The organism is Amycolatopsis sp. NPDC004378 (genome assembly GCF_053602455.1).
Map to the genome: position 1 here is coordinate 111417 of NZ_JBSGDR010000013.1, position 57208 is coordinate 168624.

Annotated in this window: 52 protein-coding genes and 1 pseudogene (2 of these 53 only partly in view); 33 read left to right on the forward strand and 20 right to left on the reverse strand. The window is 71.7% G+C overall.

Annotation, left to right across the window (positions count from 1 at the left end; all coding sequences use genetic code 11):
* On the reverse strand, positions 1-631 hold the 5' portion of the coding sequence (locus ACWEN0_RS31755; protein ID WP_451981854.1) for a hypothetical protein. It extends 194 nt beyond the left edge of the window; the window shows 631 of its 825 coding nt (coding positions 1-631); it begins with the start codon at positions 629-631; its stop codon lies beyond the left edge, outside the window.
* A gap of 176 nt (positions 632-807) precedes the next feature.
* Positions 808-1437, reverse strand: a complete 630-nt coding sequence (locus ACWEN0_RS31760) for a TetR/AcrR family transcriptional regulator (protein WP_451981857.1) — start codon at positions 1435-1437, stop codon at positions 808-810.
* A gap of 85 nt (positions 1438-1522) precedes the next feature.
* On the opposite strand from ACWEN0_RS31760, the gene ACWEN0_RS31765 reads away from it, so the two are divergent.
* From ACWEN0_RS31765 to ACWEN0_RS31790, 6 genes are all read left to right on the forward strand, one after another.
* Positions 1523-3217, forward strand: coding sequence for a TIGR03086 family metal-binding protein (locus ACWEN0_RS31765; protein WP_451981860.1), 1695 nt, complete (start codon positions 1523-1525; stop codon positions 3215-3217).
* Between the two features lie 146 nt (positions 3218-3363).
* A complete protein-coding gene (locus ACWEN0_RS31770) occupies positions 3364-4203 on the forward strand; it encodes a hypothetical protein (RefSeq protein WP_451981863.1) in 840 nt (279 codons plus the stop codon).
* A 50-nt stretch (positions 4204-4253) separates the two neighbouring features.
* On the forward strand, positions 4254-4868 hold the full coding sequence (locus ACWEN0_RS31775) for a TetR/AcrR family transcriptional regulator (RefSeq protein WP_451981866.1): 615 nt from the start codon (positions 4254-4256) through the stop codon (positions 4866-4868).
* On the forward strand, positions 4865-6034 hold the full coding sequence (locus tag ACWEN0_RS31780) for a Glu/Leu/Phe/Val dehydrogenase dimerization domain-containing protein (RefSeq protein WP_451981869.1): 1170 nt from the start codon (positions 4865-4867) through the stop codon (positions 6032-6034). Before ACWEN0_RS31775 ends, ACWEN0_RS31780 begins: the two co-directional genes overlap by 4 nt.
* Positions 6035-6074: 40 nt before the next feature.
* Positions 6075-6857, forward strand: a complete 783-nt coding sequence (locus tag ACWEN0_RS31785) for an alpha/beta fold hydrolase (protein ID WP_451981872.1) — start codon at positions 6075-6077, stop codon at positions 6855-6857.
* Between the two features lie 41 nt (positions 6858-6898).
* Positions 6899-7921, forward strand: a complete 1023-nt coding sequence (locus ACWEN0_RS31790; RefSeq protein ID WP_451981875.1) for an LLM class flavin-dependent oxidoreductase — start codon at positions 6899-6901, stop codon at positions 7919-7921.
* Here the strand turns inward: ACWEN0_RS31790 and kstD are convergent.
* Positions 7918-9633 carry a 3-oxosteroid 1-dehydrogenase gene (gene kstD / locus ACWEN0_RS31795; RefSeq protein WP_451981878.1) on the reverse strand — a complete coding sequence of 572 codons (1716 nt, stop codon included), beginning with the start codon at positions 9631-9633 and terminating at the stop codon, positions 7918-7920. The two genes, ACWEN0_RS31790 and kstD, sit on opposite strands and share 4 nt — an antisense overlap.
* Before the next feature lie 179 nt (positions 9634-9812).
* Here kstD and ACWEN0_RS31800 point away from each other — a divergent pair, with 179 nt between their 5' ends.
* The gene (locus tag ACWEN0_RS31800) at positions 9813-10508 is read left to right on the forward strand and encodes an SDR family NAD(P)-dependent oxidoreductase (protein WP_451982244.1); all 696 of its coding nucleotides are present in this window, start codon (positions 9813-9815) and stop codon (positions 10506-10508) included.
* 10 nt (positions 10509-10518) lie between these two features.
* Positions 10519-11247: a nucleotidyltransferase domain-containing protein gene (locus ACWEN0_RS31805; protein ID WP_451981881.1), complete on the forward strand. Its 729-nt coding sequence runs from the start codon at positions 10519-10521 to the stop codon at positions 11245-11247.
* On the opposite strand, the gene ACWEN0_RS31810 is transcribed toward ACWEN0_RS31805, so the two are convergent.
* Positions 11208-12515 (reverse strand): 6-phospho-beta-glucosidase, encoded by a 1308-nt coding sequence (locus ACWEN0_RS31810; RefSeq protein WP_451981884.1) that lies wholly within the window; start codon positions 12513-12515, stop codon positions 11208-11210. The two genes, ACWEN0_RS31805 and ACWEN0_RS31810, sit on opposite strands and share 40 nt — an antisense overlap.
* Entirely contained in the window at positions 12512-13255 is a 744-nt protein-coding gene (locus ACWEN0_RS31815) for a DeoR/GlpR family DNA-binding transcription regulator (protein ID WP_451981887.1), read from the reverse strand. The genes ACWEN0_RS31810 and ACWEN0_RS31815 overlap by 4 nt, the downstream gene beginning before the upstream one ends.
* Positions 13256-13368: 113 nt before the next feature.
* Between ACWEN0_RS31815 and ACWEN0_RS31820 the strand changes: the two genes are divergently transcribed.
* The 5 genes from ACWEN0_RS31820 to ACWEN0_RS31840 all read left to right on the forward strand — a co-directional run bounded on the left by ACWEN0_RS31820 (position 13369) and on the right by ACWEN0_RS31840 (position 17215).
* Positions 13369-14391, forward strand: a complete 1023-nt coding sequence (locus ACWEN0_RS31820; protein ID WP_451981890.1) for a carbohydrate kinase family protein — start codon at positions 13369-13371, stop codon at positions 14389-14391.
* Positions 14391-15116, forward strand: a complete 726-nt coding sequence (locus ACWEN0_RS31825) for a heavy metal-binding domain-containing protein (RefSeq protein ID WP_451981893.1) — start codon at positions 14391-14393, stop codon at positions 15114-15116. Before ACWEN0_RS31820 ends, ACWEN0_RS31825 begins: the two co-directional genes overlap by 1 nt.
* 75 nt (positions 15117-15191) lie before the next feature.
* Positions 15192-15989: a heavy metal-binding domain-containing protein gene (locus ACWEN0_RS31830; RefSeq protein WP_451981896.1), complete on the forward strand. Its 798-nt coding sequence runs from the start codon at positions 15192-15194 to the stop codon at positions 15987-15989.
* A gap of 9 nt (positions 15990-15998) precedes the next feature.
* Positions 15999-16817, forward strand: a complete 819-nt coding sequence (locus ACWEN0_RS31835) for a heavy metal-binding domain-containing protein (protein WP_451981898.1) — start codon at positions 15999-16001, stop codon at positions 16815-16817.
* Positions 16817-17215, forward strand: coding sequence for a hypothetical protein (locus ACWEN0_RS31840; RefSeq protein WP_451981901.1), 399 nt, complete (start codon positions 16817-16819; stop codon positions 17213-17215). The genes ACWEN0_RS31835 and ACWEN0_RS31840 overlap by 1 nt, the downstream gene beginning before the upstream one ends.
* 36 nt (positions 17216-17251) lie before the next feature.
* On the opposite strand, the gene ACWEN0_RS31845 is transcribed toward ACWEN0_RS31840, so the two are convergent.
* Both ACWEN0_RS31845 and ACWEN0_RS31850 read right to left on the reverse strand, forming a co-directional pair.
* Positions 17252-19300, reverse strand: coding sequence for a PQQ-dependent sugar dehydrogenase (locus tag ACWEN0_RS31845; protein ID WP_451982247.1), 2049 nt, complete (start codon positions 19298-19300; stop codon positions 17252-17254).
* A 301-nt stretch (positions 19301-19601) separates the two neighbouring features.
* On the reverse strand, positions 19602-20456 hold the full coding sequence (locus ACWEN0_RS31850; protein WP_451981904.1) for an alpha/beta fold hydrolase: 855 nt from the start codon (positions 20454-20456) through the stop codon (positions 19602-19604).
* Positions 20457-20556: 100 nt separating this feature from the next.
* On the opposite strand from ACWEN0_RS31850, the gene ACWEN0_RS31855 reads away from it, so the two are divergent.
* Entirely contained in the window at positions 20557-21132 is a 576-nt protein-coding gene (locus ACWEN0_RS31855) for a CGNR zinc finger domain-containing protein (RefSeq protein ID WP_451981907.1), read from the forward strand.
* A 463-nt stretch (positions 21133-21595) separates the two neighbouring features.
* Here the strand turns inward: ACWEN0_RS31855 and ACWEN0_RS31860 are convergent, their stop codons facing one another.
* Positions 21596-22432 (reverse strand): oxidoreductase, encoded by an 837-nt coding sequence (locus ACWEN0_RS31860; RefSeq protein WP_451981909.1) that lies wholly within the window; start codon positions 22430-22432, stop codon positions 21596-21598.
* A gap of 111 nt (positions 22433-22543) precedes the next feature.
* Between ACWEN0_RS31860 and ACWEN0_RS31865 the strand changes: the two genes are divergently transcribed.
* Both ACWEN0_RS31865 and ACWEN0_RS31870 read left to right on the forward strand, forming a co-directional pair.
* A complete protein-coding gene (locus ACWEN0_RS31865) occupies positions 22544-23104 on the forward strand; it encodes a TetR family transcriptional regulator (RefSeq protein WP_451981912.1) in 561 nt (186 codons plus the stop codon).
* Positions 23105-23176: 72 nt separating this feature from the next.
* On the forward strand, positions 23177-23584 hold the full coding sequence (locus tag ACWEN0_RS31870; protein ID WP_451981915.1) for a VOC family protein: 408 nt from the start codon (positions 23177-23179) through the stop codon (positions 23582-23584).
* Between the two features lie 277 nt (positions 23585-23861).
* On the opposite strand, the gene ACWEN0_RS31875 is transcribed toward ACWEN0_RS31870, so the two are convergent.
* The 4 genes from ACWEN0_RS31875 to ACWEN0_RS31890 form a co-directional block, all read right to left on the reverse strand.
* Positions 23862-24617, reverse strand: a complete 756-nt coding sequence (locus tag ACWEN0_RS31875) for an SDR family NAD(P)-dependent oxidoreductase (RefSeq protein WP_451981918.1) — start codon at positions 24615-24617, stop codon at positions 23862-23864.
* A 72-nt stretch (positions 24618-24689) separates the two neighbouring features.
* Entirely contained in the window at positions 24690-25526 is an 837-nt protein-coding gene (locus ACWEN0_RS31880) for an SCO6745 family protein (protein WP_451981921.1), read from the reverse strand.
* A 10-nt stretch (positions 25527-25536) separates the two neighbouring features.
* On the reverse strand, positions 25537-26742 hold the full coding sequence (locus ACWEN0_RS31885) for a cytochrome P450 (RefSeq protein ID WP_451981924.1): 1206 nt from the start codon (positions 26740-26742) through the stop codon (positions 25537-25539).
* Between the two features lie 98 nt (positions 26743-26840).
* A complete protein-coding gene (locus ACWEN0_RS31890; RefSeq protein ID WP_451981927.1) occupies positions 26841-27563 on the reverse strand; it encodes an SDR family oxidoreductase in 723 nt (240 codons plus the stop codon).
* A gap of 164 nt (positions 27564-27727) precedes the next feature.
* On the opposite strand from ACWEN0_RS31890, the gene ACWEN0_RS31895 reads away from it, so the two are divergent.
* On the forward strand, positions 27728-29305 hold the full coding sequence (locus tag ACWEN0_RS31895) for a discoidin domain-containing protein (RefSeq protein ID WP_451981930.1): 1578 nt from the start codon (positions 27728-27730) through the stop codon (positions 29303-29305).
* A 75-nt stretch (positions 29306-29380) separates the two neighbouring features.
* Positions 29381-29998: an SAM-dependent methyltransferase gene (locus ACWEN0_RS31900; protein ID WP_451981933.1), complete on the forward strand. Its 618-nt coding sequence runs from the start codon at positions 29381-29383 to the stop codon at positions 29996-29998.
* A gap of 63 nt (positions 29999-30061) precedes the next feature.
* Here ACWEN0_RS31900 and ACWEN0_RS31905 read toward each other — a convergent pair whose 3' ends face one another.
* Positions 30062-31078 (reverse strand): S1 family peptidase, encoded by a 1017-nt coding sequence (locus ACWEN0_RS31905; RefSeq protein ID WP_451981936.1) that lies wholly within the window; start codon positions 31076-31078, stop codon positions 30062-30064.
* A gap of 162 nt (positions 31079-31240) precedes the next feature.
* Positions 31241-31537, reverse strand: a complete 297-nt coding sequence (locus ACWEN0_RS31910; protein ID WP_451981939.1) for a GNAT family N-acetyltransferase — start codon at positions 31535-31537, stop codon at positions 31241-31243.
* A gap of 167 nt (positions 31538-31704) precedes the next feature.
* Here ACWEN0_RS31910 and ACWEN0_RS31915 point away from each other — a divergent pair, with 167 nt between their 5' ends.
* The 8 genes and pseudogenes from ACWEN0_RS31915 to ACWEN0_RS31950 all read left to right on the forward strand — a co-directional run bounded on the left by ACWEN0_RS31915 (position 31705) and on the right by ACWEN0_RS31950 (position 39517).
* Positions 31705-33861, forward strand: coding sequence for a terpene synthase family protein (locus ACWEN0_RS31915; RefSeq protein ID WP_451981942.1), 2157 nt, complete (start codon positions 31705-31707; stop codon positions 33859-33861).
* A 61-nt stretch (positions 33862-33922) separates the two neighbouring features.
* Positions 33923-34714, forward strand: a complete 792-nt coding sequence (locus ACWEN0_RS31920; protein WP_451981945.1) for an MBL fold metallo-hydrolase — start codon at positions 33923-33925, stop codon at positions 34712-34714.
* Positions 34711-35304, forward strand: a complete 594-nt coding sequence (locus ACWEN0_RS31925) for a DedA family protein (protein ID WP_451981948.1) — start codon at positions 34711-34713, stop codon at positions 35302-35304. Before ACWEN0_RS31920 ends, ACWEN0_RS31925 begins: the two co-directional genes overlap by 4 nt.
* Positions 35301-37409: a phage holin family protein gene (locus ACWEN0_RS31930; RefSeq protein ID WP_451981951.1), complete on the forward strand. Its 2109-nt coding sequence runs from the start codon at positions 35301-35303 to the stop codon at positions 37407-37409. The genes ACWEN0_RS31925 and ACWEN0_RS31930 overlap by 4 nt, the downstream gene beginning before the upstream one ends.
* Complete coding sequence (locus ACWEN0_RS31935; RefSeq protein WP_451981954.1) at positions 37406-37636, forward strand: glutaredoxin domain-containing protein; 231 nt, start codon at positions 37406-37408, stop codon at positions 37634-37636. The genes ACWEN0_RS31930 and ACWEN0_RS31935 overlap by 4 nt, the downstream gene beginning before the upstream one ends.
* Positions 37633-37785 (forward strand): annotated as a pseudogene (locus ACWEN0_RS31940) (putative acetyltransferase); the annotation flags it as partial. The gene ACWEN0_RS31935 and the pseudogene ACWEN0_RS31940, both read left to right, overlap by 4 nt.
* A gap of 39 nt (positions 37786-37824) precedes the next feature.
* Positions 37825-38577 (forward strand): methyltransferase domain-containing protein, encoded by a 753-nt coding sequence (locus tag ACWEN0_RS31945; RefSeq protein ID WP_451982250.1) that lies wholly within the window; start codon positions 37825-37827, stop codon positions 38575-38577.
* Positions 38578-38662: 85 nt separating this feature from the next.
* Positions 38663-39517, forward strand: coding sequence for a hypothetical protein (locus tag ACWEN0_RS31950; protein WP_451981957.1), 855 nt, complete (start codon positions 38663-38665; stop codon positions 39515-39517).
* A 13-nt stretch (positions 39518-39530) separates the two neighbouring features.
* On the opposite strand, the gene ACWEN0_RS31955 is transcribed toward ACWEN0_RS31950, so the two are convergent.
* The gene (locus ACWEN0_RS31955; protein ID WP_451981960.1) at positions 39531-40310 is read right to left on the reverse strand and encodes a TetR/AcrR family transcriptional regulator C-terminal domain-containing protein; all 780 of its coding nucleotides are present in this window, start codon (positions 40308-40310) and stop codon (positions 39531-39533) included.
* 77 nt (positions 40311-40387) lie between these two features.
* Here ACWEN0_RS31955 and ACWEN0_RS31960 point away from each other — a divergent pair, with 77 nt between their 5' ends.
* The 5 genes from ACWEN0_RS31960 (at position 40388) to ACWEN0_RS31980 (ending at position 51850) form a co-directional block, all read left to right on the forward strand.
* Entirely contained in the window at positions 40388-42661 is a 2274-nt protein-coding gene (locus tag ACWEN0_RS31960) for an ATP-binding cassette domain-containing protein (RefSeq protein ID WP_451981963.1), read from the forward strand.
* Positions 42658-43470: a siderophore-interacting protein gene (locus ACWEN0_RS31965; protein WP_451981966.1), complete on the forward strand. Its 813-nt coding sequence runs from the start codon at positions 42658-42660 to the stop codon at positions 43468-43470. The genes ACWEN0_RS31960 and ACWEN0_RS31965 overlap by 4 nt, the downstream gene beginning before the upstream one ends.
* Positions 43471-43588: 118 nt before the next feature.
* A complete protein-coding gene (locus tag ACWEN0_RS31970) occupies positions 43589-46756 on the forward strand; it encodes a hypothetical protein (protein ID WP_451981969.1) in 3168 nt (1055 codons plus the stop codon).
* 11 nt (positions 46757-46767) lie between these two features.
* Positions 46768-50631, forward strand: a complete 3864-nt coding sequence (locus tag ACWEN0_RS31975; RefSeq protein ID WP_451981972.1) for a hypothetical protein — start codon at positions 46768-46770, stop codon at positions 50629-50631.
* Between the two features lie 19 nt (positions 50632-50650).
* The gene (locus tag ACWEN0_RS31980; RefSeq protein ID WP_451981975.1) at positions 50651-51850 is read left to right on the forward strand and encodes a hypothetical protein; all 1200 of its coding nucleotides are present in this window, start codon (positions 50651-50653) and stop codon (positions 51848-51850) included.
* Positions 51851-51953: 103 nt separating this feature from the next.
* Here ACWEN0_RS31980 and ACWEN0_RS31985 read toward each other — a convergent pair whose 3' ends face one another.
* The 3 genes from ACWEN0_RS31985 to ACWEN0_RS31995 all read right to left on the reverse strand — a co-directional run bounded on the left by ACWEN0_RS31985 (position 51954) and on the right by ACWEN0_RS31995 (position 54697).
* A complete protein-coding gene (locus tag ACWEN0_RS31985) occupies positions 51954-53117 on the reverse strand; it encodes a cytochrome P450 (protein ID WP_451982253.1) in 1164 nt (387 codons plus the stop codon).
* A 98-nt stretch (positions 53118-53215) separates the two neighbouring features.
* Positions 53216-53779: a TetR/AcrR family transcriptional regulator gene (locus ACWEN0_RS31990; protein WP_451982256.1), complete on the reverse strand. Its 564-nt coding sequence runs from the start codon at positions 53777-53779 to the stop codon at positions 53216-53218.
* Positions 53780-53992: 213 nt separating this feature from the next.
* The gene (locus ACWEN0_RS31995) at positions 53993-54697 is read right to left on the reverse strand and encodes an SDR family oxidoreductase (protein ID WP_451981978.1); all 705 of its coding nucleotides are present in this window, start codon (positions 54695-54697) and stop codon (positions 53993-53995) included.
* Positions 54698-54798: 101 nt separating this feature from the next.
* Here ACWEN0_RS31995 and ACWEN0_RS32000 point away from each other — a divergent pair, with 101 nt between their 5' ends.
* Both ACWEN0_RS32000 and ACWEN0_RS32005 read left to right on the forward strand, forming a co-directional pair.
* On the forward strand, positions 54799-55290 hold the full coding sequence (locus tag ACWEN0_RS32000) for a winged helix-turn-helix transcriptional regulator (RefSeq protein WP_451981981.1): 492 nt from the start codon (positions 54799-54801) through the stop codon (positions 55288-55290).
* A 175-nt stretch (positions 55291-55465) separates the two neighbouring features.
* A complete protein-coding gene (locus ACWEN0_RS32005) occupies positions 55466-56020 on the forward strand; it encodes a snapalysin family zinc-dependent metalloprotease (protein ID WP_451981984.1) in 555 nt (184 codons plus the stop codon).
* 198 nt (positions 56021-56218) lie between these two features.
* On the opposite strand, the gene ACWEN0_RS32010 is transcribed toward ACWEN0_RS32005, so the two are convergent.
* A complete protein-coding gene (locus ACWEN0_RS32010; protein ID WP_451981987.1) occupies positions 56219-56890 on the reverse strand; it encodes a GntR family transcriptional regulator in 672 nt (223 codons plus the stop codon).
* Positions 56891-56919: 29 nt separating this feature from the next.
* Positions 56920-57208 carry the 3' end of an ABC transporter substrate-binding protein gene (locus tag ACWEN0_RS32015; protein WP_451981990.1) on the reverse strand. 1067 nt of this gene lie beyond the right edge of the window, so only the last 289 of its 1356 coding nucleotides appear in the window; its start codon lies off the right edge, out of view; its stop codon occupies positions 56920-56922.

Sequence of the window (57208 nt, forward strand, 5' to 3'; positions counted from 1 at the left end):
TCAGCGTCCGGGTGGTGCCGACGCGGGTGCACCCGGTCCCGCTCGCGAACGACAGGCCGGACGGATACGTTGCCACGACCCGGATCCCGGTCGCCGTCGACGGCCCGGAGTTCGTCACGGTGACCGTGTAGTCGAAGCGCGCGTTCAGCCCGCCGCGGCCGGTCGCCGCCAGCGCGACCTTGACGTCGGCGAGCGTCGTCGGCTGGCCGATCGTGATCGTCGGGCCGTCGGTGCTCGTGAAGGCGTAGTTGTCGCCGACGAACTGGTGGCGCAGGATGAAGTCACCCGGGGTGGCGGTTTCCTTGGCGCGCAAGGTGAACGTGACCGTCCGGGTGCCGCCCGGCTCGAGGTCGCCGACCGGCGCGCGGTAGCTGCCGTCGTAGACGTAGCAGTCGGCGGTCGTGTTGGCGCACGACACGAGGTCGGCGACGTCGGTGAGCGCGACCGGCCGCGCGGAGATCGCCGCCTTGGCGCCGGTCACCGCGAAATCGAGCCCGTTGTACAGGGTTTCCGTGACGGTGAACGTCTGTCCCGGAAGCACGGTGGTGGGACTGACTTCGACGGAACTGGGCGGCGTCTCGGCCTGCGCGGCGGGTGCCATCGCGAGGAACGCCGTGGCCATCGCGGCCACCGAGGTCAGAATCGTGGTGCGTCGCCATCTTCGTTGCATGGTCGTGATCTCGCCGTTTCGGTCCGGGGAATGCCGCTCTGACGGATACTGCGTGGTCTTCGTGGACAGCCGACGTTGATCAGTCGTCGCACTCCCGGAATTCGTTACCGCCAACCGGACGCGTCGCGAGACGACCGTCAGGAGGGACGCCAGCGTCCGTTCATCTCACCCGGACGCGGCGGCGGCCCCGGCAGTTCGGCCCCTTTTCCGGCCGCCAGCCCCTCGACGAGCATGGCCAGGTAGCGCCGCCGCAACTCGGCCGTGCGGTCCGCGTCGCCGACGCGGATCGCCGCGCAGCACTCGAGGAGCATCCCGATGTCCTCGGTCACGACGTCCTCGCGCAGGCGCCCGGACTCGTGCGCCCGCTCGACCAGGCGCGCCGTCAGCTCACCCGCGCGCCGCGCGTCATCGCCCATCTCGGCCGTCGGCGTGAACGTGCCGGCGAGGTGCACGGTCAGCGAGTGCACGTCGGCGTCGACCACCCGGGCGAGGAAGCCGGTGAGCGCGGCCCAGCCGTCCGGTTCGCCGGCGGCGGCCTCGGCTTCGGCGATGTAGGTGCGCAGGCCGTCGTGGCAGAGCCGGCAGAGCAGGAACTCCTTGCTCGGGTACCTCCGGTAGAGCGCGCTGATGCCGACGCCGGCGCGTTCGGCGACGTGGGACACGGGCGCCTTCGGGTCCACCAGGAAGACCTGGCGGGCGGCATCGAGAATGACGACGTCGTTGCGGGCGGCCTGGCCGCGGCGGCCGGGCAGGGCGGTCTCGGGCATGCGCCGAGATTAGCACTGGAACGGACCGTTCCGCTCTGCTATCGTCGGAACGAAGCATTCCGTTCCGGAGTTCGAGGAGCCCGCCATGACCGTCCCCGTCGTCCGCCCCTTCCGCGCCGAGATCCCCCAGTCCGCCCTGGACGACCTGCAGGCCCGGCTGCGCCGCGCGCTGTGGCCGGACGACCTGCCCGCCGAGTACGGCGTCACGAACGAGCGGGTCCGCGCGCTGGCGGAGTACTGGCTGGAGAAGTTCGACTGGCGGGCGGTCGAGGCGCGGCTCAACGCGCACCCGCAGTTCGTCACGGAGATCGACGGCGAGACGATCCACTTCCTGCACGTCCGGTCGTCCCGCGCGGACGCGACACCGCTGGTCCTGACGCACGGCTGGCCGGGCTCGGTCGTCGAATACCTGGACGTCATCGGCCCGCTGACCGAGCCGCAATCGGCCGACGCGCCGGCGTTCCACCTGGTGATCCCGTCGCTGCCGGGCTTCGGGTTCTCGGGCCCGGCGCGGGCGGCGGGCTGGGGCACGCACCGCACCGCGGCCGCGTGGGCGGAGCTGATGAGCCGGCTCGGCTACGAGTCGTACGGCGCGGTGGGCAACGACGCGGGCTCGATGATCTCGCCGGAGATCGGCAGGCTGGCGCCGGAGAAGGTGGTCGGCGTGCACGTCACGCAGCTGTTCTCGTTCCCGTCCGGCGACCCGGCGGAGATGGCGGACCTGAGCGAGGCCGACCAGGCCGCGCTCGCCCACCTGCAGTGGTTCTACGAGAACATGTTCTCCTTCAACCAGTTGCACAGCCAGCAGCCGCACACGCTGGCGTTCGCCCTCGCGGACTCGCCGCTGGGGCTGCTGGCGTGGAACGCCCAGCTGTTCGGCGAGCACCTCGACCCGGAGTTCGTCCTCGCGAACGTGGCGCTGTACTGGCTGACCGGCACGGGCGGCTCGTCGATCCGCTTCTACTACGAGGACGCGCACCGCGAGCCGCGCCGGGAGAGCCCGACAACGGTCCCGACGGCCCTGGCGATGTTCGCGGGCGACTTCCGGTCGATCCGCCGCTTCGCCGAGCGCGACCACGCGAACATCGTCAGCTGGAACGCGTACGACACCGGCGCGGAAGCCGGCGGCCCCCGGGACGCGGCAGGCCACTATGCGGCGCACGAAGCCCCGGAGGTCCTGGTCGCGGACATCCGCGGGTTCTTCGCGAGCCTGAACCGCTGGCCCCTGCTGTCGGCGGCGCACGACACCCTGCGCGCGGCGGCCGCGGGCGTCACGGACTGGTCCGCCCGGACCCCGTGCGCACAGTGGAACGTGACGCAGGTCCTCCAGCACGCAGCCGGCGACCAGCAGGGCTACGCGGCGTTCATCACGGGCGGGCCGGGCCCGGACTTCGACCCGTTCTCCCCGTCGGGCTCGCTGAAGGACGCACCCTCGTTCCTGGAGCCGAAGCTGACGGCATCGGCGGCAGCGTTCGCCACGGTTCTCCCGGACGCGACGGCGGTCCCGACGCCCCTGCCCCAGGGAGCCCTCCCGGCAGCGGTGGCGGTAGGCGCGGCGGCGTTGGACGCGGCGGTCCACGCGTGGGACATCGCGGTGGCGACGGGCCAGGAGTCCCCGCTGACCCCGAGCATGGCGGCGGCGTTGCTGCCGGTGGCAAAGCAGCTGGCCGAGCCTCTCCGAGGCTTCGCGTACGCCCCGGCTTTGGAGCCCGCGTCGGACGACGGCCCGGCCGCGCAGCTCCTCCGGTACCTGGGCCGCGACCCGAAGTGGACGGCTTGAGTCTCGTTCCCTTGCCACGCCGGGAAACCCCGCGGTTCCCCGGCGTGGCCCTCGACTGTTCCTCCTCGGCGACCCGCTCCCGGCCACAAAGGACCCGGCCCGAAAACCCTTTGCCCCCAACAACTCCCGTCCTTACCCTGGCTCCCATGACGAACCGACCCTTCCGGTGGGACCTGGTGCGTCCCGACCAGGTCGGGACGCTCCTCGACGACACCGAAAAACCGCACCTCTGGTTCCTGGACGACCTGACCACCTGCACCGCCAAGGTGCTGGCCCGCTGCGGCGACGGGGAGCTCCACTTCGTCGGCCGGTCGCTCGACAGCATGCACGATCTCCTCGGCGGCGCCCTGGAACGCACGTCGTGGCGTGACCGGGTGCGTCAGCTGCCCGTTTCCCTCAAGCCGCGGCACGCGTTCGGGCGGCGGGATGTCCTGCTGCTGCGGGAAAACCTGGCCGCCGCCGGGATCACGCCCTACTCGCTCGCGCGGGGTACGCGGCCGACCGTGTTCGTCGACCTCGTCTACGAAGGCGACACCTTCACCGAGCTGTACTACCGGCTTCGGGACTGGATCGACGAAGACCGCGAGCCCTGGCAGGTGATCCGGCGCAAGCTGCGGTTCCTCGGCGTCACCCTCCGGCAGCCGACCCGGCCGGACGCCTGGCGGTGGCAGGAGGACGTCGCCTGGACGCGGGAGCTGCCCGCGGCGGCCGTCCGCAACGTGTCGCTCGCGCGGGACGTCTGGTGCTACTTCGGCAACCACCAGCCGAAGCTGACGCCGTCGTTCCCGCGGCAGCGGTGGTCCGACGAAACCGTGCGGACGCCCGACCACGGCGAGGCGACGCGGCGGGCGTTGTCCGAGGCGTTCGCGCTCGTCGACGCCGGGCGGTCGGCCGGCGTGCGCGAGCGGCTCGTGCGGACGATCGGGGCCGAGCCCGCGATCGCCGGTCCGTGGCTGCGGGCGCTCGTCACCGAGCTCCGCTGCTGACCGACGTTCGTCTCCTCCCGTCCGGACCGCCCGCTCGGTACGGTGACCGCATGAGGCGCAAGGCGGTGGCGGTCCGGCGGGAGGAGATCGTGCTCGCCGCGCTGGAACAGGTGCGGCTCCGGGGCATCGCCGGCGTGCGGGCCGCGGACGTCGCCAAGGACCTCGGCGTCAGCACCGCCCTGGTCTTCTACCACTTCGGCACCCTCGAAACGCTCATCGTCGAGGCCTTCCGGCAGGCCGCCGAGCGCAACCTCGCCGTCCTGCGCGAGGAGCTGAACCGCGCCGGCCCGGCCGGTGAACGGCTGCGTGCCGTGCTGGCCCTCTACGGTCCGACCGAGCCCACCGCGGGCTGGCACCTGTGGATCGAGGCCGGGGCCGCCGCGATGCGGGACCCCGAGCTGCGGAACGTCGTCCAACGGCTGGACCTGCGGTGGCGCGACGCCGTCGTCTCGCTCATCACCGAAGGCGTCGCGGCCGGCGAGTTCCGGTGCCCGGACCCGCGGGGCGCGGCGTGGCGGCTGACCGCCCTGCTCGACGGGCTCGCCGTGCAGTTCGTCGCGCGGGAGGGCACCGTCACCGCCGCCGACTGCGCCCGGTGGGTCGACCAGGCGCTGGCGCACGAGCTCGGCGAGACCGAGCTGGCGCTGACCACGGAGGGGCGATGACGGACGCGGCCCTGCTCGAGGTGGCGTGGACCGACCCCGTCACCGGGTGCCGCGGCTACCTGGTGATCGACCGGCTGGTGCGCGGCGTGGCCAGCGGCGGCCTGCGGATGCGGCGCGGCTGCACGCTGTTCGAGGTCCGGGGCCTGGCCAGGGGCATGACGCTCAAGGAGGGCCTCAACTACGACCCCGACGGCCGGTACGTCCCGCTCGGCGGCGCCAAGGGCGGCATCGACTTCGACCCGTACGACGAGCGCGCCCGCGACGTCGTCGCCCGCTACCTGCACGCCATGCGGCCGCTGATCGAGCGCTACTGGACCATGGGCGAGGACCTGGGCCTGCGCCAGGATGTCATCGACGGCGTGATCGCGGAGATCGGCCTGCTCAGCTCGGTCCAGGCGGTCTACCCGCTGCTCGAAGACCGCGAGGCGGCGACCGACCGGCTGGCGGCGGCCTTCGGCATCGAGGTCGGCGGGCTGGGGCTCGACGAGCTGGTCGGCGGGCTCGGCGTCGCCCAGGCCACGCTGACCGGGCTCGAGATGCTGGGGCTGCGCGGCCCGAACCGCGTCGTCGTCCAGGGGTTCGGCTCGATGGGCGGTGCCACCGCGCGGTTCCTCGCCGAGGCCGGCCTCCGGGTCGTCGGGGTCTCGGACGTGCGCGGGGTCGTCGTCAACCCGGCCGGCCTCGACGTCGAGCACCTGCTGCGGTACCGCGACCGCTTCGGCGGCATCGACCGCGACCACCTCGGGCCCGGTGACGAGCTGCTGCCGCCCGAGGCCTGGCTCGAAGTCCCGGCCGAGGTCCTCGTGCCGGCGGCCATCTCGTACTGCGTCGACGGCGACAACCAGGCCAAGATCGGCGCGAAGCTCATCGTCGAGGCGGCGAACATGCCCGTCACCGCGGACGCCGAAGCGCTGCTCGACGCGCGCGGCATCCGCGTGGTGCCGGACTTCGTGGCCAATTCGGCGACCAACTCCTGGTGGTGGTGGACGCTTTTCGGCGACGTCGGAGCGGACGCCGACGAAGCCTTCGGCAAGGTGCGCACCCGGATGCGCGACCTCGTCACCGGGATGTTCGAGCGGGCCACCCTGGACGGCCTCAGCCTGCGCGACGCCGCCCTGCGGCTTTCCGAGAAGAACCTCGAGGCCGTCCAGGCGCGCTTCGGCTGACGCACGTGTCCCGCCGCGCCGTCTCGGGTAGTAGCGGATCATGACGGAATTCGCGCGCACCCCGGACCTGGACATCGGCTACGAGGTCGACGGGCCGCCGAACGGGCGGCCCCTGGTCGCGGTCCACGGCTGGCCGGACGACCCGCACTGCTGGGACGACGTCGTCCCCGCCCTGGCCGAGGCCGGTTTCCGGGTGTTCCGCCCGTACCTGCGCGGCTTCGGCCCGACGACGTTCCGCGACCCGGGCAAGCCGCGCGACGGTGGCTGGGACGTGCTCGGCGCGGACCTGCGGGACTTCCTCGACGCGCTCGACCTCGCCGACGTCGTCGTGGTGGGCCACGACTGGGGCGCGCGGGCTGGGTACGCGCTCGGTGCGCGGTTCCCCGAGCGCGTTTCGCGCCTGGTCGCGATGTCGGCGGGCCACGGCTCGGCCGGTCCCGTCACGCCGCTGGACCACGGCGCCCTGGACGGCGACCGGCGGGCGTACGCGCTGCACCTGTGGACGACCTGGTCCCCGGGCTGGGAGTTCACCGGCGACGCGTTCGACCGGGCCGCGGCGGCGTGGGACAACGACGACTGGCCGGCGGTCTCCGCCGCGCTCCACGGCGCGGGCGGCGAAGGGGACGCACCCGAGGTCCGCGTCCCGACGCTGGTGCTGCACGGCGCGCGGGACGCCGGCCACCCGCCGTCGAGCAGCGAAGCGAAGAACCACCTCTTCACCGGGAAGTACGAGCGGGTGGTCTTCGAGGACGTCGGGCACTTCCCGCCGCGGGAGGCCCCGGTCCGGACGGCCCGGCGGATCACCTGGTGGGCGCGGCCCTGAGCGGCGGGAACGAAACGGCCCACCTGATAGTTGAACGCTCTATGAAACTCGGCATCTACAGCTTCGGCGACCGCACGCCGGACCCGCGCACCGGTGAGCAGCTGTCCGTGGCGCAGACGCTGGCCAACACCCTCGAGCGGATCAAGCTCGCCGACGAGCTGGGCCTGTCCTTCTACGGCCTCGGCGAGCACCACCTCGACCAGTACGCCATCTCCAACCCGGGCACCGTGCTCGCCGCCGCGGCGGCCGTCACGGACCAGATCACGCTCAGCTCCGCGGTCACCGTGCTGAGCACCGAGGACCCGGTCCGCCTCTACCAGCAGTTCACGACGCTCGACCAGCTCAGCCACGGCCGCGCCGAGCTGCTCGCCGGCCGCGGGTCGTTCACCGAGTCGTTCCCGCTGTTCGGCAACGACCTCGGCGACTACGACGAGCTGTTCGAAGAGAAGCTCGCCCTGCTCCTGCACATCGACCGCCAGGACCCGCTGACGTGGTCGGGCAGGTTCCGGCCGCCGCTGGAGAACGCGCGGATCCTGCCCCGGCCCTACGGCGAGCACCTGCGCATCTCGGTCGGCACCGGCGGCAACCCGGAGTCGTCGATCCGCGCCGGGCTGCTCGGCCTGCCCGTCGTGTACGCCGTGATCGGCGGCCGGCCGGAACGCTTCGCCCCGCTCGTCGACCTCTACCGCCAAGCCGGTGAAGCCGGCGACCAGCACGACCTGCACGTCACCATGGGCGCGATCGGCTTCGTCGCCGAAAAGTCCCAGGACGCCAAGGAGAAGTTCTACCCGTACTGGCTCGAAACGATGAAGTACGGCGCGAAAGCCCGCGGCTGGGCGGTCCCGACCCGGGCCGAGTACGACCAGTACACCCACGGCGCGCAGGCGCTGTTCGTCGGCAGCCCGCAGGAGATCGCCGACCGGATCATCGAGGTCGGCAAGCTCACCGGCGCCGACCGCTACGCGATGCAGATGGACTGGTCCGGCGTGCCGCAGGCCGACGTCATGCGCGCCATCGAGCTGCTCGGCACCGAAGTCCTTCCGTTGGTGCGCAAGGAGTTCTAGACGTCGTTCCCGGCGATGAAGCCGAACGTCATCGCCGGGCCGATGGTCGAGCCGGCGCCGGCGTAGCTGTGGCCCATCACGGCCGCGCTCGCGTTGCCGGCCGCGTAGAGACCGGGGATCACGGACCCGTCCGGGCGCAGCACGCGCGCCCGGGCGTCCGTGCGCATGCCGCCCTTGGTGCCGAGGTCGCCCGGCACGATCTTGAACGCGTAGAACGGCGGCGCCCACAGCGGCGCGAGACAGGAGTTCGGCAGCACCAGCGGGTCGGTGTAGTAGTGGTCGTACGCGCTGACGCCGCGCCGGAAGTCGCCGTCCACCCCGGACCACGCGAAGCCGTTGAACCGGTCCACAGTGGACTTCAGGGCGGCGGGCGGCACGCCGATCGCCGAGCCCAGCGCCGTGATGCTCGACGCCTTGAAGACCGCCCCGGCCGAGTACCAGGCGTCCGGCAGCGGCAGCAGCGGCAGGGTGTCGCGGAAGAGGTACTTGTTCCGGTAGTTCTGGTCGACGACGAGCCACGCGGGGATGTCCGGCTCGGCCGGGTTCCTGTCGTACATCACGTGCACGACGTCGCTGTAGGGCGCGGCTTCGTTGACGAACCGCTTGCCCGCCTGGTTGACGATCAGACCGCCGGGCAGGGTCCGCTCGGCCAGGCAGAAGTACGGGTCGCCGGGGATCGGGATGGCCGGCCCCCACCACGCGTCGTCCATCAGGTCGAGCGCGGCGCCGGCCCGCTGCCCGGCGCGGTGGCCGTCGCCGGTGTTCTCCTTCGCGCCGACCGTCCACGCCGTGCCGATCGGCTGCCGCTGGTACTGCGCCCGCATCGCGGCGTTGTGCTCGAACCCGCCGGAGCCGACGATCACGCCCCGCCGGGCCCGGACGAGCCCCTGCGGCGTCAAAACCCCGGTCACCGCGCCGTTTTCGACGTTCAGGTCGAGCAGCGGCGTGTTCAGCAGCACCGGCACGTTCGCCTGCAGCAGGCCCGCCCGCAGGCCGGCGGCGAGCGACTGGCCCATGGTCAACGGCTTCTGCCCGGCGAGCGCGGCGGCCGTCCCCCGCGCGAGACAGGCGGCCGCGACCGCCGCACCCTTCGCGTTGACCGCGGCCAGGTTCAGCCACTTGTAGTCGGCGCTGAACACGACCATCCCGGCCGGGACGGCGAGGTACGGCGGGTTCAGGTTCGCGAGTTCGGCGCCGAGGAGATTGCCGTCGAACTGGTCCGGCTCGATCGAGCGGCCGTTCGGCAGGCCGCCCGGGAGCTCCGGGTAGTAGTCGCTGTAGCCCTCCATCCAGCGGAACCGCAGCGGGCTGTTCGCCAGCACGAACGCGATCATCTCCGGACCACTGCGCAGGAACGCGTTCTGCCGCTCGATCGGGACGTCGGAGCCGACGACGGCGGCGAGGTACTGCGCGGCTTTCGCCGGTGTGTCCGGGACACCGGCAGCGAGCAGCACGGGGTTGTTCGGGATCCAGATCCCGGCGCCGGAGCGGGCCGCGGAGCCGCCGAACGTCGGCGCCTTCTCGAGCACGACGACGCTCAACCCCCGCTTGGCGGCGGTAAGCGCCGCGGTCATCCCGGCCGCGCCCGCGCCGACCACGACGACGTCGTACTCCGCCGGGGTCGCCGCGTGGGCGAGCCCGGTCGTCATGGCGAGGCCCACGCCCGCCGCGGTGCCGCGCAGGATCTGGCGGCGGGTCAGCTCGGCATCCATGGCGCACATCGTGTCGGCCCACCCCCGGAACTGGAACATGTTCTACCCGCTTGGAGCAGCCCCGTAGGCCACTGGTCCGAACCCATGACGACATTCGCGCACCAAGTTGACGCCACCCTCATGTTCTGGCTAACTTGAGAGCAGCCTCAATTTATTCCGAGGAGGAACCCTTGTCGAAAGTGATCGCCGTCCTGGGTGTCGGGCCCGGGCTCGGCCTGTCGATCGCCCGGCGCTTCGGCCGCGAAGGCTTCACCGTCGCGCTGGTTTCGCGCACCGACACCCGGCACGCGCAGTACCGCGAAGCGCTGCCGGACGTCACCACGCACACCTACACCGCCGATCTGACCGACGAAGCCCAGCTCCGCACGGTCCTCGACCGCATCTCCGCCGAAGCGGGCGAAATCGACACCGTCTACTTCGGGCCGGCCGTCGCGGTGGATCTCAAGCCGCTCACCGAGGCCGGCGCCGCCGACGTGCTCAGGGGGTTCGAAGCCGCCGTGCTCCCGGCGGCCCGGCTCGTCGAAGCCCTGCTGCCGCGGATGCGCGAGCGCGGTTCGGGCTCGCTGCTGTTCGCGGGCGGCCTGAGCGGAAAGCACCCGATGCCGATGCTCGGGAGCCTCGCCCCGGCCTCCGCGGCCCTGCGCATGTACGTCCTGACGCTCCACGCGGCCCTGCGCGAAACGGGCGTCTACGCGGGCATCCTCACCATCGGCGGCCTCATCGAGCGCGGCGACATCCACCGGGACTTCAGCCGCCAGGACCTCGGCTTCGAGGTCGGCACCCTCGACCCGGACGACATCGCCGACCGGGCGTGGTCGCTGCACCGCGAACGCACCGACGCGGAAGCGGAGTTCTCCGCGATGGCGGCCGTCTAGCCTGGGGATCATGTACACCCCGGGGGATCGAAACCAGCTCCGCGAAGCCCTGGTCGAGGCGGCCCGGTCGGACGAGCGCGTCACCGGCGCCGCGCTCACCGGCTCGGCCGCGCTCGACGCCGAAGACGCGTGGTCGGACATCGACCTGGCCTTCGCCGTCACCGGCGATCCCGGGCCGGTGCTCGCGGACTTCACCGCGCTGATGTACCGCGAGCACGGCGCGGTGCACCACATGGACGTCGTGTTCGAGCGGACCGTGTTCCGCGTGTTCCTGCTGGCGAACACGCTCCAGGTCGACCTGGCGTTCTGGCCGGAGGCGGACTTCGGCGCGACGACGCCGAAGTTCCGGCTGCTGTTCGGCACGGCCCAGGACCGCCCGCCGGCCCCGCCGCCGGACGCGCGGCGCCTGATCGACCTGGCCTGGCTGCACGCCCTGCACGCCCGGTCGAGCATCGAACGCGGCCGCGGCTGGCAGGCCGAGTACATGATCGGCCGGGTCCGCGAGTACGCCCTCGCGTTGGCGTGCCTGCGGCACGCCGTCCCGGCGGGCGAGGGGCGCGGCCTGGACCTGCTGCCCGCCGCCGTGCTGGAACCGTTCGAAGCCACGCTCGTCGGCGGTCTGGGCGATCTCGGCCGGGCGTTCCACGCCGTCACGGACCTGCTGATCGGCGAGGCCGAGCGGGTCGAGGCCGACCTGGCTCAGCGCTTGGCGCCGTTGCTGCGCGAGCTGGCCAGGTAGCCGAGTTCCGGGTGCGCCGCGACGTAGGCGTCGAGCAGCCGCCGCGCGACGGACACCGAGTCGACCAGCGGATGCAGCGCGAACGCCCGCAACGCGGCGTCGCGCGACCCCGTCGTCGCGGCTTCGATCACCGCCCGCTCGACGGCCTTGACCGCCGTAACCAGCCCCAGTGCGTGCTCGGGCAGCGGCCCGGTGGCCAGCGCGCGGGCGCCGTTCGCGTCGACGTCGCACGGCACCTCGACGACGGCGTCCGCGGGGACGCCCGGGAGCGCGGAGCCGTTGCGGACGTTGAGGATCAGCGTCGTGCGTTCGCCGTGTGCGATCGCGCGCATCAGCCTTAGCGCGACCTTCTCGTAGCCGCCGCCTTCGAGGTCGTCACGCTCCCCTTCGCGCGTCTCGGCCATGTACGTCGCTTCGCGCTCTAGCCGCGTGCGCTCCCACGAAGCGAGCGAAGGCGCCGCGTAGAAGTCACGTTGCTGCTCCAGAAGCTGAGCGCCGCGAGAGTGCGGGCTCATCGCTTCGCGCGCGAAGTAGTAATAGTGCAGGTACTCGTTCGGCAAGGCGCCGAGAGCGCGCAGCCAGTCCGCGCCGAAGAGCTTGCCCTCCTCGAAGGACTCCAGCGCGTCAGTGTCGGCGAGCAGCTTCGGCAGCACGTTGTCGCCACCGACGCGAACTGCGCGAAGCCAGCCGAGGTGGTTCAGGCCCGCGTAGTCGAACCACGCCGTCGCCGGATCTACGCCGAGGGCGCGCGCGACGCGGCGGCACAGCCCCACCGGCGAGTCACAGATGCCGAGCACCCGGCCGCCGAGGTGCGCGGCCATCGCTTCGGTGACCATCCCGGCGGGGTTGGTGAAGTTGATGACCCACGCTTCCGGCGCCCGCTCGGCGATCGTGCGCGCGAGCTCGACGGCGACCGGGACCGTCCGCAGCCCGTAGGCGATCCCGCCCGCGCCGACGGTTTCCTGGCCCAGCACGCCTTCCGCGTGCGCGATCTGCTCGTCGAGCCGCCGCCCGCGCAGGCCGCCGACGCGGATGGCGGAGAACACGAAGTCCACATCGGACAGTGCGTCGCCGAGGTCGGTGGTGGTGCGCACCCGCGGCGCGGCGCGCACCCCGGCGGCCTGCTCGGCGAGAACGCGTTCCGTCGCGCCGAGCCGCCCGGCGTCGACGTCGTGCAGCACCAGCTCGGTGACGCCGCCGTCCGCCAGCAGCGCGCCGTGCACCAGCGGCACGCGGAAGCCGCCGCCGCCCAGGATCGCGAGCCTCATCGCAGCACCTCGACCCCGGCTTCGCCCAGGGCGGCGCAGGTCGGCTCGTCCGCCCCGGTCGTGGTGACGACGACGTCGAGCGCGTCCGGCCCGCAGACCCGCGCCAGGCCGGTGCCGGGGAACTTCCCGGCGTCGGCGAGCAGCACCACGCGGTCCCCCGCGGCGACCATCGCGCGCTTGACCGGCACCTCGACGACCGTCGAGTCCATCACGTGCCCGTCGCCTCGGACGCCGCTGGCACCGAGGAAGACCGTGTCGGCGTGAACTTGGCGCAAGGCGTCCTCCGTCAGGAATCCCACCATCGAGTGATAGCTGCGCCGAACCACGCCGCCGAGGAGGACGAGCTGGACGTCGTCGGCGTCCTTCAGCTCTTCGTAGACGGCGAGGCTGCTCGTGATCACGGTCAGCGCCCGGTCGCGCAGGTGGCGCGCGAGCCGGTGCGCGGTGGTGCCGATGTCGAGCAGCACGGTGTCACCGTCGCAGACCAGGCTCGCCGCGCGGCGGGCGACGGCGTCCTTCTCGTCGGCCCGCTCGGCCGCCACGCGGGCGAACGGCTCGTCGTCGGCCGCCATCGCCCCGCCGTAGACGCGGGTCAGCCGGCCTTCGCGATCGAGCTGCACCAGGTCGCGGCGCACGGTGGCCGGGCTGACGCCGAGCCGCTCGGCCAGCACACCGACCGGCGCCGGGCCCTCCGCGCGCAGGGCCCGCAGGATGAGCTCGTGGCGGCGCTGGGGCAGCATGCGGGGACGATAGCAGTCAAACTCGCTCATTTTCCGAGCGAGTTTGCGCGGGTCTTGCGGATTCTGCGCATCTGAAGCACGCTCGTGCGCATCCGTGACCCCTGGAGGCGCCCGTGGCGGACGAGCCCGACATCGATGTCTTCCTCTCCGGCCTGCTGTTCTTCGACCTGGTGTTCACCGGGCTCGAGCAACCGCCGGCGCCGGGCACGGAGGTGTGGACGGGCGGCATGGGCTCCGGCCCCGGCGGGATCGCGAACTTCGCGGTGGCCCTGAGCCGGCTCGGCCTGCGGACGTCGCTGGCGGCCGCGTTCGGCACCGACGTCTACGGGCGGTACTGCTGGGACGTGCTTTCGCGGCAGGAGCACATCGACTTGTCCCGCTCACGGCGGTTCCCCGAGTGGCACTCGCCCGTCACGGTTTCCCTGGCCTACGCGGGCGACCGCGCGATGGTCACGCACGGCCACCCGCCCCCCGTCCCGGTCGCCGAACTGGCGGGCGCACCGCCGCCCAGCCGCGCGACGGTCGCGCACATCGGCCTCGACACCGCCGAGTGGGTCCACAGCGCGCACCAGGCGGGCAGCCTCGTGTTCGCCGACGTCGGCTGGGACCCGTCGGAGGCGTGGTCGCCGGCCCTGCTCGACCAGCTCGCGTGCTGCCACGCGTTCCTGCCGAACGACGTCGAAGCGATGGCCTACACCCGCACCGGCAGCCCCGAAGCGGCGCTGGCCGCGCTCGCCGAACTGGTCCCGGTCGCCGTGATCACGCGCGGCGCCTCGGGCGTCCTCGCGGTCGACGGCACGACCGGCGAGACCGCGGACATCCCGGCCCTGCCGGTCAACGTCCTCGACGCGACGGGCGCGGGCGACGTCTTCGGCGCGGGGTTCGTCGCCGCGACCCTGACCGGCTGGCCCCTGGCGGACCGGCTCCGGTTCGCGGGCCTCACGGCGAGCCTGTCGGTGCAGCACTTCGGCGGCGCCCTGGCGGCCCCGGGCTGGCACGAGATCGCCGAGTGGCACACGCGCAACCGCTTGCCGGAGTACGGGTTCCTCGACGACGTCCTGCCCGCCGAGACCATCGCCGAGACGTCCCGCCGCGGCCCGGTGACGCTCGGCTTCGGCGACGACAGCTGGCGCTAGTGCACCCGCGCGCCCGCCGCTACACGGCATCCGGGCTGCGGACGTCCCTCCTGTCGGTGCCGGGCGCGGTCGGCGCGGAGGCGGTGGGCCTGCGGCCGATCGGCGAAGTGATGGGCTGCGTCGTCTCGCAGGACCCCGACGTCTCCTCGGGCATGCGCCACGGCTACGCGACGGCGCTGGACCGGCTGCGCGCGGAGGCCTCGGCGCTCGGCGCGGACGGCGTGCTGGCGATCGCCTGCACGGCGACGCGGGTGAGCGCGACCGTCCGCGAGTTCGTCGTCCTGGGCACGGCCGTCCGCGCCCGGCGCGGCCCGCGCCCGGCCCGGCCCTTCACGACGGGGCTGCCGGGCCCGGACGTGGCCAAGCTGCTGCTGGCGGGCTGGGTCCCGGTGACCGTGGCGATCGGCATCGGCGGCGGCGAGGCGTACGACCTCGCGATGACCGACCACCCGGGCACCGAGGCGGCGGCCCCGACGGCGCTGGTGACCCGCGTCCGCGCGGCGGCCCGGGCGGAGTTCTCGTCGGTCGTGGCGGCCTCGGGAGCCGGCGGCGGCCTGGTGTCGTCGACCACGCTGCGGGCCTGGGCGCTGGGCCGCACGGGAGTGGCGGCGGTGGCGAGCGTCTTCGGCACGGCCGTGGCCCGTTCCGGGGGCGGTCCGGCCGAGTCCCGCACGGTGCTGCCCCTGGATCGCCGCCGACCGGACCTTCCGGACATCCGCCGGTGATCGGCCCGCGTGCACCGCACGACCGCGCGGATCCGTGCCACGATGGGAGGCGAACCGGTCGAAGGAGGTCCGCCAGTGCCCGAGTGGGACGGTCGTGGCCTGCCGCCCGTCGCACGGGCGCGCGTCGATCGCTTCGCGGCGTCCGGACTGAAGACGTCCCTGCTCAGCGTGCCCGGCGCGGTGGGCGCCGAGGTCGCGGGCTTCACGCCCGTCGGCGAGGTCATGGGCTGCGTCGTGCAGCAGGTCGGCTGGACCGGGCCGAGCACGTGGCCCGCCGACCAGGTGAAGCTGATGTCCGGGATGCTGCGCGACGGCTACGCGACCGCGCTCGACCGCCTCGGCCAGGAAGCCACCGCGCTCGGCGCCGACGGCGTCCTCGGCATCACGTTCAAGGTCACCTCGCTCGACGGCGTCATGCAGGAGTTCGCCGCCCTCGGCACGGCCGTCCGCGCGGAGACGAAGCAGCGGCCGCGGCGGCTGTTCACCACCGACTTGCCGGGCCAGGACGTCGGCAAGCTGATGCAGGCGGGCTGGGTGCCGGTGCGCGTCGTGATCGGCGTCGCCGGGCGCGCCCAGTACGACTACAACATGCAGTACCAGACCAACGTCTGGGCCGGGAACACCGAAGTCGACGCGCCCACGAAGGTCGTCAACGAGGTCCGCGGCGCGGCCCGCGCGGAGTTCGCCCGCGCGATCCGCGACAGCGGCGCCGACGGCGGCATCGTCTCCGGCATGACGCTGCGGACGTGGCCGGTGCAGGAGGTCGCGATGGCCGGCATCGCGACCATGACCGGCACCGCGATCGCCCAGTTCCACGCCGGCCGCACCGCGCCGGCGAACGCGCTCAAGATCCTGCCGTTGAACCGTTCCTGAGGAGGCTTCGTGACCACCGCGGATCCCGCCGCGCAGCACATCCCCGAGGATGCGATGCGCCGGCTCGCCGAGATGCGACCTGGTCAGAAGACCAGCCTGTTCACCTCCGACCTGAGCGTCAACGAGTTCCTCCTCGTGCGCGAAGCCGGGTTCCGGCCGCTCGGGCTGGTGCTCGGCTCGAGCATCTACCACGTCGGGTTCCAGATGGGACGGTGGAGCAAGAACCAGGAGATGGACCGGCTTTCGCAGGCGATGTACCACGCGCGTGAGCTGGCGATGTCCCGGATGGAGGCGGAGGCCGACGTCCTCGGCGCCGACGGCATCGTCGCGGTCCGGCTCGAAATCGAGTTCAAGGAGTTCGGCAGCGACCTCGCCGAGTTCATCGCCGTCGGCACCGCGGTGAAGGCCGACGAGCCCGGCGAATGGCGCAACAACACGGGGAAGCCGTTCACCTCGGACCTGTCCGGACAGGACTTCTGGACGCTGGTCCAGGCCGGGTACGCCCCGCTGGGCATGGTGATGGGTACGTGCGTCTACCACATCGCGCACCAGCGGTTCCGGCAGATGATGGGCAACATCGGCCAGAACGTCGAGATCCCGCAGTACACGGAAGCGCTGTACGACGCGCGCGAGCTCGCGATGTCGCGCATGCAGGCCGAGGCGGAACAGCTGGAGGCGGAAGGCATCGTCGGCGTGCAGCTGCTGTCGCTGCCGCACCGCTGGGGCGGCCACACCACGGAGTTCTTCGCGATCGGCACGGCGGTCAAGCCGTTGCGCGCCGACCACCACATCGCCAAGCCGCAGCTCGTGCTGCCCCTCACCGACTGATGGGCGAGCTGGACTTCCACCTGGTGGCGGCGGCCCTGCGGCTGGACCGCGCGGACGTCGAGTCCTACCACCGCGTCCTGTCGGAGACCCTCGGCAGCGCCCTGCCCCCGGGCATGGTCGAGGTGACGCGGCAGCGCTCGTTCGCCGACCGCGTCGCGGGCCGCGACGGCCAGGCGGTCGCGGTGCGAGTGACCACCCCGGACCGGGTGCTGGTGCTGAGCGCGGCCGAGCACGGCGGCGTGGCGGCGGAGATCCACCAGGTCGTGCGGGGCGTGGTGATCAGCCGCAAACCGGCCGCGATCGACGACTGGCTCGCCGCGCTGGCCCAGGAGCTGACGGCGTTGGCGGAGAAGGACGCGAAAGCCCGGGACGCGCTCTCGCGCCTGCTAGGCGGCTAAGGCCGGCCGGACCGCGGGGCCCGGCCGGCCTTCCGGTCATCCGACCGTCACCAGCAGGATCTTGTTGTGGCTGTTGTGCGGCGTGCTGTCCTTGTCACCGTCCACACTGGTCGCCAGCCACATCTTGCCGTCCGGCGCGGGCTCCACCGTGCGGAGCCGGCCGTACGTGCCGTCGAAGAACGTCTGGAAGTTCGTCAGGGAGCTGCCGCTGATCACCGCGCGGTAGAGGCGCGTGCCGCGCTCGCACGCCACGTACAGCGCGTCGTGGATGATCGTGATGCCGCTGCACGAGCCCTGCGCCACCGGGTACGTCTTCTTCGGCGCGATGAACCCGGCCGTGCCGCACGTCCCCGACGTCCCCTCGCACGAAGGCCAGCCGTAGTTGCCGCCCTTCACGATCAGGTTCGTCTCGTCCATGATGCTGTTGCCGAACTCCTGCTCCCACAGCCGGCCCTGCGAGTCGAACGCCAGGCCCTGGACGTTCCGGTGCCCGTAGCTCCACACCGCGTTGTGGAACGGGTTGTCCGCCGGGACCGTGCCGTCCGGGCTGATCCGCAGCACCTTTCCGTTGAGACTGCTGGTGTTCGACGCGTTGTCGCCGTTCTGGGCGTCGCCCGTGCCGGCGAACAGGTAGCGGCCGTCGGGGCTGAACCGCAGCCGGCCGCCGTTGTGGAACTTGTTGCGCGCGATGCCCGTCAGCAGGATCTGCTCGGTGCCCGTCGACAGCGAGTCGGCGGCCGCGTCGTACTTGATCCGCACGATCCGGTTGTCGCTGGGCGACGTGTGCATGATGTAGAGCCAGTGGTCCGAAGCGAAGGACGCCGGGTTGATCTCCAGCCCGGTCAGGCCGCCTTCGCCGTCGGTGCTCTGGACGTTCGGCACGGTGCCGATCGTCTTCTTCGCCCCGGTCTTCGGGTTCAGGTGGACGATCGCGTGCGCGTCGCGCTGGTTGTAGAGGATCGTGCCGTCGGGCAGCGTGACCAGGCCCCAGACGACGTCGTCGTCGGTCCCGACCTGCGTCGCACCGCAGACACCCTGCGACGGCGAGCAGCTCGACCCCCCGGTGGTCGTCACGTTCAGCACCGGCGTGCTGGGATCGCTCAGGTTCCCGTTCCCGTCGATGGCCCGCACCTGCAGGTGGTAAGGCGTGTTCGCGGTCAGCCCGCCGAGCGTGGTGCTCGCCGTGTCCGACGTGCCGATCTGCGTGCCGCTGTCGTAGATCCGGTAGCCGGCGACACCGACATTGTCCGTCGAAGCGGTCCACGCCAGCCCGATCGACGTGCTGTTGACCGCGGTGGTGTGCACGTTCCCGGGCACGGACGGCGGCGTGTGGTCGTCGGACGGCGGCGTCTTCACCGCGAGCGTCCCGCTGGCCTGCGAGACGTTCCCGGCCGCGTCGCGCGCGTTGACGTAGAAGCCGTAGCTGCCGTTGGGGCCGAGGTTGCCGCAGGTCGCCGTCAGGGCGCCGGTGGTGCTGGCGCAGAGCTGGCCGTCGCGGTAGACGTCGTAGCCCACGACGCCGTTGTCGTCGCTGGCCGCGGTCCACTCGATGGTCGCGCTGGTGGGCGTGACGCTGACGAGCGTCGGCGTGCCGGGCGGCGAAGGCGGGACGACGTCCCCGGTCGAGCCGTAGACGCCGATCTCCTGCAGCGAATAGCCCTTCGACGCGTCGGTGCGGCAGCGTTTGGTGCCGTACATCCGCACGTAGCGGCCGGTGCCGTCGAGGGAAGTCAGGTCTTCGACGCCGCCCTTTCCCGCGGTGGTCGAGTAGATCCGCGTCCACGTGACGTGGTCGGCCGAGGTGTCGATCTCGTAGGCCGCCGCGCACGAGGCGTCCCACTGCAGCCGGACCCGGCTGACGTGCGCGGTCGCCCCGAGGTCGACGTAGATCCACTGCGGATCGACCCCGGCCGCGCTGGCCCAGCGCGTCGCCGAACTGCCGTCGACGGCGCCGGGCGCCGGACAGCACCCGCCCGACGACGACGCCGTCACCGGCTTTCCCTGGGACAGCAACGTATCCGCGGCCCGCACGGGCCCCGCCACGCCGATCGTCGCGGCGACGAGCGCGAGCACGACCGTCCCCACCTGAAGTCGTCTGATCATCCGTCCTCCACGCTGCCGGTGCGGAGGGTCGACGAACAGGCACGCCTCCGCGGAACACCGTCCCGCCGCCCGGCGCCGGTCTCCTGCGCGCCCGGGCCCGTCGGCGAACGACCCGTCGGCGCAGGCAGAGGCGGATGCCTGACGACGACGGCGGGGTTCTCCGGGACCGGACCGACCTGGAGCCAGGGCGATCTCGGGGAAACCCTACGAGCACGCCGCCGGACCGGTCAACCGGCACCGCACCGGCGTCCCGCTCACCGAACTCCTTGCGGGGAAAAGGATTTCAGGGCGTCACCACCCGTCCGAGGAATCCGCGGACATACCCGGCGATGGCGTCGAGGTGCGATTCGAGCGCGAAGTGGCCGGCGTCGAGCAGGTGGATCTCGGCGTCGGGCAGGTCGCGGGCGTAGGCCCGGGCACCGTCGGCGACGAAGATTTCGTCGTTGCCTCCCCACACGGCGAGCAGCGGGACCTGGCTGGTCCGGAAGTACTCGTGGAACTTCGGGTACAGGCCGATGTTGTGGTGGTAGTCCGCCAGCAGGGCCATCTGGATTTCGGCGCCGCCGGGCCGGTCGAGCAGGGCCTGGTCGTGAACCCAGACGTCCGGGCTCACCAGGGCCGGGTCGGGCACGCCGTCGAGGTACTGCGCCCGGGTGGCTTCGAGGCTGACCATGCCACGCAGGTCGTCCTCGCTCAGCGTGCCGGCGGCGAGCTTCTGCGGAAGGCCGGCGCCCAGGCCGTCGACGTAGGCGTTGCCGTTCTGCGTGACGATCGCGGTGACCCGCCCCGGGTTCCCGGCCGCGATGCGCAGGCCGACCGGCGCACCGAAGTCCTGGATGTAGAGCGCGAAGCGGTCCAGGCCGATCCGGTCGAGCAGCCCGAGCGTGAGCTCGGCGAGCGCGTCGAAGGTGTAGGTGAACTCGTCCACCGAGGGCGCGTCGGACGCCCCGGCCCCGAGGTAGTCGGGCGCGACGACGTGGTAGCGGTCGGCCAGCGCGGGGATGAGGTGCCGGTACATGTGCGAGCTGGTCGGAAACCCGTGGAGCAGCACGATCGTGGGCGCGTCGACCGGCCCGGCCTCCCGGTAGAACAGCCGGCGCCCGTCAACGCTGGCAAAGCGGTGATACACGGCAACCATCGGTCACTCCTCACGTCTCATGGATACTTTTACATTTATCCATGAGACAATGTAGACTTGTCAACGACCGGGACAATGAAGGCCGAGCGAAGGAGGCGACGTGGTCACAGCAGCCCCCGGCGAGGAGCGGTCCCCCGCGCTGGCACTGGTCAACACCCGCCGCCTGAGCGCGAACGGCGAGGTCGACGACCTCACCACCCCAGCCGGCGCCACCGAGTGGCTGCGCGAGCACAACCTCCCACCCGCCCCACTCGACGCGGACACCCTCGCCCGAGTCACGGACCTCCGCACCGCGGTCCGCGAGCTGCTAGCCGCCCTGGCAGACGACCGCCCGCCGGCCGCAGCCGCGGTGGAGACGGTGAACGCGGCCACCCGCGCGGACGCCGCAGCCCCCCAGCTGACCTGGCCGGCCACCCCACGCCGGGAGTGGCGCAGCACGAGCCCGGGCAGCGTCGAGGAGGCCCTGGCAACCCTGGCCCGCGACGCGATCGAGGTGCTCACGGGCGACTTGGGCAGCTTGGTACGCCCCTGCGAGGCCCACGGCTGCGTCCGGTATTTCTTCCGCGAGCACGCCCGCCGCCGCTGGTGCTCGACAACGTGCGGAGACCGCGTCCGCGCGGCCCGCCACCAGCGCTTGGTGGTGGAGCAACGCGAGGCTGCCCAGGAGCGGGCCTGAGGCCCGTTTCGACCGCAGCCGGGCTCAGGTCACACCGGATGCCGGTAGCCGTGACCATCGGCTCGCCACACCCTGGCCCGGGATGCAACCGGCCCGCGCGTGCAGTGGCGACCGCGTGTGCAGCCGCGACGCAACGGGCCCGCGCGTGCAGCCGCGACCCGCGTGGCAGCCACGACCCGCGCGTACGGCCGCGACCGCGTGTCGCCGCACACCGCCCGCCCGCACGCCCTGCCCCACGCGCGATCGACCCACGGCATCGCGCCGCGTCTCACCCAGCCTGGCTCAAAAGGATCGACCCTCGGCGTAAGCCGGGAGCGCGAACCGACGCCCGCAAAGCCTGGCCGCGCACCGAAACCGGCACGCGCAACCAGAGACGGCCGCACTCAGTCCGCGAAAGCCGCCCGCACGCCACCTACAGCCCGCACTGTCGCCGACCACCGCGCCTGGCCGCGCGGCCAACGGCTCAGTCCGTGGTGAACGCCGCCGATCGGCTGACCTCGGCCCACTCCGCCACCTCCGCTCCTCGGGCGCGGTCCGAACGCTGCACCGCTTCCACCGCGTCCGCGCCGAGCAGCAGTCGCAGGGGCGGCCTTTCCAGGCGAACGACGTCGGCGAGGATTCGGGCTCCTCGGGCCGGGTCGCCTGCTTGCTTGCCGTCCGTCGCGTCGCGGAGGCGGTGCATCTCGCCCACCGAGGCGTCGTACTCCGGGCGGACGTGGGCGCGTTCCATCGAGGCGCCCTGCCAGTCCGTCCGGAACGCGCCCGGCTCCACGATCGTGACCTTGACGCCGAACGGCTTCACTTCCGCGTTGAGCACCTCCGAGAATCCCTCCACCGCGAACTTCGCCGCCTGATAGGCGCCCAAGCCCGGCGACCCACCGACCCGGCCGCCGACCGACGAGAACTGCAGGAAGTGGCCTGAGCCCTGCTCGCGGAACACCGGCAAGGCCGCCCGCGTGACGTTGACGACGCCGAAGAAGTTGGCCTCCACCTGTGCCCGGAAGTCGTCTTCCGGCATGTCCTCGATCGGTGCGCTGTTCGCGTAGCCGGCGTTGTTGGCCACGACGTCGAGCCCGCCGAACTCGCGCACCGCGAAGGCCACGGCCTCGCGCGCGGCCACGGGGTCCGTGACGTCGAGCTCGAACGCGCGGACCGCGTCGCCGAATTCGGCCACCAGATCTTTCAGCTGCTCCGGCCGGCGCGCGGTGGCGACCACGCGATCGCCGTCCTCGAGCGCGACCCGCACCAGCTCCCGCCCGAAGCCGCGGGAACTGCCCGTGACCAGCCAAGTCCTGCTCATGATGCCCTCTCCTCGCTCGTCCGAACCGGCTAAACAACCGGTTGGTTACCTCAAGACAACACCTCATCAGGGGATTTGTCAACCAACCAGTTGGTTGATAGAGTGGCTCACATGAGAGACGCGGCGGAGACCAAGCGGCGACTGCTGGCCGCCGCCACCGAGGAGTTCGCGGAACGGGGCATCGCAGGCGCCCGCGTGGACCGGATCGCGGACGCCGCCGGATGCAACAAGGCGATGCTCTACAAGTACTTCGTCAACAAGGACACCTTGTTCGACACGGTTTTCGGCGAATCGGTCGGCAAGTTCGTCCTCGACGTCCCGGTCGACGCCGAGGACCTGCCGGGCTACGCCGGGAAGCTCTTCGACCGGTACGAAGAGCAACCGGCGACGCTGCGGCTGGCGATCTGGCACCGGCTGGAACGCCCCGAAGGCAAATGGGTCACGGAGATCGTGCTGGCCAACGAGATCCGGCTGGGCGACCTGCAACGAGCACAGGACGAAGGGAGACTGTCCAAGCACTACACACCTCTGGAGCTGCTGGTGCTGATCCAGTCGATCTCGACGGCGTGGGCGACGACCAATTCGGAACTCGGCGTGCGCACCACGATCCCCCGCGCGCAACGGCGGGAACTCGTGGTGGACGCGGTGCGGCGGCTGATCGCGGAGAGCTGACGAGCGGTGCGCGAAGAACTCCGGCGCGAGTAGCGTGTGGTCCGCCGAGCCGGGCCGAGGGAAGGACACGCGATGGACTGGACGCTCGAAGTGGTCGTGGTGCCGGTGTCCGATGTGGACCGCGCGAAGGCGTTCTACGCCGACCAGCTCGGGTTCACCCTCGACCACGACATGACGGTCGGCGAGAACGCGCGGATCGTCCAGCTGACCCCACCGGGCTCCGGCTGCTCGGTCGTGATCGGCAAGGGAGCCGTGGCAGAGATGCCGCCCGGTTCGCTCAGGGGGCTGCAGCTGGTGGTCAAGGACCTGCCGAAGGCGCACGCGATGCTGCTCGAGCGGGGCGTCGTCGCCGGCGAGATCGAGGTCTTCGGCGCGGGCGCCTGGGATGGGAAGGCCGACCTCGACAACGTCGGTTTCGTGCACTTCGCGGACCCGGACGGGAACGAATGGACGGTGCAGCAGATCTCGTCGCGCCACTGACGGGACACCGTTCGGCAGCAAGCCGGGCCACGTCCGGGCGGCGGCAAGGACGGTCGGCGACAGCCGATCGACGGCGGACAACCGGGCGCCAAGCACGGTCGGCGACAGCCGATCGACCGCGGACAACCGGGCACCAAGGCACGGTCGCCCGCGGCTGCGGCTGCGGCTGCGGCTGCGGCTGCGGCTGCGGCTGCGGCTGCGGACAGTGGCTGGCAACTGCAGACGGCGGCAAGCCGAGGAGCGCGAAGCGCCCCACCGGCTCACCCCCGACGCCGGACTAGTCCACCAGTGCACCACAGCTGACGTTGACCGTCGACGCGGTCATCGTCCGCGCCCGGTCCGACGCCACGAACGCTGCCACCGCGCCGACGTCGGCCAAAGTCGCCGCGCGGCCGAGCATCGTCTTGCCGGCGATGTTTTCCTCCAGTTCCTCGCGGCCCGGGAAGCCGGACGGCAGCGTCTCCGGGATGCCGCCCGTCCGGAGCGTCACCGCCCGGACGCCGTGCGGGCCCAGCTCGGCGGCGAGCTGGCGGCGCATTGCCTCGAGCGCGTGGAACGCCACCTGCAGCCCGCCCACCGAGAACTCGCGCACGGGATCGCCCGCGCCCCCGAAGAGGAGGATCACACCGGAACCCTTCTTCACCATGTGCCGGGCCGCCGCGCGGGCGGTCAGGAACTGGGTGCGCACCGCCGTCAGCACCGGGCGCTCGTAGTCGGCCAACGTCATGTCCAGCAGCGGTGTGCCCTGGACGTCGCCGTGGGCGATGAGGTTGAACGAGATGTCCAGGCCGCCCTGGGCGGCTACCTCGTCGGCGTGGTCGTCGACCGCCTGCTCGTCCAGGGCGTCGACCTCCGCGGCCTCGGCCGACCCGCCCGTGGCGCGGATGCGCGAGGCGACCTCGTCCAGCCTCGCGCGGGTGCGGCCGGCGAGGAAGACCCTCGCGCCTTCCTCGGCGAATGCCGTGGCCACGGCCGCGCCGATGCGGCCCCCTCCGCCGTAGACGATCGCGTTCTTGCCGGCGAGCAACGTCATGGGTCCCTCCGATGTCCGGGGTGCGGTCACCGACGCGTCGAACGGGAGGGGCCGGAATCGACCGGGGTCACGTCACGGCCGGGGGACGCCCATCGGGTTCGGGACCGGGACCACGCCCGCGTCGATCACCGTGCGGCTCAGGGGCACCGCCAGCTCCAGCACCCGCTCGAAGTCGGCGCCGAGCGCGGCGACCGGGGCCGAGGCCAGCCGATCCGTGTCCTCCTCGATGCGGCGGCGCAGCGAGGCCCCCGCCGGGGTCAGCTGACCGGCCTCGTCCAGTAGGCCGCGGCTTCGCAACGCCTCGATCGCCGACGTCCACTGCTCGTCGGACCAGCCGCGGTGGGGCTGGACGTCCGCGCGGGTGATCACGCCGTCGCCGATGTGGGTCAGCGTCGTCTCCAGGCCCGTCAGGCCCGCGTGGACCGCCGCCAGGACGTGGCCGTCGCCGCGGTGCTCGCGCAGCACCGTCGCCGCCAGCCAGAGGCGGGCCAGGGCGCTCGACGGCCGGGGTACCGCGGACCAGGCCGCCGCCAGCGGGCGGCCGTCGAAGCCGCACGCGCCGACGGCCCGTTCCAGCAGCGAGGCCAGCTCGTCGGCCGGCCCCGAGACCCGCGAAAGGGCCGCTTCGACGGCCGCGAGCCGGGACGCCAGGACGTCCGCGGGCGCGGCGAACGTCCACGCGTCCGGCACGGCCCGCGCGACCATCGCGGGCGCGAACCCGAACAACATCGACGTCGCCGCCGCGGGGCCGATCGGGCCCAGCGGGGCGAGGCGGCCCGCGAAGTAGCCCATCCAGTACCCGCGCAGGCCCACCTCCTTCGCCGCGGCCGCCGTCTCCGGCGCGAAGTAGACCACCGCGTGCAGCGGCTCGACCGCCGCCCACAACCGCCGGGCCGGTGAGGTGCTCATGCCGCCATTCTCACCCCCACGCGACCGGCAGCTCCCGCACCCCGTACACCAGCGTGTTGTGCTTGTACGCCAACGACTCCCGCGGCACCGCCAGCCGCAGGTCCGGGACCCGGCGGAACAGCCGCGTCAACGCCTCCTGCAGCTCGACGCGCGCCAGCTGCTGGCCGATGCACTGGTGCGCCCCGAAGCCGAACGCCACGTGCGTGCGCGGCGAGTCGCGGTGGAAGTCGAGCTTGTCGGCGCCCGGGAACAGGTCCTCGTCGCGGTTCGCCGAGTTCAGGGCCGCCACCAGCCACTCCCCCGCCTTGACCGACCGCGCGCCGACCTGGACGTCGGCCGTCGCGTAGCGCAGCACGCCGAACTGGACGACCGACAGGTACCGGAGCAGCTCCTCGACCGCGCGGTCCGGCGCCGAAAGCACGACGTCGCGCTGGGCCGGGTGGTCCAGCAGCACCAGCGTGCTGAGCGCGATCATGTTGGCCGTCGTCTCGTGGCCGGCCACCAGGAGGCTGAGGCCCAGCACGACCAGCTCCTCCGTCGTGAGCGGGTCCCCGGTCGACGCGCCCCGGGCGATCAGCCGGCTGAACAGGTCGTCCTGCGGATTCCGCTCCTTGTCGGCGAACAGCTCCGCCAGGAAGCCGGAAAGTTCGTCGTAGGCGCGTTTTCCGTCTTCGGGACTCGTGTCGGTGCTGACCAGCAAGCCGCTCTGCTGCTGGAACCGCGACCGGTCGGCGTACGGGACGCCCAGCAGCTCGCAGATCACCAGGGACGGGATCGGCAACGCGAAGTCCTGCACCAGGTCGGCCTCCCCCGGGCGGGCGAGCATCGCGTCGAGGTGACTCTCCACCAGCTGCTGGACGTAGCCGCGCATCGCCTCCACGCGCCGCACGGTGAACTCCGCGATCACCATCTTGCGCAGGCGGGCGTGCTCGGCGCCGTCGAGCTGGATGATCGAACCGGGGCTGACCTCCTCGTCGAGGTCGGCGTTCGGGTTGACGTGCACCGAAGACGCGCCGCGCGAGCTCATCGTGCGGTCGGCGAGCACCGCGCGGACGTCGCCGTAGCGCGTCACGAGCCAGGCGTCCATGCCCGCCGGGCAGCGGACCTGCGACGTCGGCGCGGTCTCCCGCAGGGTCGCGTAGTTCTCGGGCGGGTCGAACGGGCATCCGGCCGGTCGCGTCGTCGGGAGGGCCGGGGTTTCGGATGCTGCCGTCACGGCGGATCACACCTCTCTTCCGGTGGTCTGGACACTTCCCACCATGGAGAGAACCGCGGCCGTCGTGGGACGTTCGACCCACTTCCGACCCGGATGGCCTAGCGGGCGCCGTACGCGCCGCCGTTCACGTGCACGACCTGCCCGGTGATGTGCCCGGCTCCCGGCGATGCCAGGAACCGCACGGTTTCCGCGACCTCGCCCGGCGTCCCGGCCCGCTTGTCGAACGCCGCCGAGATCCGCGAGCTGAGCCATTCTTCGGTCAGCGTGCCGTGGAAGAACTCCGTGTCGAGGATGACGCCGGGCGCCACGACGTTGGCCGAACCGGCGGCACCGAGCTGGCGCGCGAGGTCGGTGTTCCACGCTTCGATCGCCGCCTTCGCCGCGCCGTACGAGCCGGAGCCCTGCTTCGCCGCTACAGAGCCGAGAGTCACGACGCGCACGTTGTCCGCGAAGCGCGGCTTCAACGCCGAAGTCACGAGCACGGCGGAGAGGACGTTCGCGGCGAAGTTCGCCTGCCACGCCTCCGCCAGCCCGGCCAGGTCCGTCGGCGCTTCCCGGACGCGATCGGTGTTGCCGCCGGCGTTGTTGACCAGGACGTCGACGCGCGCCGGCAGGTCCGCCAGCGCGGCCTGGACCGCCGCCGGGTCGCTCGCGTCGAACGCCACGGCCCGCGCGCCGATCTGCTCCGCCGCCGCCTCCAGCACGTCCTTGCGGCGCCCGGTGACGGTGACCCGCTCGCCCGCCGCCGCGAAGCCGGCGGCGATCGCCAGCCCGATGCCCGTGCCGCCTCCGGTGACCACGACTTCCCGCTGTTCGCTCATGACGCCATCTTCACCGAGGAAAGCGCTTCCCCGCTCGGATTTCCCGGTCAGCGGGAGGCGATTCGTTAGGAAACTTTACGAATAGGTCTTGACGCCGCGCCGCCGCCCGGCGAACCTGGACGCACGCCGCAGTCATCGTCCGCCCCACCCCTTCCGGAGGCAGCATGACCCGGCGCGCGCTCGTGCTCGTCGCGACCCTGTTCCTCGCTCTGACCGGTGCCGGCCTGGGCACGGCGAGCGCGGCCACCACCCAGCCGACGTTCCTCACCTTCTACGGCTGGTGGGACAACACGCCGCCCGGCGGCGACATCTCCTACCCGCAGATCCACGACACCGCGGGCGGCAAGGGCACCTTCGCCGACCCGATCACCTTCGCCACCAGCAGCAACGAACTCAAGCCCGGCACCAAGGTCTGGGTGCCGCGGGTGAAGAAGTACTTCATCATGGAGGACGGCTGCGACGAGTGTTCGCAGGACTGGAACGGCAAGGGCCCGAACGGCGGACCCGGCCTGCGGCACATCGACCTCTGGCTCGGTGGCAAGGGCGGCAGCGCCTTCGACGCGATCGACTGCGAAGACGCGCTGACGCACTACAACCCCGACAACACGCCGGTCATGGAGCCGGTGGTCGTCGACCCGCCGTCGGACGAGCCCTTCGACGCGACGCCGATCTTCAACACCAGCACGGGTGAATGCTGGGGCGGCGCGAAGCCGAACACGGCGGTCGGCCAGTACCAGAACAACTCCACCGGTACCTGCCTCGAAGCACCGGGCAGCGGCACCACGCTGAAGGTGGACGCCTGCACCGGAGGCGACGCGCAGCGGTTCACCTTCCACGGCGCGTTCCTCGTGATCGACGACAAGTGCGCGGGCATCTCCGGCAGCTCCATCGTGCTGCAGACGTGCACCGGCGGCCCGGCCCAGCAGTGGTCGATCAACCCCGACGGCACCATTTCCGACATCCAGACGAGCAAGAAGTGCTTCCGCGCTTCGGGCACGACGCTCACCGCGGGCAGCTGCTCGGGCACCCAGGCCCGCTGGACGTTCACCGCGGCCGGCACCGGGTCCAGCCTCAGCGTGACGCCGTCGTCGGTTTCCGTCGCCCCGGGCGGCACGGCGACGGCCACCGTCACCAGCACGGACGCCGTCACGCTGGCCTCGAGCGGCGCTCCCGCGGGCGTCACCGTGTCCTTCTCCCCGGCGTCGGTGCCGGCCGGCGGAACCTCGACCGCCACGGTCGCCGCCGGCGCGTCCGCGAGCCCCGGTTCGGCGACGATCACCATCACCGGCGGGACGAAGACCGCTTCGCTGGGCGTGACGGTCACCGGCGGAGGCGGCGGCCAGGAAACCCTGCTCTCCCAAGGGAAGACCGCGACGGCGTCGTCGACGGAGTCGTCGTCCTACCCGGCGAGCGCGGCCTTCGACGGCAACCTGACCAGCACGCGCTGGGCGTCGAAGGAGGGCACCGCGAGTGAGTGGCTGCGCGTCGACCTCGGCGCCACCAAGGCGGTCTCGCACGTCAAGCTGAGCTGGGAGGCCGCCTACGGGAAGGAGTACAGCATCCAGACCTCGGCCGACGGCACGACCTGGACGACGATCTACAGCACCACGACCGGCAACGGCGGCACGGACGACCTCACCGGCCTCACCGGCAGCGGCCGCTACGTGCGGATGAACGGCGTCACGCGCGGGACGTCGTACGGCTACTCGCTGTACGAGATGCAGGTGTACGGCACGGCCTGAGTTGCCGGATCGGCAACACGATTTGCCTCCTCGGTGACGTCCTCCGCATCCTGGGGACGTCACCGAGGAGGAACCATGCCGCACGAGGGCCCCATGATCGTCGAAGACATGCTCAAGCAGGAGTTCTGGGAAGCGATGTACCAGCGCGACGAGCACCGGATCTGGAGCGGGAACGTCAACGCGAACCTCAGCTCCGAGGTCGAGGGACTGACGCCCGGACGCGCGCTGGACCTCGGCTGCGGCGAGGGCGGCGACGCGATCTGGCTCGCGAAGCAGGGCTGGACGGTCGACGGCGCCGACATCTCGACCGTCGCGCTCGCCCGCGCCGAGGCAGCCGGGAAGGAAGCGGGCGTGACCGTGAACTGGCTGCACCGCAACATCCTGGAGTGGCAGCCGGAAGAGCAGTACGACCTGATCTCCGCGCAGTACATGCACCTGCCGCCGAAGCTCCGTGCAGACGTCTTCACCGCGGCCGCCAAAGCGATCCGGCCGGGCGGTTCGCTGCTGGTCGTCGGGCACTCGCCGAAGGCCATGCGCGAGTTCGACGGCCAGAAGCCGCCGGAGGAGCTGTACTTCGAGCCCGAGGAGATCACCACGTACCTCGGCGACGCCTGGGAGTGGCTCGTCGAGACGTGCGAGACGCGCGGCGAGGGTCACCACACCGACGCCGTCTACCGCGCGAAGCGGCTCTGAAATGGCAGCAGGGCCCCTTCACACGCCCTCGACGCGCGTGAAGGGGCCCTGCGGGCTCTTTTCTCAGGCGAGCTGGAGGCCGTAGGCCTGCAGCTCCAGGGTGAGCGGGTAGAAGTAGCTGGTCACGGTGTCGCCGCCGGACAGCGTGCCGAGGCCCTTCTCGCCGTCGTACGCCGGGCCGCCCGAGTCACCGTGGTCGGTGTGCGCGGTGGTGCCGAACTCGTGGTTGAGCACGCCGACGTCGAAGTTGACCGACTCGTCGACCGAGGTGACCTGGCCGCTGCCGCCACCGGTGGTCGAGCCCTGCTTCTGCATCTGCTCACCGACGGTCGGCTCGGCCGCCGAGGTGATCTTCTGGCCGGTGTTGATCTCGCCGGGGCCGGAGCCGTTCGGGCGGGTCAGCAGGCCGGAGTCGGCGCCGGGGCAGTCGCTCTCGACGACCTGGGCCCCGGAGACGTCACCACCGGCCCAGGTGCCGCCGAGGTTCGTGCAGTGGCCCGCGGTGAGCAGGAACGGCGAACCGCCGCGCGTCACGTTGAAGCCCAGCGAGCAGCGGCCCTGGTCGTTCTGGATCGCGTCGCCGTCCTGGATGTGCAGTTCCAGCTTGCCGGTGCGGTGCTCGACGCGGACGCTGTCGCCGTACTTCGCAGCGGCCGCGGTGACCTTGTCGGCGGTCTCCTTGCTGGCCGCGTCGTAGACCTTCACCACGACCTGGTTGGTCTTGGTGTCGATGCCCCACGCGGTCTGCGGGACGTTCTTCACCGCGTCCAGCTGGTTCTTGACGCCGGTGAGCGCGGCGAAGGTGTGCTTGACCTTCTTCACGGTCAGGCCGGCGGCCTGCACCTTCTGCGCCGCGGCGTCGTCGACGACGTTCACGACGGCCTTGCCGTTCTCCAGATAGATGCCACCGGAGGCGGCGCCCAGCGACTGCGCGACCTGCGTCGCGTTCGTGATCGCGTGGGCCTGGAGTTCCGAGAGGGCCAGCGGGGACGCAGTGGCGGCCGACGCGCACACGCCGCTCGTCAGCGCGGCGGCCGACAAGACGGCGAAGGTCTTGAGGGCGGTCTTCCGGGGAGTCATCAACTTCCTCCAGTTTGCCGGTTCGAAGCCTGCGCCGGTCACTTTCGTTGCCGGGCAACCAACGCAACACCGACGAAGGTTGGTTAATAACCAATAGATCCGGACATACCGCTCATCCTGGCCCCGAACGGTCCAGTGACATTGCCGCTTTCGGCGTAACAGTCAGCCTTTGGGCCAGCGGACGTGCGGCTCGTAGTCCGGGTGCTTCCGCAGGTATCCGGCGATGAAGGGGCAGACCGGCACGATCGTCCGGCCCTTCGCCACGACGTCGTCCAGCGCGCCGGCGGCGAGGACCTTGCCCAGGCCCTGGCCGGAGAAGGCGTCGTCGATCTCGGTGTGGGTGAACACCGTCAGGTCGCCGCGCTCGTCGTAGAACGCCATCCCCGCCAGCTTCTCCCCCGCCCACAGCTCGTAGCGGCCTTCGTCGGGATTGTCGACCACTCGGGTCTCGTCGGTCATCGGCTCTCCTCGCTCGGGGTACGTCCTCCATCGTGCGACGGCGGACGCCCGGGTGCTATCCGGGTCGTGAACGTCACTGGGCCGCCCGGGGGACGCGCCCGGCACGTTCGTGTGCATCCCGGCCGCGCCCCTTGGCGGGCACCGGCGGCGTTTGGTTGCCTCACGGGGTGCCTCAGCAGCCGTTCGCCCTCCCCGAGTTCTACCTCCCCCACCCGGCGCGGCTGAACCCGCACCTCGATCGCGCCCGCGCGCACAGCAAGGCGTGGGCGAGCGGCATGGACATGGTCGACGTGCCGCAGCACGGCACGGTGATCTGGACCGAGCACGACCTCGATTCCCACGACTACGCGCTGCTGTGCGCGTACACGCACCCGGACGCCGGCGCCGGCGAGCTCGATCTGATCACCGACTGGTACGTCTGGGTCTTCTACTTCGACGACCATTTCCTCGAGCTGTACAAGCGCACCGGCGACATCGACAGCGCGCGCACGTACCTCGACCGGATCGAGCGGTTCATGCCCGCCGAAGGCGAGATCACCGCGACGCCGGAGAACCCGGTCGAGCGCGGCCTGACCGACCTGTGGAACCGGACCGTCCCGCAGCGCTCGGCCGGCTGGCGGCGCCGGTTCGTCGAGAGCACGAAGGCGCTGCTCGAAGAGTCGTTGTGGGAGCTGGCGAACATCAACGAAGGCCGGCTCGCCAACCCCATCGAGTACGTCGAGATGCGGCGGAAGGTCGGCGGCGCGCCGTGGTCGGCGAACCTCGTCGAACACTCGATGCACGCCGAAGTGCCGGACGGGATCGCCGCATCCCGGGCCATGGAAGTCCTGCGCGACTGCTTCGCCGACAGCGTGCACCTGCGCAACGACCTGTTCTCCTACCAGCGGGAGGTGCAGGACGAGGGCGAGCTGTCCAACGGCGTGCTGGTGTTCGAGAAGTTCCTCGGGCTCTCGACGCAGGAGGCGGCCGACGCCGTCAACGACCTGATCACCTCGCGGCTGCACCAGTTCGAGCACACCGCGCTCACCGAGGTGCCGACGCTGTTCGACGAGCACGGCGTCGACCCAGCCGCCCGCGCGGCCACGTTCGCGTACGTCAAAGGCTTGCAGGACTGGCAGTCCGGCGGGCACGAGTGGCACCTGCGATCCAGCCGGTACATGAACAACGGCGCGCTGGCGGGCCGCGGCGCGACCGGCCTCGGGACGTCGGCGGCCCGCGTCTTCACCTCGGTGCTCGCCACCGCGCCGCAACGGCTGCGCGCGTACGGGCACACGCCGTTCCGCGAGGTTTCGGTGCCACGGCCGTCGTTCGCGGCGCCGTTCCCGCTGCGGTCGAACCCGCACCTGGACGCGTGCCGCACGCGCAACGTCGACTGGGCGCGGCGGACGGGCCTCCTCGACGGCGTCGTGTGGGACGAGCGCAAGCTGCGCGCGGCCGACCTGCCGCTGCGCGCGGCGGGCAGTCACCCGGAGGCGACCGCCGGGCAGCTCGACGTCGCGAGCGACTGGCTGACCTGGGTCGCGTACGCCGACGACTACTACCCGATGGTGTACGGCGCGACCCGCGACCTCGCGGCGGCGAAGGCGGGCAACCTCCGGCTGTCGTCGATCATGGCCGGTTCGGCGCCTTCGACGCCGGTGGAGAGGGCACTCGCCGACGTCTGGGCGCGGACGACCGACCGGGACGCCGTGCGCCGGGCCGTCGACGCGATGACGTCGAGCTGGCTGTGGGAGCTGGCCAACCAGGCGGGCAACCGCATCCCGGACCCGATCGACTACGTCGAGATGCGGCGGCGGACGTCCGGCTCGGGCCTGGCGACGAGCCTCTCGCGGTTCGCCGGCGCGGTGCCGGCGGCGCTGCGCCGGACCCGTCCGGTGCAGGCGGTCGAGCACGCGGCGGCCGACTACTGCGGCCTGCTCAACGACGTGTTCTCGTACCGGAAGGAAATCCAGTTCGAGGGCGAGCTCAACAACGGCGTCCTGGTGGTGCGCAACTTCCTCGACTGCACGGAGGAGCGGGCGTTCGCGGTGGTGGCGGACCTGATCGAGGCGCGGCTGGCGGAGTTCCGGCACGCGGCTTCGGTCGAGTTGCCCGCGTTGCTGCGCGACTACGACGTGGCGCCGGACGTGCGGGAGTCACTGCACGGGTACGTCGCGGAGCTGCGCGACCGGATGGCCGCGACGCTGAACTGGCACGAGAACGTGGGCCGCTACACGGAGACCGAGGCGCGCTACCACCCGATGGCGGCGACCGTCCTCGGCGGCCCGACGGGCCTCGGGACGTCCTCGCTGCGTATCTCGTCCCTGCTGCCCACTGGTCGCTGAGAGGCGTTGTTCGCGCCACTCCGAGGGGCGTGCGGCCGGCGGGAGGGCGATACTCGACACCGTGAGCGGCTTCAACCTGCGTTTCCTCGGCCATTCGACCGTCCGGTTGGAACTCGGTGGCCACGTCGTCCTGACCGATCCCGTGCTCACCGCGCGCGTCGGCGGGCTCACCCGGGTCGTGCCGCCACCGCCGCCCGAGACCTACGCCGACGTCGACCTCGTGCTCGTCTCGCACCTGCACGGCGACCACCTGCACCTGCCGTCGCTGAAGCTGCTGGGGAAGCGGACCCGCGTCGTCGTCCCGCGCGGTGCCGGGGCCTGGCTCGCCAAGAAGGGGTTCCCCCGGACCGAAGAGATCGCGCCCGGGGAGACGCTCGACGAGGGCGGCCTCACCGTCACCGCCACCCGGGCCGTCCACTCCGGACACCGGTGGGGCCCGCGCCTCACGCACGGCCCGCAGAGCCCGGCGATCGGGCACCTCATCGAGAGCGCCGGCAAGAAGGTCTACAACGCCGGCGACACCGACCTCTTCGACGGGATGGCGGACTTCGGGCCGGTCGACGTCGCGCTCCTGCCCGTCTGGGGCTGGGGGCCGAACCTCGGGCCGGGCCACCTCGATCCGGCGCGTGCCGCGGAAGCCGCGCGACGCGTCCAGGCCCGGGCCGCGGTCCCCGTGCACTGGGGCACCCTCGCGGTGCCCGGCCTGAGGCGCACCGCGCGGATGCGGCGGCTGCTCGCGGACCCGCCGCGGGTGTTCGCCGCCGAGGTGCGCAACTCGGCCATCGCCACCGAGGTCCTGTTCACCGAGCCCGGCGCCGAAGTCGTGCTCCCCGCGCCGACGGACCGGGCGTGAGCTGGACCGACCCGGCCGCCATCGGGTACCCGGCCCTGTTCGGCGGCGTGCTGCTCGGCTCGATCATCCCGATCGTGCCCACCGGGGCGGTCGTCGGCGCCGCGGCCGCCGTCGCGACGACCACGGACCACCTGTCCCTGCCGCTGGTCATCGTGCTGGCCACGCTCGGCGCGTACCTCGGCGACGTCGTGACGTTCGGGATTCCGCGCCTGGGCAGCGAAGCCGCGTTCCGCTGGATCAGCCGCCGCCAGCCCGCCGAACGGCTGGAAAAGGCCCGTGCCCAGTTCGCCCGCCGCGGCTGGCAGCTCGTCGTCGTCGGCCGGCTCGTCCCGGCCGGCCGGATCCCGGTCCTGCTGGCGGCCGCGGCGCTGAGCTACCCGTGGCGGCGCCTGCTGCCCGCCGCCCTCGGCGCGTGCGTGCTCTGGGCGACCGCGTACGCCCTGCTCGGGATCGTCAGCGGCGGCATCTTCGACTCACCGGTCATCGCGACGGTCCTGGCGACGGTGCTGGCGACGGTGCTGGTCCTGCTGGTCACCGTGCTGGCGAACCTGATCGCGAAGTGGCGACGCAAGGCGAAGGAGCGAGTGTGACGACGTCCGCGCCGAAGGGCCGGCTGCTGCGCGGCGGCCGGGCTGTCGCCCGCATCCTGCTGGTGTGGGCCGCCGTGACGGGCGCGTTGCGGCTGCTCGACGTGCTGCTGCCCGGTTTCCGGATGACGCACTGGTGGCAGCCGACGGTGTGCGCGCTCGTGCTCGGCCTGCTCGTCGGCGTGGTCTGGCCGCTCGTCATGCGGATCGCCTACCCGCTGGCCTTCTTCACCTTCGGCCTCTTCGGGTTCCTGCTGCTCGGCGCGGGCACCCTCGCTGTGTTCCGCACGATCCCCGGCGTCGAACTGGTCGGGTTCCGGACCGCGGTGATCGTCACCGTGGCGATGGCGGGGGTAGGCGCGCTCATCTCGACGGCCTTGGCCGTCGACGAGGACGAGATCTTCTTCCGCCGCGCCAACCGGCGCCGCCGTCGCCACGCCCCCGCGCCCGGCCAGGGCGAACTGCCGCCCGGCGTGCTGTTCCTCCAGATCGACGGCCTCGGCTACGACACGGCGCGCCGCGCGGTCCGCGACGGCGACATGCCGACGTTCGCCGCCTGGCTCGCCGAAGGCAGCCACACGCTGACGCGCTGGCACACCGACTGGAGCTCGCAGACCGGGGCGAGCGTCTGCGGCATCCTGCACGGCTCCAACCAGGACATCCTCGGGTTCCGCTGGTACGAAAAGGACCGCGACCACGTCATGGCGTGCGCGCACCCGACCGACGCGGCCGAGATCGAACGGCGGCACTCCGACGGGCGCGGCCTCCTCTCCGGCGACGGCGCGAGCCGCGGCAACCTCTTCTCCGGCGACGCCGCACACGTCAGCCTCACGATGAGCTCGATCCCGGTGCTGGTGCCGAAGGGCCTGCGCCACCGCAACCGCGACCGGATCGGCGCGGGCTACTACGCGTACTTCGCGAACCCGGTCAACGCGCTGCGCACGCTGGTCGTCGCGCTGGTCGACGTCTTCCGCGAGATCAGTGCGTCGGTGCGCCAGCGCCGCGCCGGCGTGGTGCCGCGGGTGCCGCGCGGCGGCTGGTACCCGCTGGCCCGCCCGGGCACGACGGTGATCGCGCGCGACGTCGTCGTCTCGGCGATCCTCGGCGACATGCTCGCCGGGCGGCCGGTGGTGTACGCGGACTTCCTCGGCTACGACGAGGTCGCGCACCACTCGGGCATCGAACGGTTCGACACGCTGTCGGTGCTGCGCTCGATCGACCAGCAGATCGCGCGGCTGCACCGGGCTTCGCGGCTCGCCCCGCGCCGCTACCACCTCGTCGTGCTCTCGGACCACGGCCAGACGCAGGGGCAAGCGTTTTCGCAGCGGTTCGGCGAGACGATCGAGGCGTACGTCGGACGGCTGTGCGGCGGTTCGCCGTCGGCGCCGTCGGGCAAGCGCCGCCAAGCCGAGAGCTGGCAGATCAACGCGGCACTGGCGGAGGCGACGAAGGGCGGCGGCCTGATCGCGCGCCGGCTGCGTGCCCGGGTGGAGGACGCGGAGTGCGCCGAAGACCGGCCGCGCACGACATCCGGCTCCCCCGGCGCGGTCACGCGCGTGGCGCCCGGCGTGGTGGTGGTCGTGTCCGGGCACGTCGCGATGGTGTCGTTCACCGAGCACGAGGGCCGCGTCGAGCTGGAGACGATCGAGCGCGAGTTCCCGGACCTGCTGCCGTCGCTGGTCGACCACGACGGCGTCGGGTTCCTGCTGGTCCGCAGCCGCGAGTTCGGCCCGGTGGTCCTGGGCCGCGACGGCCTGCACCGGCTGGCGACCGGCGTGGTGATCGGCGAAGACCCGCTGCTGCCGTACGGTCCGCACGCGGCGGACCTGGTCCGGCGGGTCGACACGTTCCCGCACTGCGCGGACGTGATGATCAACAGCCGCTACGACCCGGATTCCGACCAGGCGTCCCCGTTCGAGACGCACGTGGGTTCCCACGGCGGCCTGGGCGGGCCGCAGCAACGCGGTTTCGTGGTGCACCCGCGGGAGTTCGCGGTCCCCGGCGAGGTCGTCGGGGCGGAGGCACTGCACCGGGTGTTCCGCGGCTGGCTGACCGAGCTGGGCCACCCTTCGCCCGTTCCCGACGCTGTTTCGGAGGTTGTTTCGTGAGTTTGACGGTGTACGGCGCTTCCTGGTGCCCGGACGTGAAGCGCAGCCGCGCGCTGCTCGACCGCGAGGGCGTCGAATACTCCTATGTGGACGTCGAAGCCGACGCGGCCGCCGAAGCGCGGGTGCGCGAGCTGCAAGACGGCGAGCGCCGGATCCCGACGATCGTGTTCGCCGACGGCACGTTCCTGGTCGAGCCGTCGGACGACGAGCTGAGCGAGCGCCTGTGAAGCTGTTGCGCGAACTGCCGCTCGGCACGCGGGTCGTCGTCCGCTACCGGGTCGAGGGCGGGTTCACCGACGCGCTCGGGAACCTCGTGGCCCGCGACGAAACCACCTGCACCGTGGACACCCGGCGCGGGCCGGTCGTCGTGGCGTTCGACCGCGTCGCCCTCGCCAAGCCCGTGCCGCCACCGCCGGTGCGGGCGTCGCGGTTCGACGCGCTCGTGGCCGAAGCCGACGCGGTGTCCGTCGACGGCTGGGACTTCTCCTGGCTCGACGGCCGCGCCACCGAAGCCCGTCCGTCCTGGGGTTACCAGCGGCTGCTCGGCGAGCGTCTCGCCACGGCCGAGGCGGCCCTCGACCTGGAGACCGGCGGCGGCGAGGTGCTCGACGGCTGCCCGTCGCTGCCGCCGCTCATGGCCGCCACCGAGTCGTGGCCGCCGAACGTCGCCAAGGCGAGCGCGCGGCTGCGGTCGCGCGGGGTGGTCGTCGTGGCCACCGAGGGCGTCCCCTTCGGCGACGACGTGTTCGACCTCGTCTCCAGCCGCCACCCCGTGACGACGGCGTGGGCCGAGATCGCCCGCGTCCTGCGGCCCGGCGGGAGCTACTTCTCGCAGCAGGTCGGCCCGGCGAGCGTGTTCGAGCTGGTCGAGTTCTTCCTGGGCCCGCAGGAGCCGGAAACCCGCAACAGCCGCCACCCCGGCCGGGCCGTGGCGGCGGCCGAAGCGGCGGGCCTCGAAGTCACCGATCTGCGGTCGGAGTCCCTGCGCACCGAGTTCTTCGACGTCGGTGCCGTGGTCTACTTCCTGCGCAAGGTGATCTGGATGGTCCCGGGGTTCACCGTGGCCCAGTACCGCGGCCGGCTGCGCGAGCTGCACGAGAGGATCGAGCGCGACGGCCCGTTCGTCGCCCACACGACGAGGTTCCTCATCGAAGCCCGGAAGCCTTGACGATCGCCGCTTCGACGCCGTCCAGCGGTCGAAATCGACCTTACGGCCCATAGCGACGCACCCCACTCTCAGCTAAAAATGAGATATGGCTGATAGTGATTTCCCCAGGACGCCAACCCAGGAAGCGATCAGCGAACGATCGGTATCAACGTACGTCAGAGATGTTCCAAGATCGACTATCAGGATTCCAGGAGAGGCGCTCTCCATCCTGAAAGCGGAGGCAGAGAAGTTTCGAAAGACCGCCGAGCAGACACTCGCCGACTTCGAACACCAGCGCCCGACGGCGACAGTTCGACATGCTCGAAACAACCTTCTCAGCTTGGTCGGACAGGCGATCCACATCGCTGGAATAGCTGTTCACCAGAGCAACCTCGTCGAAGCGATCATCGCCCGCATTCCTGACAATCTTTTGGCCGACGTGTCAATTTATCTGGATGACCAAGAGGGAGTATCGCGAGTCGAACGTGAAGTGGTCGCTTTAGTCGAGTTCGCCGGTGGCGTCATCGTTGACGCGGAAGAACCCGTCTCTGGCTCATGGTTCCGCCGGATGCGCGCCCTTTTCGCGCAGGCAACCGCGCCCCATGTCGGCCAGGACGCACTCACCTTGGGGGCCCAAGCAGCCACGTCACGATTGGTGAACGCCTCGAACGCGCAGAACACCGCGACCCTAATGCAGAACCTGGGGCCACTGCTGACCTCGATCGAACGATACGAGAACGTCGTGATCCGAGTGCAGGCGCTCCTGATCGTCAAAGTGGACGGATCACTCGTCGTTCATCAACTCACTCCCGCTCAGCAGCTCACGCTCGACCGGAACCCCGACCTGGCCCGATTGCCGCACGACATCCTGCCAGCTCTCGGCCTTTCGTCCCACACAACCTTGAACTCGTCAAAACTGCTGGCGGCGGAGCGACCGACGGTTCGAAGCGAATCCCCTTAACCCGAATGCCAAGTCAGCTCAGCTTGACGATCGCCGCTTCGACGCCGTCCAGCAGCAGCTCCAGCCCCGCCTCGAACGACTGCCGGGCCTCCCGCTCCAGGTAGGGCTCGTCCGAGGCCTCCACCGGTGCGCTCAGCCGCGCCACCGTGGGAAACCGGGCCGCCAGGTCCGGGGCCAGCTCGCCCAGCAGGGCCGACCGCGCGTACCACCAGTCCTCTTCGGACAGTCCCGTCTCGCGGGCCGCCTGGCGGGACTCCGCCGCCGTCTGGACCGAGCCGCGGACGATGTTGAACAGCGCCGACACCACCCACCGGACCCGCGCCAGGGGCAAGCCGGTCGTCGCCAGGACCGACAGCAGCGTCTCCTGGACGTGGAACTCCCCCGGCCCGAGCACCGGGCGCGCCGGCGAGACCTGCAGGAGCCACGGGTGCCGCAGGTGCAGGTCCCACAGCGCGTCGGCCAGCGCCGATGCGGCCGCCCGCCAGCCGTCGGAAGACGCGAACGACGACGGCAGCTCCCCCAGCGTCCGGTCGTACATCAGGTCGACCAGCTCGGTCTTGCCCGGCACGTAGGTGTACAAAGCCATCGCCGTCCGGCCCAGGCGCTCACCGACCGAGCGCATCGACAGCGCCGCCATGCCGTCGGCGTCCGCGATCTCGATCGCCGCCGCGACGATCGCCTCCACCGACAGGCCCGGTTTGGGCCCGGGGCCCGTGCGCGGCGCGACCACGCGCGGCCCCCACAGCAGTTCCATGGACCGCCGGGCGTCGCCCTGACCCGCGAAGACGACCACCTTGCCGACTCCTTACACCATAAAGTAATGTACGATCGAAAATCACTATACGGCCTAAAGTATCAAAGAAGGACGGTATGACCTCACCCAGGCGGGCCGCCGACACCCACGACGTGATCGAGGTCCGGGGAGCCCGGGAGAACAACCTCGCCGGCATCGACCTGGACATCCCGAAGCGCCGGCTCACGGTGTTCACGGGCGTGTCCGGCTCCGGCAAGTCGTCCCTGGTCTTCGGCACCATCGCGGCCGAGTCCCAGCGGCTGATCAACGAGACCTACAGCGCCTTCCTCCAGTCGTTCATGCCGAGCCTGTCGCGCCCGGACGTCGACCTGCTCGAGAACCTGAGCGCGGCCATCGTCGTCGACCAGGAGCGGATGGGCGCCAACTCGCGCTCGACGGTCGGCACCGCGACCGACGCCTACGCGATGCTGCGGATCGCTTTCTCGCGCCTGGGCGAGCCGCACGTCGGCACGTCCGGCGCGTTCAGCTTCAACCTGCCCGAGGGCATGTGCCCGGCCTGCGAGGGCCTCGGCCGGGTGTCCGACCTCGACGTGAACGCCCTGCTCGACTTCGACAAGTCCCTGCACGACGGCGCGATCCTCGTCCCCGGCTTCACGCCGGACAACTGGTACGTGCAGACCTACCTCTCCTGCGGTTTCTTCGACCCCGACACCAGGATCCGCGACTTCACGCCCGCGCAGCTCGACGACCTGCTGCACAAGGGCCCGTGCAAGGTGAAGGTCGGCAAGACCACCGTCACCTACGAGGGGCTCGCGGTGAAGGTCCGCCGGCTTTACCTGCAGAAGGACACCGAGTCGCTGCAACCGCGGCTGCGCGCGTTCATCGAGCAGGCCGCGACGTTCAAGACCTGCGACGCCTGCGGTGGCGCCCGGCTGAACCCGGCCGCGCTGTCCGCGAAGATCGACGGCAAGAACATCGCCGACTGCGCCGCCCTCCAGATCAGCGACCTCGCCGAGTTCGTCCGGAACCTCGACGCGCCGTCGATCCGGCCGCTGCTGGGCAACCTGCGCGACACGCTCGACTCGCTCGTCGAAATCGGCCTCGGCTACCTGTCGCTGGACCGCGAATCCGCGACGCTCTCGGGCGGCGAGGCGCAGCGCGTGAAGATGGTGCGGCACCTGGGATCCAGCCTCACCGACGTCACGTACGTCTTCGACGAGCCGACCGTCGGGCTGCACCCGCACGACATCGAGCGGATGAACAACCTGCTCCTTTGCCTGCGGGACAAGGGGAACACGATCCTGGTCGTCGAGCACAAGCCGGAGACCATCCGGATCGCCGACCACGTCGTCGACCTCGGTCCCGGCGCGGGCGCCGACGGTGGCCGGCTCTGCTACACCGGCGACCTCGACGGCCTGCGCGCGTCCGGCACGCTCACCGGCCGCCACCTCGACCACCGCGTGACGCTCCGGCAAGAGGTCCGCACGCCGTCGGGTCACCTGAGCATCACCGGCGCGAAGCTGCACAACCTGCGTGACGTCAGTGTCGACCTCCCGCTCGGCGTGCTGACCGTGGTGACCGGCGTGGCCGGGTCCGGCAAGAGCTCGCTGATCCACGGCTCGCTCGCGCACCGCGAGGACGTCGTCGTGGTCGACCAGTCGGCGATCCGCGGCTCCCGGCGGTCCAACCCGGCCACCTACACCGGCCTGCTCGACCCGATCCGGACGGCGTTCGCCAAGGCCAACGGCGTCAAGGCGAGCCTGTTCAGCGCCAACTCCGAAGGCGCGTGCCCGCAGTGCAAGGGCCTCGGCGTGATCTACACGGACCTGGCGATGATGGCCGGTGTCGCGTCGACCTGCGAAGAGTGCGAGGGCAAGCGGTTCACGCCCAAGGTGCTCACGTTCGAACTGCGCGGCAGGAACATCAGCGAGGTCCTCGGCATGTCCGTCGCCGAGGCGCGGGAGTTCTTCCCGGCCGGCACCGCGCGGAAGGTGCTCGACCGGCTCGCCGACGTCGGCCTCGGCTACCTGACGCTCGGGCAGCCGCTCACCACGCTCTCCGGCGGCGAGCGGCAGCGGCTCAAGCTCGCGATCCGGATGGCCGGGAAGGGCTCGACCTACATCCTCGACGAGCCGACGACCGGGCTGCACCTCGCCGACGTCGACCAGCTGCTCGCGCTGCTCGACCGGATCGTCGACGCGGGCAACACGGTCATCGTCATCGAGCACCACCAGGCCGTGATGGCCCACGCGGACTGGCTGATCGACCTCGGCCCCGGCGCCGGCCACGACGGCGGCCGGGTCGTCTTCACCGGGACGCCCGCCGAACTGGTGGCCGGCGCGTCCACGCTCACCGCCCGCCACCTGCGCGAATACCTGGGGAAGCCGTGAACCCGACCGGACTGCTCGAAGTCACCGCGGTGCGCAAGCCGACACCGCGCACCGTGCGCGTCACCTTCACCGGCGACGGACTGGCCGACCTCGAACCGTGGCCCGACCAGCAGCTCAAGCTCCTGTTCCCGCCGCCGGGCCGCCCGGTGCGGCTCCCCGAACCCGACGACGACGTCATGCGCTGGTACCAGGCGTACCTCGCGATCCCCGAGGACGAACGCCCGGTGATGCGCAGCTACACGGTGCGCTCGCGGGAGCGCGCCACGATCGACGTCGAGTTCGTGCTGCACGACGGCACCGCGGGCCCGGCCACAGCGTGGGCCGGGACCGCGAAGGAGGGTGACGTGCTCGGCCGGTACGGCCCGGACGCCGCCTACCGCCGCGCACTGTCCACCGCGGACACCCTGGTGCTCGCCGGGGACGAGACCGCGGTGCCCGCCATCGCCGGCATCCTGTCCGAAGTGGACAACGCCGTGGCGTTCGTCGAGGTCCCGGACGCGGCCGAGGAACAGCCGCTGCCCGTCCACTGGGTGCACCGCGACGGCGCCGGGCACGGCGTCAAGCTGCTGGAGGCCGTCCGAGCGGTGAAGTTCCCCAAAGGTTCGGTTTCGGCGTGGCTCGCGGGCGAAGCGGGGATGGTGCGGTCGCTGCGGCGGCACCTCGTCGGCGAACGCGGGCTCGAGAAGCGGGCAATCGAGTTCACCGGGTACTGGCGCCGCCGGCTGACCCAGGACGACGCGCCGACCACCGAGGACCTGGCCGACGCCGCCGAACTGCTCGCCCGAGCGGGCGAACCACCGGTGGGCTGATCGGCCGCGGGGGCGGACAAGGCTGCCCGAAGGGGAGGTATCCGGTCCCGGTGCTTGCCGGGGCCGGACCCCGGAGCGACCGTGATCGGGCTCAGTTCGCTCCGGGAGGTCCTCAGCCATGCCCGAACCCGCTCCGCACGCCACCGAAGACGTCCCGCCGAGACCCGTCTGGCAGCGCGACGTCGGCCGCCGCACGATCCTCGCCGCGGGCGGCGCCGCCCTGCTGCTGGCGAACCTGCCCGGGGACTCGCCGCCGCAGGCCGTCCTCGCCGCCGACGCGACGCCGGATCTCACGCTCGACCTGCTGCGCCGCGAAGACATGCTCAAGCTGCGCTTCGAATTCTTCAACCTGCGCCGCTCGACCGCCGCGGGGCCGCCGAAGCTGGTGCCGGTCGACGCGGGCGCGCAGTCGGTGATCGTCGTCCACTTCGACAGCCAGCACCTGATGGAGGAGACGACGTACGTCTCCGACCCGAACGGGAACCCGCCGGCGAACCTGCCCGCCCCCGGCTCCATCGCCACCCGCGCGGCCGGCCCGAGCCGGATCGCGTTCCTCATGCCGTCGACGGTGAAGGAACTGCCCTACACCGAAGAAGGCCTGCTCGCCTGGCCGGCGTGGGTGATGCGGGTCGTGCCGAAGACCGCTCCGGCGCCGCCGGACCAGCTGACCAGCGACCTGCTGCTGGTCGACTGGCTGCACCTGACGCCCGAGCAGTACGCGTCGTGGGCGCACGTCACGCACCCGGTGACGTCGGCGGGCCGTACCGAGCTGTGGCACACCCGCCTGGCCCCGCGTGACGACTTCGGCCGCCCGGACCCGTTGCTGGGCCCGGCCGAGATCCGGGCGGTCGCCGCCGACACCCCGGACGACCCGCGGTTCGACGACCTGCTCAGCCGGCCGCAGACGCTCACCGACATCGTCACGCAGTCGAACACGCGCGGCGCGGTCCGGGGCGACCTCGTCCTGCTCTCGGCACTGGGCTCGTCCCTCGAACTGGAGGGCAGGTGGGCCGAGGGCACGCTCGCCGGCTGGCGGCACCGCTCGGCGCTGGGCCGCGACAACTACGTGCGCATCGAGGAGCGGGGCTTCCTCTTCCCCCACGGTCACAAGGCGACGCTGATCACGGAGACCGAGCGCACCATCGCGGGCGGTGCCGCGCGGCTTCTGCGCCGCCAGTTCGTGCGGATCCAGGAACCGGTGAAGTTCTTCGAGGACAACGGGTTGCCGTTCCGGTCGGTCGAGATCGCGATGACCACCACCCCGAACCTCGCCGCGAACCGCGAACGCATCGGGAGCACCGACGCGTTCTGGGTGCAGTACCAGCTCGGCACGGACGTCGTCGACGTCCCGGTGCCGATCGTCGCCGTCGACTGGGCCGGCAACCGGATCGACTCGGTCGCGCACGTCGCGTTCGTCTACGAGGACGACGCCACGAAACCCGCGGTGCTGACCGCGTTGCAGGCCCAAGCGGACCCGAACCAGTTCGAAACCGTCCACCCGCGCCGCACCCACGAGCTGGGCGGGCAGAAGGTCGCCTTCGGGCCCGTGCCCGCCGCGGCCGGCCTGGCGGCCGATCCCCCGCGCACCACCACGTTCCCGGCGCTTCGCCTGCACCTCAACGTGAAGCTGCGCGTGCAGGCCGGCGAGGCCGGGTTCGCGCCGCAGATGCTGGCCGCCGAGATCCGGATGCCCGCGGTCGAGGCGCTCGCCGGCGGGCGGGAACTCGCCACCACCATCGGCTACGACCCGGACTACGTCACGGGTTCCTTCGAAGCCGTGAAGGGCGAGCTGTTCGCGCGGGTCAGCCCGACCGTCGCCGACGTCGGCCGGCTGGTGCAGGCGATCACCGCCCAGAACCCGCTGCCCTCCGTCGAAGCCGTGACGGCGAAGTTCGGGCAGCAGGTCGCGCAGCTCGGCGGGATCGCCGCGCCGGACCTCGACATCCGCGGCCTGTCGCGGTCGCTCGGCCCGCTGTCCGGGCCCGCGGCCGCGATCGGCGACATCGCGAAAACCGGGTCGTTCAACCCCGGCACCTTCTTCCCGGCGACCGCGAAGCTGCTCGGCGGGCTCAGCCTCGCCGAGGTCCTCGGGTTCGACCCGGACGCGCCGAAGCCGCCCGCGCTGCCGATCGAGAACGCGCCCAAGATCGTCACCACCCCGGAGTACGCCAACGGCAGGGACCTGCCGCCGACCGCCGTCACGACGGTCCTCGACTGGCAGCCGAAGCTGCCGGACAAGCTCACCGCCGGCGTCTTCCACCCGGTCCTCGACGACGGCACGCACGCGACGCTGACCCTGCACGGGGAGAACCGCACCACCTTCGGCACGAGCGGCGTCACCACGACGTCGACGATCAGGGGCGACCTGCGCAACTTCGCGATCGAGCTGGTGAAGGGCGACGACGACCAGCTGTCGTTCATCAAGCTCACCTTCCGCCGGTTCGCCTTCGAGCAGCACGACGGCGCGAAGCCGGTGATCCACGTCGAGCTGGACCGGATCGACTTCGAGGGCCCGCTGAAGTTCGTCAACACCCTGCAGCAGTTCCTGGTCAGCACCGGCAAGGGCCTGGGCATCGACGTGCGGCCGTCCGGCATCACGGCGGGCTACACCCTCGCCATCCCGGACGTCGGCATCGGCGTGTTCGCGTTGCAGCACCTGGCGTTCAGCGCCGCGTTGTCCATCCCGTTCGACGGCTCGCCGGCCCGGGCGCGGTTCGCGTTCTGCAGCCGGGAGCACCCGTTCACGCTCACCGTGTCGCTGTTCGGCGGTGGCGGGTTCTTCGCGCTGGCGCTGGGCACCGACGGCTTCGAGCTGGTGGAGGCGTCGATCGAGTTCGGCGGCGCGGTCGCGTTCAACCTCGGGGTCGCCAGCGGGTCGGTCTCGGTGATGGCCGGGATCTACTTCAAGCTCGAGCGCCTGCCGGCCCCGCCCTCGGGCGGCGAAGGGCACGACGAGATCACGCTCACCGGGTACGTCCGGGCGAACGGCTCGCTCAACGTCCTCGGCCTGATCACCATTTCGGCCGAGTTCTACCTGGCGCTGAGCTACACCGGCGGCGGCGGGAAGAACCTCGTCGAAGGCGAGGCGTCGCTGACCGTCGAGATCGACATCCTGTTCTTCTCGAAGTCGGTCACGCTCACCGTGCACAAGTCCTTCGCCGGTCCCGGTTCTTCGTCGCTCGCCGCCCGCGACGCGGCCGCGCTGCCCGCCGGCGGTCCGCCGTCCTTCGGCGACCAGATGAGCCAGGACGACTGGAACACCTACTGCGACGCGTTCGCGGCCTGAGGAGACGAGTGATGGCCACCCAGACGATCCTGAGCACCGCCCTGCCCAACGGCGTGCGGACCGAGCAGGGCAAGACTTTCCTTTACCTGTCGGCGTTCCTGTCCCCGCGGTTGACCGGCGCGGACACCCTGTCCGCGTTCCCCGACTGGCTCGACTGGCCCGCCGCCGCGGTCGAGTTCGACGTCTCGCTCGGCGGCGCGGTCACCCGTGCCGAGAAGCTGCCGCAGGACCTGCGGTCCGACCTGTGGAAGAAGCTCTTCGCCGGCACCTCGGCCGTCGGGGCGGCGACCGCGCCGCCGATGCCGCCGGCCAAGACGTTCGTCCGGTCCTACCCGGTGCGCAACGTGCGCAACTTCGTCCGCGACCAGTACGCGCTGATGGCGGCGAACAACCCGACCACGCACCCGACGATCACCGACTACCTCGGCGCGCCGCAGCAAGGCGTGCGGGTGAGCGGGAACCGGTGCGGCCCGCGGAGCCGGTACCGGCTGCACGACACGTGGATCTCGCCGTCGACGAAGGCGGCGGTCACGGGCGACCTGGCGCTGTACTTCTTCTACGCCAAGTTCATCGACCGCGACGACCCGGCGCTGCGTCAGATCCGGGACTCCCACGGCCTGAGCGACCAGCAGCTCGACTTCCTGCTCTCGGAACACTTCCACGGCCGGCCCGCCGCCGCCCGCCCGCACGTCGTGAACTTCGCGGGTGACGCGTTCCGAGCCGCGGCCGTCCCGGAACCGCCGAACTTCCACTCGGTCGTCGGCTCGCTCGGCCAGTACCCGGCCCTGCTGCGGAAGTTCGGCCTGGTCCGCGACCTGCGCATTCCGCTGCCGGACCCGCTGCCGAGCGGGCCGACCTGGGTGACGGTCACCCCGGTCCGGCCCGGCACGCAGGTGACCGCCCAGCGGACCGACTGCACGGTCACCGCGACGACGTTCACGGCGAACGCCCGCACGCCGCTGCTCGCCGGCGGCCTCCTGCAGCTGGGCGGCCCGGACTTCGACGTCACCGAGGTCGACCCCGACTCGGCCGCGGTGAAGCTGCTCGGCTTCGGCGAGAGCGTCGCGCGGCTCGACCCGTTCGGCGGCGTCGGGCGGCCCTCGTCCGACGCGCCGGACACCGCCGCGCCACCCGCGTTGCAGAGCAACGGCTTCTCGATCACCGAAACCGGGCGGGCCAAGCGGATCTGGGGCGCGGTGGACCAGGCGGACAAGCTGGCGAACGGTGCGTCGGCGAGCGCTGAGGACCTGACCCGCGGGCTGCGCTTCGACGTCTGGGACGACGTCACGAAGAGCTGGCACAGCCTCTGCCGGCGCCAGGGCACCTACACCGTGGCCGGTACCGCGGTCACCGCCGCCGACGAAGGCGTCGTCACGACCGCGCACACGACCCAGCCGGACGACCCGACGCAGACGGTGTTCCTCCACGAGTCCCTGGCCCGGTGGAGCGGCTACAGCCTGGTCGCGCCGCGCCCGGGCAAGGCCGTCGCGGACGACGGCGCGCTCGTCGCGGGCGACGGCACCGAGCCCGACCCGGCGTTCCCGCTCGGCGTGAAGTTCAAGGCCGTGCCGGGCAGCCTGCCGCGGCTGCGGTTCGGCCGCTCCTACCGCTTCCGCGCGCGGACGGCCGACCTCGCGGGCAACGGCCCGGCCCTCGCCGACGTGCCCGGCGACGCCGGGGCGACCGCGCCGCAGAAGTACACGCGGTTCGAGCCGGTCGTCTCGCCGCACGTGCTGTTCCGCAAACCCCGCACCGAAGGCGAGTCGGCGGAGCGGCTGGTGATCCGCAGCAACTTCGACACCGCCGCGACCGCCGACTGCCAGCGGCACCTCGCGCCGGTCCGGATCGCGGAGCTGCTGGCCGAGCAGCACGGCCTGTTCGACCTGCCGGCGACCCTGCTGACCCCGCCGGTGATGAACAAGCTCGCGTACGGCCGGATCAAGCAGAAGGACACCGGCTCGTTCGACCAGGGCGGCACGCCCGACAGCGGCGGCTACGGCATCCCGTACTACGACACCGACCAGCTGACCCTGCCCTACCTGCCGGACGTGCTCAGCCGTGGCGCCGCGTTCGCCGGGCTGCCCGGCACGGCCGACGGCGAGGTCGTCACCGGGGACTTCGATCCCGTGCCGCTGCTGGGGACCTGGCCGGACTACCGGCCGTTCCGGCTGCGGATGGTCGAGGGCACCGGAAAGCCGAAGTTCGACCCGCTGTTCCGGGTGCTGACCGTGCAGGTCCCGAAGGGCCGGACGTTCGAAGTGAACTACAGCAGCGTCCTCGCCGACGCCGACATCGACCTGCTCGGGCCGTGGAAGTGGCTGGCGGACGCGGTCGCCGCGGGCACGGTGACGCTCCCGGCCGGGACGACGCTCGACTCCCTGCGGGCACTGGCCCGGCAGGGCCGGCTCTGGCAGCTGACGCCGTTCCGCACGCTGACGCTGGTCCACGCGATCAAGCAGCCGCTCACCACGCCCGCGCTGGGGAAGCCGGTCGCGGTGCGCAAGCCCGGCGAAACGTCCGCCCGGATCGTCGACCGGCTCACGTTCGACCGGCCGAGCACCAGCCGCATCGACCTGCAGGCCGCGTGGAGCGAGCAGATCGACGACGTCACCCTGCCCGCCCCGGCACCGAGAGCGGGCGCCGCGGCGGCGTTCGGCGTGGTGGCGCAGCCGGACGACCCGGCGGGCCCGGTGCTCCCGCTCGACGAGCGGCACGAGTTCCACGACACGAAGTACCGCAGCGTGCGGTACACGCCGATCGGCACGTCCCGGTTCGCCGAGTACTTCCTGCAGCGCGCCACGGTCAAGCCGGCCTCGTCGCCGATCGTCGTGGACAGGGGCGGCATCGTGCCCGCGTCGGACGTCGTCCGGGCGAACGCGACGACCTACGTCCGCGGCACCGACTACGACGTCGACTACGGGCAGGGCACGATCACGTGGCGCGCCGCTCCGGCGCCCGCGTCGGTCGAGGTCGCCTACGTGCCGCCGCCGATCACGCGGGCGGGTGCGGCGCTGACGATCGACGTCCCGAGCACCGCGCGGCCGGCCGTGCCGGACGTCGCCTACGTCGTGCCGACGTTCGGCTGGACGACGGAGACGACGGCGTCGCAGGTGACGAGCACCCGGCGCGGCAACGGCCTGCGGGTGTTCCTGAACCGGCCGTGGTTCTCCTCCGGCGACGGCGAACAGCTCGGCGTGCTCCTGGCCGACGGCCCGGCGGTCCCGGCGGACCTGACCCGGTACGTGACCGACTGGGCGCAGGACCCGGCGTGGCGGTCGGCCGCGTTCACCCGGCCGCCGCAGGTCGGCGACTTCCCGCTGGCCGTGCACCCTCGCTCGGGGCTCAAGCTCGTCGAAGGCGTGGCGTCGCCGGTCGCCGTCGCGCCGCACGACGTCGGCTACGACGCCGAGCGCAAGCTTTGGTTCTGCGACATCACCTTCGCGGCTCCGCAGCCTTCGCCGTACACGCCGTTCGTCCGGCTGGCGCTGGCCCGCTACCAGCCGGTGTCGGTGCCCGACGTCGAGCTGTCCGCGGTGGTGCAGGCGCAGTTCGCGCAGCTGTCGGCGGACCGGGTCGCGACGGCGGTGTTCGCGTCGCCGACGTCGGTGCGGCTCACGGTGACCGGGCCGATGCCGGCACCCGCGACCGAGCTGAGCGCGCAGCTGCAGGTGGCCGACCCGGCGCTGAGCGGGAACGTCGCCTGGCAGGCCACCGGGGCGCCCGTCGTGCTGACGGCGTCCGCCACCGGCTGGACCGGCACCGTGGCGCTGCCCGCGCCGCGCGGGAGCCGCCCGTTCCGCCTGGTGCTGACCGAAGCCGAACAGCCGAGCCAGGGCGGCGCGCGGCTCGCCTACGCCGACGCCCTCACCTTCTGAGTCCACTGTGGAGGATCTGATGCACCGAACCGGACTGCTGTGCGCGGTCGCGGCGCTGCTGCTGGCCGGGGCCGTCCCGGCGCAGGCGGCACCCGAGCCGCCGGCGCAGTGGAAGTCGCGAACGCACACCGCGCTCGCCGCCACGCCCACCTTCGGCAACGACGTCTTCCGCGTGTCCCTCCAGCAGGCGCGCGGGCTCGGCGTCGGCTCGTTCACCGTGCAGACCGGGCCCGCCCACCCGGCGGGCGCCGGCCGGGACGTGCTGTTCGGCGGCGGCGTGCCCGGCACGTCGTTCACGACCGTGCGGGACCTGACCTCGCACGTCGACTACGTCCAGGGCCAGTACCTGACGACGGCGTCGGAGGTCGCGCTCGACTCGCTCGGCCCGACGACCGCGGCGGTCGGCACGACCGGGTTCCACACGAACTGGTGGACCTACGTCGACAGCGGCTCGGTGGAGATCGACCAGTACGTCGTCGTGCACGGCACCACGGTGGCCGACTCGAGTGTCGAGGTGACGACGACGGTCACCGGGTCGAGCACCGACACGTTCCAGGTCCAGTACCTGTGGGACACCGCGGCCGGCACCGACGACGCGCCGGTGCTGCAGACCGGCGCGTACAACCCGTTCGCCACCTCGGCGACGCACGAGGTCACTCTGTCCGGTGTGGACAGTGCAGCACTGGCCGGGCCGAGCCTGTCCTACGGCCTGACCGGCACCGGCCCGGCCCGGATCACGCCGCCGCCGACGCCGCCGCAGTCGATCCAGTTCGTGTGCTGGCCGCGCGCGGTGGGCGCGGCACCGGGCCGGTACCAGACCGACCCGGCGATCGACGTCACGACGACCGGGGCGGGCTGCCCGGCGCCGTCCGGGCCGGACTCGGCCGTGCAGTACCTGTTCGCCCCGGCGCCGAGCGGGCTCCGCACGTCGGCGTCGCTGTTCTCGACCGCGCCGGACCCGACGTCGCTGAGCGTCGTGCCGGCCCGGCTGGGCTCGCCGGCGGTGAGCGCGACCTTGACGGACACGCGGTACGGCCCTGGCGTGCCGGGCCGCACGGTGACGTTCGCGGCGGGCGGCCGCACCCTGTGTTCCGGGGTCACGAACGCGAACGGCGTCGCGTCGTGCGGCGGGCTGACGGAAGGCCTGGCGGCGCTGCTCGGCTACTCGGCCTCGTACGCCGGCGACGGGATCTGGGCGGGTTCGGCCGGCGGCCGCTGACGGCGGTCCGGCTGACCCTGGCCGACGGGCGGCGGCCAGGGTCTCGGGGAGCATCGGCGCCGAGCCTTCATGCTCGGCTGAGCGAGGCTCTCGGCCGTTGTGATCACCAGGTGACCGGCAGGCAGTGCACCCCGTAGACCAGCATGTCGTCCTTGAAGGCCAGCTCCTCCACCGGCACCGCGAGCCGCAGCTCCGGGATGCGGCGGTACAGCGTTCCGTAGACCACCTGCAGTTCCACGCGCGCCAGCGTCTGGCCGAGGCACTGGTGCACGCCGTAGCCGAACGCGACGTGGTGCCGGGCCTCGCGCGTCACGTCCAGGCGGTCCGGCTCGGCGAACACCGCGTCGTCGCGGTTGGCGGCGTCGCCCGCCGCGATGACGCCCTCGCCCGCGCGGATCAGCTGGCCGCCGACCTCCAGGTCCTCGACCGCGACGCGGCGGCGTCCGGAATGCGTGATGTTCAGGTACCGCAACAACTCTTCGACCGCGCGCCGCAGCAGGCCGGCATCGCCGGTGCGGACCAGCTCGAGCTGGTCCGGGTGCTCCAGCAGCGCCACCGTGCCCAGCGAAATCATGTTCGCCGTCGTCTCGTGGCCCGCCACCAGCAGCAGCTGGCCCATCGACGCGACGTCTTCGGCGGACATCTTGCCGGTCGCGTACTGCGACACCGCCAGCTTGCTCAGCACGTCGTCGCCCGGGTCGGCGGCCTTCCGCTCGACCAGGCCGCCGAGGTAGGCGAGCAGCTCTTCGGTGGCCTTGACGGCTTCCTCCGGCGTCGCGGTCCGCGACACCATCACCTTCGTGATGTCCTGGAACAGCTCCCGGTCCTCGTAGGGGACGCCGAGCAGCTCGCAGATCACCAGCGACGGCACCGGCAGCGCGAACGCCGTCACCAGGTCGACCGGCTTCGGGCCGGCCAGGAGCCCGTCGACCAGGTCGTCGACGATGCGCTGGATCGCCGGGCGCAGCGCCTCCATCTTCTTCACCAGGAAGTCGCCGGTGAGCAGGCGCCGCTGCGCCGCGTGCTCGGCGCCGTCCATGGTGATGAACGACTTCGCGCGCTTGCGCCGGGCCGCCGAAGCGGCGCTCTGGTGCGGGTAGCCGGGCCGGTCGGAGTCGGCGCTGATCCGCGAGTCGCGCAGCACCGCGCGGACGTCGTCGTAGCGCGTCACCAGCCACGGCGTGCTGCCGTTCCAGAGCCGCACGCGGGAGACGGGCGGCAGCTCGCCGAGCTCGGCGGGCGGGTCGAAGGGACACCGCCGGGTCATCGGAAACGCGGGCACGCCGTCCACCGGATACCTCCCGAAGCTGCCGGAAATTTACATAGCTATGCTAAGCAAATTTTCGGAGCTTCGCCACAGTCCGATCAGGCGAAGACCAACGAGACCAACTCGTCGACGAACGGCTCCACCAGCTCGGCGCCAGTCCGGTTCAAGGCGCTGTGGAACAACGCGACCCGGCCGTGCGCGCCGACGAACACCACGGCGGCCGCGCGGCCCGGGGTCACGCGCAGCTCATGGCCGGCCTCGACGCAGCGCTCGAAGCCCGCCGTCAGGCGCTCGATCACGTCGAGCAGCGGCCCCTCCGGGTGGGCGTCCGGCGACGACCGCGTCGCGCCGTTCGCCAGCATCAGTCGGTAATGCCCCGGATTCCGCATCGCGAAGGCGCAGTAAGCGTGAATTTGCGCGCGAACACGTCCGACAACATCGGATTCACCCAGTGACTCCTCGGCCGCGCGCATCGATTCCGCCAGCCGCGCATATTCGTGGTCGAGCAGCCCGCGCACCAATTCCGCACGATCGGAAAAATGCTGGTAGATGCTGGCCGGGGCGATGCCGACCGCGCGCGCCACACCGCGGATCGTCAGTCCGTCCTCGCCGCCGAGCTCGGCCAGCAACCGGCCCGCCGCCGCGAGGATTTCGCCACGCAGCCGTTCGCCTTCGCCCCAGCGGTTCCTCGTTCGGCCGATTCCGGCTTCGACGTTCTCCGGCACCCGCCCATTCATACGCCCGGGGCGGAACCACCTGTGTTCCGGGGTCCCCGAAAGGACCCCGGAACGGTCGCGTCAGCGGTTGTTCACGAACTGCCGCGCGAGAATTCTCGAAGGAACCCGTTCAGCCGGCCGACACCGTCCGAAGTGGACTCAGGAGACGAGCGCCGGGTACAGCCCCGCGAGGTCGCCCGACAGCCCGGCGCGGACGTTCCGGCTCAGGTCGTCGACGAGCACCTCGAACCGGCCCTGCTCGACGCCGTCGAGGGCGAGTCCCGCCGCGAGCGCCGGGTCGACCTTCGACCCCTCGACGTGCTTGGCCATCTCCGTGTCCATGTAGCCGACGTGCAGCGCGGTCACCTGCGTCTTCTGCGGCGCCAGCTCCAGGCGCAGCGCGTTGGTCAGCGACCAGGCCGCCGCCTTCGCCGCCGAGTACGCCGCGAGGTGCGGCGCGGTGATCCAGGACAGCACCGAAAGGACGTTGAGGACCGCGCCGCCGCCGTTGCGCTCGAGGATCGGCGCGAACTCGCGCGTCACGGCGAGGGTGCCGAAGTAGTGCGTGTCCATCTCCAGCCGGATGTCCTCGAGGGTGCCGCCGAGCAGCGACGACCCCGTGGACGACCCGGCGTTGTTGACCAGCAGCGTGACGTCGCCCGCGATCTTCGCGGCCTCGCGGATCGACTCCGGGTCGGTCACGTCGAGGCGGATCGGCACCACGCCCGGCAGGTCGACCGACTCGGGATTGCGCGCGGCGGCGTAGACCTTCGCCGCGCCACGCTCGAGCAGCGCGGCGGCGAACTGCCGGCCGAGCCCCCGGTTCGCTCCGGTGACCAGCGCCACCGCACCCGTGATCTCCATGACGAGCTCCTCTCGCACCTGACTTGCTCATTGCAAGCTAGCTGAGGCCGACTGTACGGCGTAGACTTGCTCCGAGCAAGCCAGGTAGGAGGGATCACACCATGAGCCGCCGCATCACCTGGGAGGACGCCTCCTGCCCGATCGCGCGGGCCGCCGACGTGCTCGCCGAGCCGTGGACGTTGCTGATCCTGCGCAACGCCACCGCGGGCACCACCCGGTTCGAGGACTTCCGCGCACAGCTCGGCATCGCCGACAACGTGCTGACGACCCGGCTGGCCAAGCTCGTCGACCGCGGGCTGCTGACGAAGCTCCCCTACCGCGACGGCGGCCGGACCCGGCACGAGTACCGCCTCACACAGGCCGGCTCGGACGCGTTGCCGGTACTGCACGCGCTCGGCGCATGGGGTGACGCGCACACGTCGTCGGCGAGCGCGTACGGACCCATGAAGCTGGTCCACACGCCGTGCGGCGAGCTGACCCGCCCGGGCGAGAAGTGCGACGCGTGCGGAAAACCGCTGGTCAGGGACAATCTGGCGTGGCGTGGCTCGTGGCTCACCGAGGGCGAGATCCCGCTGGCGGAGCCGGTCGGTTAAGCCGAACGGGGCATCCTCGTATGCACGGCTGCGCATGTCAATGGTTTCGAATGGTTGGTAAATCACCGTTCGCCGTGCAGTACGAAAGTCGGGTCACAAGCGCGGGGCGATTCCGTAAGTTCGACACCCAGCGCGCGCAAACCCGGCAAATTCCCCACGGCAAGGAGTCGTCCCGATGTCCAGGAAGTACTTGCTGCCCGGCGCCGCCGTCGCGTTGGCGATGATCGCCACGCCGCTGACGGCCGCCCCGGCCCTCGCGGCCCCGGCCGCGGCCACGACCGTCTACTACGACACCTCGGACGCCCCCACCTTCCGCGACGTGATCAACGCCGGCGCGGCCAACTGGAACGCGGCGGTGTCGAACGTCAAGCTCGAAGAGCGTTCCTCGGGCGCGACACTGCACTACACGGAAGGCAACGACCCGCAGGGTTCGTACGCCCAGACCGACGGTCACGGCAGCGGCACGATCTTCATCGACTACACGCAGGCCCAGCAGTACAACCAGACGCGCATCGCGGCCCACGAAACCGGGCACGCGCTGGGCCTGCCGGACCACTACGAAGGCCCGTGCTCCGAGCTGATGTCGGGCGGCGGCCCCGGCCCGTCCTGCACCAACGCGAACCCGAACGCGGACGAGTCCGCCAAGGTCGAGTCCCTCTGGTCGGGCGCGTTCCGCTCCGCGGCGGCCACGCCGAAGCGCATCTACGAGGTGACGATGCCGGTCAAGTGACCAGCATCCGACGTCGTCGGGGGAGGCCGCACCGGGAAGTCCCCGGTGCGGCCTTCGCATTCGAGGCATCACACGTGATTGGCGGGGCATCACACGTGATCAGACGGGCATCACGCGTGATTGAGCGGGCATCAGCGTGATGCCCCTTCAATCACACGTGATGCCTCCTCAATCACGGGTGATGCCTCTCTGCGCACGTCAGAGGCGGGAGAGCAGGCGGTCTCGGGCCACTTCGAGGTGGTCGGTCATCGCCTTTCGGGCCGCCTGCGCGTTGCCGGCCACCAGGGCGTCGACGATCAGGCGGTGCTCCGAGATCGTCTGCTCACCGAACGGCTGGTTGTAGTTCAGCCGGAAGAAGTGCAGGTGGCAGTGGGTGCGCGCGAACGCCTGCTCGACCGCCGCGTTGCCCGCCATGCGCAGGATCAGCTCGTGCAGCCGGGCGTCGTGGGCGGTCAGCGCCTTGTAGTCGCTGTACGCGTCCTCCGCCGGGGCTGCCGGGCACGTCGCCAGCTCGGCCTCCAGCTCCGCCACGTGAGCGTCCGACATCGCGGCCGCCGCCAGGGCCGCCGACGGTGGCTCCAGCAGCAGCCGGAGCGCGTACATGTCGTCGACTTCCTTGCGGTTCAGCAGTTCCGTGACGCGGTAGCCGCGCAGCGGAAGCCGGCTGACGAGCTCCTCGGACTCCAGCCGCGCCAGCGCTTCACGCACCGGGGTGCCCGACACGCCCAGCTCGCGCGCGATCTCGTCGATGTTCACGCGCGCGCCGGGCTCGATGCCGTCGTTCATGATCAGCGCCCGGATCTGCTCGTAGACGCCGTCGGCCAGCACCTGCCTGCTCGGCAGGGCCTCGAGGCGCCGACCCTCCACCATGACTCCCCTTCACACGTCGTGAGCACAGGCTACTGCTTGGCCAGCACGTCCCGGCTCTTCGACGCCATCTCCGCGAACACGTCGTCGTCGCGCTGGTGCGCGAAGAACGCCTCGAACAGCGGACGTTCCGCGTCCTGCAGGGCGGCGCCGTTGCCGTAGACGACCGCCGGGACCAGCGAGCCGTCCTTCATCATCGTCGTGAACACCGACAGGTCGACGCCCTGGCCCTTCATCGCCGCCGCCGACGCGTCCATCGACGCCGGGATCGACGGGAAGAACGTGCCGCTCGCGCCCGCCGCCGACTGGCACTCCGGCGAG

Coding starts and splice junctions, on each gene's coding strand:
- ACWEN0_RS31760 (WP_451981857.1), bottom strand. CDS start 1,437: ATGCCCGAGACCGCCCTGCCCGGCCGCCGCGGCCAGGCCGCCCGCAAC.
- ACWEN0_RS31765 (WP_451981860.1), top strand. CDS start 1,523: ATGACCGTCCCCGTCGTCCGCCCCTTCCGCGCCGAGATCCCCCAGTCC.
- ACWEN0_RS31770 (WP_451981863.1), top strand. CDS start 3,364: ATGACGAACCGACCCTTCCGGTGGGACCTGGTGCGTCCCGACCAGGTC.
- ACWEN0_RS31775 (WP_451981866.1), top strand. CDS start 4,254: ATGAGGCGCAAGGCGGTGGCGGTCCGGCGGGAGGAGATCGTGCTCGCC.
- ACWEN0_RS31780 (WP_451981869.1), top strand. CDS start 4,865: ATGACGGACGCGGCCCTGCTCGAGGTGGCGTGGACCGACCCCGTCACC.
- ACWEN0_RS31785 (WP_451981872.1), top strand. CDS start 6,075: ATGACGGAATTCGCGCGCACCCCGGACCTGGACATCGGCTACGAGGTC.
- ACWEN0_RS31790 (WP_451981875.1), top strand. CDS start 6,899: ATGAAACTCGGCATCTACAGCTTCGGCGACCGCACGCCGGACCCGCGC.
- kstD (WP_451981878.1), bottom strand. CDS start 9,633: ATGGATGCCGAGCTGACCCGCCGCCAGATCCTGCGCGGCACCGCGGCG.
- ACWEN0_RS31805 (WP_451981881.1), top strand. CDS start 10,519: ATGTACACCCCGGGGGATCGAAACCAGCTCCGCGAAGCCCTGGTCGAG.
- ACWEN0_RS31810 (WP_451981884.1), bottom strand. CDS start 12,515: ATGAGGCTCGCGATCCTGGGCGGCGGCGGCTTCCGCGTGCCGCTGGTG.
- ACWEN0_RS31815 (WP_451981887.1), bottom strand. CDS start 13,255: ATGCTGCCCCAGCGCCGCCACGAGCTCATCCTGCGGGCCCTGCGCGCG.
- ACWEN0_RS31840 (WP_451981901.1), top strand. CDS start 16,817: ATGGGCGAGCTGGACTTCCACCTGGTGGCGGCGGCCCTGCGGCTGGAC.
- ACWEN0_RS31850 (WP_451981904.1), bottom strand. CDS start 20,456: ATGGTTGCCGTGTATCACCGCTTTGCCAGCGTTGACGGGCGCCGGCTG.
- ACWEN0_RS31860 (WP_451981909.1), bottom strand. CDS start 22,432: ATGAGCAGGACTTGGCTGGTCACGGGCAGTTCCCGCGGCTTCGGGCGG.
- ACWEN0_RS31865 (WP_451981912.1), top strand. CDS start 22,544: ATGAGAGACGCGGCGGAGACCAAGCGGCGACTGCTGGCCGCCGCCACC.
- ACWEN0_RS31870 (WP_451981915.1), top strand. CDS start 23,177: ATGGACTGGACGCTCGAAGTGGTCGTGGTGCCGGTGTCCGATGTGGAC.
- ACWEN0_RS31875 (WP_451981918.1), bottom strand. CDS start 24,617: ATGACGTTGCTCGCCGGCAAGAACGCGATCGTCTACGGCGGAGGGGGC.
- ACWEN0_RS31880 (WP_451981921.1), bottom strand. CDS start 25,526: ATGAGCACCTCACCGGCCCGGCGGTTGTGGGCGGCGGTCGAGCCGCTG.
- ACWEN0_RS31890 (WP_451981927.1), bottom strand. CDS start 27,563: ATGAGCGAACAGCGGGAAGTCGTGGTCACCGGAGGCGGCACGGGCATC.
- ACWEN0_RS31895 (WP_451981930.1), top strand. CDS start 27,728: ATGACCCGGCGCGCGCTCGTGCTCGTCGCGACCCTGTTCCTCGCTCTG.
- ACWEN0_RS31900 (WP_451981933.1), top strand. CDS start 29,381: ATGCCGCACGAGGGCCCCATGATCGTCGAAGACATGCTCAAGCAGGAG.
- ACWEN0_RS31905 (WP_451981936.1), bottom strand. CDS start 31,078: ATGACTCCCCGGAAGACCGCCCTCAAGACCTTCGCCGTCTTGTCGGCC.
- ACWEN0_RS31910 (WP_451981939.1), bottom strand. CDS start 31,537: ATGACCGACGAGACCCGAGTGGTCGACAATCCCGACGAAGGCCGCTAC.
- ACWEN0_RS31950 (WP_451981957.1), top strand. CDS start 38,663: ATGGCTGATAGTGATTTCCCCAGGACGCCAACCCAGGAAGCGATCAGC.
- ACWEN0_RS31960 (WP_451981963.1), top strand. CDS start 40,388: ATGACCTCACCCAGGCGGGCCGCCGACACCCACGACGTGATCGAGGTC.
- ACWEN0_RS31970 (WP_451981969.1), top strand. CDS start 43,589: ATGCCCGAACCCGCTCCGCACGCCACCGAAGACGTCCCGCCGAGACCC.
- ACWEN0_RS31975 (WP_451981972.1), top strand. CDS start 46,768: ATGGCCACCCAGACGATCCTGAGCACCGCCCTGCCCAACGGCGTGCGG.
- ACWEN0_RS31980 (WP_451981975.1), top strand. CDS start 50,651: ATGCACCGAACCGGACTGCTGTGCGCGGTCGCGGCGCTGCTGCTGGCC.
- ACWEN0_RS31985 (WP_451982253.1), bottom strand. CDS start 53,117: ATGACCCGGCGGTGTCCCTTCGACCCGCCCGCCGAGCTCGGCGAGCTG.
- ACWEN0_RS31995 (WP_451981978.1), bottom strand. CDS start 54,697: ATGGAGATCACGGGTGCGGTGGCGCTGGTCACCGGAGCGAACCGGGGG.
- ACWEN0_RS32000 (WP_451981981.1), top strand. CDS start 54,799: ATGAGCCGCCGCATCACCTGGGAGGACGCCTCCTGCCCGATCGCGCGG.
- ACWEN0_RS32005 (WP_451981984.1), top strand. CDS start 55,466: ATGTCCAGGAAGTACTTGCTGCCCGGCGCCGCCGTCGCGTTGGCGATG.
- ACWEN0_RS32010 (WP_451981987.1), bottom strand. CDS start 56,890: ATGGTGGAGGGTCGGCGCCTCGAGGCCCTGCCGAGCAGGCAGGTGCTG.